Origin of the sequence: Phycicoccus sp. (assembly GCF_035325325.1) — a bacterium.
Taxonomy (GTDB): Bacteria; Actinomycetota; Actinomycetes; order Actinomycetales; family Dermatophilaceae; genus Phycicoccus.
Genome location: NZ_DAOLAC010000021.1, coordinates 1 through 55,852, shown reverse-complemented (window position 1 = coordinate 55,852; position 55,852 = coordinate 1). Strand labels below are relative to the sequence as shown.

General features: G+C 74.2%; 56 protein-coding genes, 1 tRNA gene, 1 rRNA gene and 1 other RNA gene (1 of these 59 cut by a window edge). 46 read left to right on the top strand and 13 right to left on the bottom strand.

All coding sequences use genetic code 11. From position 1 onward, the window contains the following. The 6 genes from PKA89_RS13025 to PKA89_RS13000 all read left to right on the top strand — a co-directional run. Window positions 1–365 carry the 3' portion of a DUF3052 domain-containing protein gene (locus tag PKA89_RS13025; RefSeq protein ID WP_324420102.1) on the top strand. Its footprint begins 76 nt before the window's first position, so only the last 365 of its 441 coding nucleotides appear in the window; its start codon lies off the left edge, out of view; the stop codon is at window positions 363–365. A gap of 67 nt (window positions 366–432) precedes the next feature. Further along, a complete protein-coding gene (locus PKA89_RS13020) occupies window positions 433–912 on the top strand; it encodes a peroxiredoxin (RefSeq protein ID WP_324420101.1) in 480 nt (159 codons plus the stop codon). Window positions 913–978: 66 nt separating this feature from the next. Further along, window positions 979–1,051 (top strand) — tRNA-Val (locus PKA89_RS13015). A 1-nt stretch (window position 1,052) separates the two neighbouring features. Further along, window positions 1,053–1,904 (top strand): Nif3-like dinuclear metal center hexameric protein, encoded by an 852-nt coding sequence (locus tag PKA89_RS13010; RefSeq protein WP_324420099.1) that lies wholly within the window; start codon window positions 1,053–1,055, stop codon window positions 1,902–1,904. Beyond that, complete coding sequence (locus PKA89_RS13005) at window positions 1,901–2,638, top strand: C4-type zinc ribbon domain-containing protein (RefSeq protein WP_324420097.1); 738 nt, start codon at window positions 1,901–1,903, stop codon at window positions 2,636–2,638. The genes PKA89_RS13010 and PKA89_RS13005 overlap by 4 nt, the downstream gene beginning before the upstream one ends. Continuing rightward, window positions 2,635–3,759 (top strand): bifunctional RNase H/acid phosphatase, encoded by a 1,125-nt coding sequence (locus PKA89_RS13000; RefSeq protein ID WP_324420095.1) that lies wholly within the window; start codon window positions 2,635–2,637, stop codon window positions 3,757–3,759. Before PKA89_RS13005 ends, PKA89_RS13000 begins: the two co-directional genes overlap by 4 nt. A gap of 8 nt (window positions 3,760–3,767) precedes the next feature. Here PKA89_RS13000 and PKA89_RS12995 read toward each other — a convergent pair whose 3' ends face one another. Then, window positions 3,768–4,427, bottom strand: a complete 660-nt coding sequence (locus tag PKA89_RS12995) for a maleylpyruvate isomerase N-terminal domain-containing protein (RefSeq protein ID WP_324420093.1) — start codon at window positions 4,425–4,427, stop codon at window positions 3,768–3,770. Window positions 4,428–4,479: 52 nt separating this feature from the next. On the opposite strand from PKA89_RS12995, the gene PKA89_RS12990 reads away from it, so the two are divergent. Together PKA89_RS12990 and PKA89_RS12985 are read left to right on the top strand one after the other, a co-directional pair. Then, entirely contained in the window at window positions 4,480–4,707 is a 228-nt protein-coding gene (locus PKA89_RS12990) for a hypothetical protein (protein ID WP_324420091.1), read from the top strand. After that, window positions 4,667–4,954 (top strand): GNAT family N-acetyltransferase, encoded by a 288-nt coding sequence (locus PKA89_RS12985; RefSeq protein WP_324420089.1) that lies wholly within the window; start codon window positions 4,667–4,669, stop codon window positions 4,952–4,954. The genes PKA89_RS12990 and PKA89_RS12985 overlap by 41 nt, the downstream gene beginning before the upstream one ends. On the opposite strand, the gene PKA89_RS12980 is transcribed toward PKA89_RS12985, so the two are convergent. After that, window positions 4,933–6,408 carry a DUF222 domain-containing protein gene (locus PKA89_RS12980; RefSeq protein WP_324420087.1) on the bottom strand — a complete coding sequence of 492 codons (1,476 nt, stop codon included), beginning with the start codon at window positions 6,406–6,408 and terminating at the stop codon, window positions 4,933–4,935. The two genes, PKA89_RS12985 and PKA89_RS12980, sit on opposite strands and share 22 nt — an antisense overlap. Window positions 6,409–6,486: 78 nt before the next feature. After that, on the bottom strand, window positions 6,487–7,248 hold the full coding sequence (locus PKA89_RS12975; RefSeq protein ID WP_324420085.1) for a dihydrofolate reductase family protein: 762 nt from the start codon (window positions 7,246–7,248) through the stop codon (window positions 6,487–6,489). A 105-nt stretch (window positions 7,249–7,353) separates the two neighbouring features. Here PKA89_RS12975 and PKA89_RS12970 point away from each other — a divergent pair, with 105 nt between their 5' ends. Genes PKA89_RS12970 through PKA89_RS12960 form a run of 3 tightly spaced genes read left to right on the top strand, consistent with a single transcriptional unit; the run spans window position 7,354 to window position 9,489 of the window. Then, entirely contained in the window at window positions 7,354–7,767 is a 414-nt protein-coding gene (locus tag PKA89_RS12970) for a rhodanese-like domain-containing protein (RefSeq protein ID WP_324420083.1), read from the top strand. Next, complete coding sequence (locus PKA89_RS12965; protein WP_324420080.1) at window positions 7,764–8,990, top strand: O-succinylhomoserine sulfhydrylase; 1,227 nt, start codon at window positions 7,764–7,766, stop codon at window positions 8,988–8,990. The genes PKA89_RS12970 and PKA89_RS12965 overlap by 4 nt, the downstream gene beginning before the upstream one ends. 31 nt (window positions 8,991–9,021) lie before the next feature. Then, on the top strand, window positions 9,022–9,489 hold the full coding sequence (locus PKA89_RS12960; RefSeq protein ID WP_324420078.1) for an SRPBCC family protein: 468 nt from the start codon (window positions 9,022–9,024) through the stop codon (window positions 9,487–9,489). Here PKA89_RS12960 and PKA89_RS12955 read toward each other — a convergent pair. From PKA89_RS12955 to PKA89_RS12945, 3 genes are all read right to left on the bottom strand, one after another. Beyond that, window positions 9,473–10,360, bottom strand: a complete 888-nt coding sequence (locus PKA89_RS12955; protein ID WP_324420076.1) for an oxygenase MpaB family protein — start codon at window positions 10,358–10,360, stop codon at window positions 9,473–9,475. The genes PKA89_RS12960 and PKA89_RS12955 overlap by 17 nt on opposite strands. A 103-nt stretch (window positions 10,361–10,463) precedes the next feature. Then, complete coding sequence (locus PKA89_RS12950) at window positions 10,464–11,555, bottom strand: SLC13 family permease (RefSeq protein WP_324420074.1); 1,092 nt, start codon at window positions 11,553–11,555, stop codon at window positions 10,464–10,466. Next, complete coding sequence (locus PKA89_RS12945) at window positions 11,552–12,298, bottom strand: peroxide stress protein YaaA (protein WP_324420072.1); 747 nt, start codon at window positions 12,296–12,298, stop codon at window positions 11,552–11,554. The genes PKA89_RS12950 and PKA89_RS12945 overlap by 4 nt, the downstream gene beginning before the upstream one ends. Before the next feature lie 33 nt (window positions 12,299–12,331). Between PKA89_RS12945 and PKA89_RS12940 the strand changes: the two genes are divergently transcribed. The 4 genes from PKA89_RS12940 to PKA89_RS12925 all read left to right on the top strand — a co-directional run bounded on the left by PKA89_RS12940 (window position 12,332) and on the right by PKA89_RS12925 (window position 15,657). Then, complete coding sequence (locus tag PKA89_RS12940) at window positions 12,332–13,783, top strand: RNB domain-containing ribonuclease (RefSeq protein WP_324420070.1); 1,452 nt, start codon at window positions 12,332–12,334, stop codon at window positions 13,781–13,783. Window positions 13,784–13,796: 13 nt separating this feature from the next. Beyond that, window positions 13,797–14,173, top strand: an RNA gene (gene rnpB, locus PKA89_RS12935) — RNase P RNA component class A. Window positions 14,174–14,281: 108 nt separating this feature from the next. Beyond that, entirely contained in the window at window positions 14,282–14,977 is a 696-nt protein-coding gene (locus tag PKA89_RS12930) for a B12-binding domain-containing protein (RefSeq protein WP_324420068.1), read from the top strand. Between the two features lie 20 nt (window positions 14,978–14,997). Next, a complete protein-coding gene (locus PKA89_RS12925; RefSeq protein ID WP_324420066.1) occupies window positions 14,998–15,657 on the top strand; it encodes an MBL fold metallo-hydrolase in 660 nt (219 codons plus the stop codon). 4 nt (window positions 15,658–15,661) lie between these two features. Here PKA89_RS12925 and ppgK read toward each other — a convergent pair whose 3' ends face one another. Further along, window positions 15,662–16,441 (bottom strand): polyphosphate--glucose phosphotransferase, encoded by a 780-nt coding sequence (gene ppgK, locus PKA89_RS12920; protein ID WP_324420065.1) that lies wholly within the window; start codon window positions 16,439–16,441, stop codon window positions 15,662–15,664. Next, entirely contained in the window at window positions 16,438–17,310 is an 873-nt protein-coding gene (map, locus tag PKA89_RS12915; RefSeq protein WP_324420063.1) for a type I methionyl aminopeptidase, read from the bottom strand. The genes ppgK and map overlap by 4 nt, the downstream gene beginning before the upstream one ends. Before the next feature lie 45 nt (window positions 17,311–17,355). Between map and PKA89_RS12910 the strand changes: the two genes are divergently transcribed. Continuing rightward, window positions 17,356–17,559 (top strand): methionine aminopeptidase, encoded by a 204-nt coding sequence (locus tag PKA89_RS12910; protein WP_324420061.1) that lies wholly within the window; start codon window positions 17,356–17,358, stop codon window positions 17,557–17,559. Here the strand turns inward: PKA89_RS12910 and PKA89_RS12905 are convergent, their stop codons facing one another. After that, window positions 17,560–18,249 (bottom strand): class I SAM-dependent methyltransferase, encoded by a 690-nt coding sequence (locus PKA89_RS12905; RefSeq protein ID WP_324420059.1) that lies wholly within the window; start codon window positions 18,247–18,249, stop codon window positions 17,560–17,562. Further along, window positions 18,246–19,121 (bottom strand): 3-methyl-2-oxobutanoate hydroxymethyltransferase, encoded by an 876-nt coding sequence (panB, locus tag PKA89_RS12900; protein WP_324420057.1) that lies wholly within the window; start codon window positions 19,119–19,121, stop codon window positions 18,246–18,248. The genes PKA89_RS12905 and panB overlap by 4 nt, the downstream gene beginning before the upstream one ends. A gap of 283 nt (window positions 19,122–19,404) precedes the next feature. Between panB and PKA89_RS12895 the strand changes: the two genes are divergently transcribed. The 15 genes from PKA89_RS12895 to PKA89_RS12825 all read left to right on the top strand — a co-directional run bounded on the left by PKA89_RS12895 (window position 19,405) and on the right by PKA89_RS12825 (window position 35,817). Further along, window positions 19,405–21,702 carry an immune inhibitor A domain-containing protein gene (locus tag PKA89_RS12895; RefSeq protein ID WP_324420055.1) on the top strand — a complete coding sequence of 766 codons (2,298 nt, stop codon included), beginning with the start codon at window positions 19,405–19,407 and terminating at the stop codon, window positions 21,700–21,702. Window positions 21,703–21,806: 104 nt separating this feature from the next. Further along, complete coding sequence (locus tag PKA89_RS12890; protein WP_324420053.1) at window positions 21,807–23,144, top strand: glutamine synthetase family protein; 1,338 nt, start codon at window positions 21,807–21,809, stop codon at window positions 23,142–23,144. Window positions 23,145–23,154: 10 nt separating this feature from the next. Next, window positions 23,155–26,142, top strand: a complete 2,988-nt coding sequence (locus PKA89_RS12885; protein WP_324420051.1) for a bifunctional [glutamine synthetase] adenylyltransferase/[glutamine synthetase]-adenylyl-L-tyrosine phosphorylase — start codon at window positions 23,155–23,157, stop codon at window positions 26,140–26,142. Window positions 26,143–26,212: 70 nt separating this feature from the next. Continuing rightward, complete coding sequence (gene hisD / locus PKA89_RS12880; RefSeq protein WP_324420050.1) at window positions 26,213–27,562, top strand: histidinol dehydrogenase; 1,350 nt, start codon at window positions 26,213–26,215, stop codon at window positions 27,560–27,562. A 29-nt stretch (window positions 27,563–27,591) separates the two neighbouring features. Next, window positions 27,592–28,716 (top strand): histidinol-phosphate transaminase, encoded by a 1,125-nt coding sequence (locus PKA89_RS12875; RefSeq protein ID WP_324420048.1) that lies wholly within the window; start codon window positions 27,592–27,594, stop codon window positions 28,714–28,716. Then, a complete protein-coding gene (hisB, locus tag PKA89_RS12870; protein ID WP_324420046.1) occupies window positions 28,713–29,327 on the top strand; it encodes an imidazoleglycerol-phosphate dehydratase HisB in 615 nt (204 codons plus the stop codon). The genes PKA89_RS12875 and hisB overlap by 4 nt, the downstream gene beginning before the upstream one ends. A 4-nt stretch (window positions 29,328–29,331) precedes the next feature. Then, window positions 29,332–29,991 (top strand): hypothetical protein, encoded by a 660-nt coding sequence (locus PKA89_RS12865; protein WP_324420044.1) that lies wholly within the window; start codon window positions 29,332–29,334, stop codon window positions 29,989–29,991. Then, a complete protein-coding gene (gene hisH / locus PKA89_RS12860; RefSeq protein WP_324420042.1) occupies window positions 29,988–30,629 on the top strand; it encodes an imidazole glycerol phosphate synthase subunit HisH in 642 nt (213 codons plus the stop codon). Before PKA89_RS12865 ends, hisH begins: the two co-directional genes overlap by 4 nt. A 155-nt stretch (window positions 30,630–30,784) precedes the next feature. Continuing rightward, on the top strand, window positions 30,785–31,522 hold the full coding sequence (gene priA / locus PKA89_RS12855) for a bifunctional 1-(5-phosphoribosyl)-5-((5-phosphoribosylamino)methylideneamino)imidazole-4-carboxamide isomerase/phosphoribosylanthranilate isomerase PriA (RefSeq protein WP_324420115.1): 738 nt from the start codon (window positions 30,785–30,787) through the stop codon (window positions 31,520–31,522). Then, entirely contained in the window at window positions 31,519–32,259 is a 741-nt protein-coding gene (locus PKA89_RS12850; protein ID WP_324420040.1) for an SseB family protein, read from the top strand. Before priA ends, PKA89_RS12850 begins: the two co-directional genes overlap by 4 nt. Before the next feature lie 277 nt (window positions 32,260–32,536). After that, window positions 32,537–33,208: a translation initiation factor IF-3 gene (gene infC, locus PKA89_RS12845; RefSeq protein ID WP_324420038.1), complete on the top strand. Its 672-nt coding sequence runs from the start codon at window positions 32,537–32,539 to the stop codon at window positions 33,206–33,208. 84 nt (window positions 33,209–33,292) lie between these two features. Then, window positions 33,293–33,487, top strand: a complete 195-nt coding sequence (gene rpmI, locus PKA89_RS12840) for a 50S ribosomal protein L35 (RefSeq protein ID WP_324420035.1) — start codon at window positions 33,293–33,295, stop codon at window positions 33,485–33,487. A 47-nt stretch (window positions 33,488–33,534) separates the two neighbouring features. Then, window positions 33,535–33,918, top strand: coding sequence for a 50S ribosomal protein L20 (gene rplT, locus PKA89_RS12835; protein WP_324420033.1), 384 nt, complete (start codon window positions 33,535–33,537; stop codon window positions 33,916–33,918). Between the two features lie 11 nt (window positions 33,919–33,929). Beyond that, the gene (locus PKA89_RS12830; RefSeq protein ID WP_324420031.1) at window positions 33,930–34,739 is read left to right on the top strand and encodes an RNA methyltransferase; all 810 of its coding nucleotides are present in this window, start codon (window positions 33,930–33,932) and stop codon (window positions 34,737–34,739) included. A gap of 10 nt (window positions 34,740–34,749) precedes the next feature. Next, on the top strand, window positions 34,750–35,817 hold the full coding sequence (locus PKA89_RS12825) for an ATP-binding protein (protein WP_324420029.1): 1,068 nt from the start codon (window positions 34,750–34,752) through the stop codon (window positions 35,815–35,817). 4 nt (window positions 35,818–35,821) lie between these two features. Here PKA89_RS12825 and PKA89_RS12820 read toward each other — a convergent pair whose 3' ends face one another. Next, window positions 35,822–37,387 carry a catalase gene (locus PKA89_RS12820; RefSeq protein ID WP_324420027.1) on the bottom strand — a complete coding sequence of 522 codons (1,566 nt, stop codon included), beginning with the start codon at window positions 37,385–37,387 and terminating at the stop codon, window positions 35,822–35,824. 144 nt (window positions 37,388–37,531) lie between these two features. On the opposite strand from PKA89_RS12820, the gene PKA89_RS12815 reads away from it, so the two are divergent. The 13 genes from PKA89_RS12815 to PKA89_RS12755 all read left to right on the top strand — a co-directional run bounded on the left by PKA89_RS12815 (window position 37,532) and on the right by PKA89_RS12755 (window position 51,734). Beyond that, complete coding sequence (locus tag PKA89_RS12815) at window positions 37,532–38,746, top strand: MFS transporter (protein WP_324420025.1); 1,215 nt, start codon at window positions 37,532–37,534, stop codon at window positions 38,744–38,746. Between the two features lie 213 nt (window positions 38,747–38,959). Continuing rightward, a complete protein-coding gene (pheS, locus tag PKA89_RS12810; RefSeq protein ID WP_324420023.1) occupies window positions 38,960–40,054 on the top strand; it encodes a phenylalanine--tRNA ligase subunit alpha in 1,095 nt (364 codons plus the stop codon). Next, window positions 40,054–42,603: a phenylalanine--tRNA ligase subunit beta gene (gene pheT, locus PKA89_RS12805; protein WP_324420021.1), complete on the top strand. Its 2,550-nt coding sequence runs from the start codon at window positions 40,054–40,056 to the stop codon at window positions 42,601–42,603. Before pheS ends, pheT begins: the two co-directional genes overlap by 1 nt. Next, a complete protein-coding gene (locus PKA89_RS12800; protein WP_324420019.1) occupies window positions 42,600–43,415 on the top strand; it encodes an SDR family oxidoreductase in 816 nt (271 codons plus the stop codon). The genes pheT and PKA89_RS12800 overlap by 4 nt, the downstream gene beginning before the upstream one ends. 44 nt (window positions 43,416–43,459) lie before the next feature. Next, window positions 43,460–44,509, top strand: a complete 1,050-nt coding sequence (gene argC / locus PKA89_RS12795) for an N-acetyl-gamma-glutamyl-phosphate reductase (RefSeq protein ID WP_324420018.1) — start codon at window positions 43,460–43,462, stop codon at window positions 44,507–44,509. 5 nt (window positions 44,510–44,514) lie between these two features. Then, window positions 44,515–44,916 (top strand): ACT domain-containing protein, encoded by a 402-nt coding sequence (locus PKA89_RS12790; RefSeq protein ID WP_324420113.1) that lies wholly within the window; start codon window positions 44,515–44,517, stop codon window positions 44,914–44,916. Beyond that, window positions 44,916–46,067, top strand: a complete 1,152-nt coding sequence (gene argJ / locus PKA89_RS12785; RefSeq protein ID WP_324420016.1) for a bifunctional glutamate N-acetyltransferase/amino-acid acetyltransferase ArgJ — start codon at window positions 44,916–44,918, stop codon at window positions 46,065–46,067. Before PKA89_RS12790 ends, argJ begins: the two co-directional genes overlap by 1 nt. A 10-nt stretch (window positions 46,068–46,077) precedes the next feature. Further along, on the top strand, window positions 46,078–47,025 hold the full coding sequence (gene argB, locus PKA89_RS12780) for an acetylglutamate kinase (protein ID WP_324420014.1): 948 nt from the start codon (window positions 46,078–46,080) through the stop codon (window positions 47,023–47,025). Further along, a complete protein-coding gene (locus tag PKA89_RS12775) occupies window positions 47,018–48,232 on the top strand; it encodes an acetylornithine transaminase (RefSeq protein WP_324420012.1) in 1,215 nt (404 codons plus the stop codon). The genes argB and PKA89_RS12775 overlap by 8 nt, the downstream gene beginning before the upstream one ends. Further along, complete coding sequence (argF, locus tag PKA89_RS12770; protein WP_324420010.1) at window positions 48,229–49,179, top strand: ornithine carbamoyltransferase; 951 nt, start codon at window positions 48,229–48,231, stop codon at window positions 49,177–49,179. Before PKA89_RS12775 ends, argF begins: the two co-directional genes overlap by 4 nt. Beyond that, entirely contained in the window at window positions 49,176–49,679 is a 504-nt protein-coding gene (gene argR / locus PKA89_RS12765) for an arginine repressor (protein WP_324420008.1), read from the top strand. Before argF ends, argR begins: the two co-directional genes overlap by 4 nt. Beyond that, on the top strand, window positions 49,676–51,115 hold the full coding sequence (argH, locus tag PKA89_RS12760) for an argininosuccinate lyase (RefSeq protein WP_324420006.1): 1,440 nt from the start codon (window positions 49,676–49,678) through the stop codon (window positions 51,113–51,115). Before argR ends, argH begins: the two co-directional genes overlap by 4 nt. Window positions 51,116–51,119: 4 nt before the next feature. After that, entirely contained in the window at window positions 51,120–51,734 is a 615-nt protein-coding gene (locus PKA89_RS12755; RefSeq protein WP_324420004.1) for a DNA-3-methyladenine glycosylase, read from the top strand. Here PKA89_RS12755 and PKA89_RS12750 read toward each other — a convergent pair. Both PKA89_RS12750 and PKA89_RS12745 read right to left on the bottom strand, forming a co-directional pair. Next, a complete protein-coding gene (locus PKA89_RS12750; RefSeq protein WP_324420003.1) occupies window positions 51,694–52,746 on the bottom strand; it encodes an NAD(P)/FAD-dependent oxidoreductase in 1,053 nt (350 codons plus the stop codon). The genes PKA89_RS12755 and PKA89_RS12750 overlap by 41 nt on opposite strands. Window positions 52,747–52,769: 23 nt before the next feature. Continuing rightward, window positions 52,770–53,009 carry a hypothetical protein gene (locus PKA89_RS12745; protein ID WP_324420001.1) on the bottom strand — a complete coding sequence of 80 codons (240 nt, stop codon included), beginning with the start codon at window positions 53,007–53,009 and terminating at the stop codon, window positions 52,770–52,772. Window positions 53,010–53,616: 607 nt separating this feature from the next. Here PKA89_RS12745 and tyrS point away from each other — a divergent pair. Together tyrS and PKA89_RS12735 are read left to right on the top strand one after the other, a co-directional pair. Beyond that, window positions 53,617–54,882: a tyrosine--tRNA ligase gene (gene tyrS / locus PKA89_RS12740; protein WP_324419999.1), complete on the top strand. Its 1,266-nt coding sequence runs from the start codon at window positions 53,617–53,619 to the stop codon at window positions 54,880–54,882. Window positions 54,883–55,563: 681 nt separating this feature from the next. After that, a 16S ribosomal RNA gene (locus PKA89_RS12735) occupies window positions 55,564–55,852 on the top strand; the annotation flags it as partial.

The following is a 55,852-nucleotide window of genomic DNA, read 5'->3' as shown; positions in this document are numbered from 1 at the left end:
CCGAGCAGGTGGTCCAGGAGTTCGGCTACGACTCCGACGTCGACGACGCCCTGCGGGTCGCCGTCGAGGACGCCTGCGGCGCCGAGCTCGAGGACGACGAGTACACCGGGGCCGCCGACGCGGTCCTCCTGTGGTTCCGCGACGAGGACGGCGACCTCGGCGACGCGCTCGTCGACATGGTGGGGGTGCTCGAGGAAGGGGGCTTCGTCGTGCTCCTCACGCCGCGCCAGGACGGCGAGGTCGACGCCAGCGAGATCGACGAGGCGGCGGTGACCGCCGGGCTGCACCTCGCCGGGACGTTCAACGCCTCCGCGGAGTGGCGGGCGCACAAGCTCGTCGCCCCGAAGGGCAACGGCCGGCGCTGACCACACACCGAGGGGGGTATGCGTCACACCCGCGTCCCGCCCAGACCGCAACTGGCAGGATGAGGACATGACCCCCGTCTCGAGCCCGCTCACCGTCGGTGACCTCGCGCCGGACTTCACGCTCCGCGACCAGAACGGTGCCGACGTCACGCTGTCCGAGCTGACGGCCGACAGGAACGTCGTCGTCGTCTTCTACCCCTGGGCGTTCTCGGGCATCTGCACCGGCGAGCTCGACGAGATCCGCGACCACCTCGAGCGGTTCGTCACCGACGACCTCCAGGTCGTGTGCGTCTCCTGCGACGCCGTCTTCAGCAACCGCGCCTGGGCCGACATCCAGGGGTACTTCTTCCCGCTGCTCTCGGACGCCTGGCCGCACGGAGCGGTGGCCCGGGCCTACGGCGTCCTCAACGAGGCCAACGGCGCGGCCCTGCGCGGCACCTTCCTCGTCGGCCGCGACGGTCGCATCGCCTGGACCCTCGTCAACGGTCCGGGGGAGGCCCGCGACTTCACGGCCATCCCCTCGGCCGTCGCGGCCATCGGCGGCTGACCCTCGGGCAGGCGCCGGACCTGCCACAATGACCGCGGTCGGTCGCGCCCCGGTGCGCTCCGCCCGGGGCCTGTAGCTCAGCTGGTAGAGCGCCGCGTTTACACCGCGTCGGTCGTCGGTTCGATCCCGGCCGGGCCCACATGAACGATGGCGCCCCGCTGGCCCTGCAGCAGGTGCTCGACGTCGTCGAGCGCCTCTACCCGCCGTCGTCCGCGCAGTCGTGGGACCGCGTGGGCCTCGTCACCGGCGACCCGGAGCAGCCGGTCCACCGCATCCACCTCGCCGTCGACCCGACCCTGGCCGTCGTCGAGGAGGCGCGGGCCCTCGGTGCCGACCTGCTGCTCACCCACCACCCGCTGCTGCTGCGGGGGGTGCACTCGGTCGCGACGACGTCCGGGAAGGGCGCGACCGTCACCGGGCTGGTCGTCGGCGACGTGGCGCTCTACGTCGCCCACACGAACGCCGACGTCGCGGCGGAGGGCGTCTGCGAGGCGCTCGCCGACGCCTGCGGGCTCGGGCACACCGACCCGCTCGTCGTGTCCGAGGACCAGCCGCTCGGGCGGGTCGGCGACCTCGCCGAGCCGCTGCTGCTGCGGGACTTCGTCGAGGACCTCGCGGTCCACCTGCCCGCCACCGCCGGCGGGGTGCGGGTCGCCGGTCCGCCGGAGGCCCTCGTCCAGCGCGTCGCGGTGCTCGGCGGCTCCGGCGACGACCTGTTCGACGCGGTGCGGGCGAGTGGGGCCGACGTCTACGTCACCGCCGACCTGCGCCACCACCCGGCGCTCGAGGCACGGGAGGAGGCGCGGGGCGGCACGCCGTACCTCGTGGACGCGGGACACTGGGCGAGCGAGTGGCTGTGGCTCGGGCGGGCCGACCGGGCGCTGCGTGCGGCCCTCGGCGAGGACGCCACTAGGGTGGAGACCCACATCAGCACAGTGCGCACCGACCCGTGGACCTTCCTCGTCGGTGCCGACCAGGGAGGTACCCCGTGAGAGCCGAGTCCGCCCGCCAGCTGCGGCTGCTCGACCTCCAGGCCATCGACACGCGCCTCGACCAGATCGCCCACGCCCGGCGCACCCTGCCCCAGCTCGCCGAGCTCGCCGACCTCGAGGGCAAGGCCCGCCTCCTCGACGACCAGCTGGTCCGTTCGCGCACCGAGCTGGGCGACGTGCAGCGCGAGGTGGCCAAGGCCGAGGCGGACGTCCAGCTCGTGCGCGAACGTGCGGCTCGCGACCGCGCGCGGCTCGACGCCGGCACGGGGACGGCCAAGGACCTGCAGGCGCTGCAGCACGAGCTGGAGTCCCTCGCCCGCCGCCAGGCCGAGCTCGAGGACGTCGAGCTCGAGGTGATGGAGCGCGCCGAGGCCGCCGAGCACGACGTCTCCGAGCTCGAGCGCGGGCGCGGCGAGCTCGGCGAGCGGATCGCCGGGCTCGAGCGGGACCGTGACGAGGCCCTCCGGCGGCTGGCCGACGAGGAGGCCACCGTCGGTGCGCCACGCGACGGCATCGTCGGTGAGGTCGGTGCCGACCTCGTCGCCCTCTACGAGAAGATCCGCGGCACCTCGGGCACGGGCGCCGCAGCGCTGCGCCAGCGCCGGTGCGGCGGGTGCCAGCTCGAGCTCAACCCGGTGGAGATCTCCCGCATCCGCTCGGCCGACGAGGACGAGGTGCTGCGCTGCGAGGAGTGCAACCGGATCCTCGTGCGCACCCCCGAGTCCGGGCTGTGAGCCGGCGGCTCACCGTCGAGGCGGACGGCGGGTCGCGGGGCAACCCCGGCGTCGCGGGGTACGGAGCGCTGGTGCGCGACACCGAGACCGGGGCCCTGCTCGCCGAACGCGCCGAGCCGCTGGGGAAGGCGTCGAACAACGTCGCCGAGTACCGTGGGCTCATCGCGGGGCTCACCGCGGCGCACGCCATCGAGCCGGGCGCCGAGGTGCTCGTGCGGATGGACTCCAAGCTGGTCGTCGAGCAGATGTCCGGGACGTGGAAGATCAAGCACGAGGACATGCGCCGGCTGGCCCTCGAGGCACGCGAGGTGGCCAACGCCATCCGGGACGCCGGCGGCTCGGTGCGCTACGAGTGGATCCCGCGGGCCGAGAACAAGGCGGCCGACGCGCTCTCGAACGACGGGATGGACGGGCTGACCGTCGACCGCACCTTCGGTGGTGCCTCGCAGGTCGACGAGGAGACGGGTCCGGCCGCGGTCGGGGACCCGGCGGCGCCGAGCACCTTCCGGAGCGGAACCCCGACCCGGGTCGTCCTCGTCCGGCACGGCATCACGGACTTCACCGCCGAGGGGCGGCTCGACGGGCGGGGTGGTCCGGACCCGTCCCTCAACGCCACCGGGCGGCAGCAGGCCGTCGCGGCGGGCCGCGCCGTGGCCGCACTGGTCCAGGGCCACCCGGCGCGGGTGCTCACCTCGTCGCTCACCCGCGCCGTCGAGACCGGGGCGGCGGTGGCGGGTGCGCTCGGCGTCGAGCCCGAGCGCGACGACGACTGGGACGAGCAGTCCTTCGGGGACTGGGACGGCCGGTCGGTGCACGACCTGCTCGACGCCGAGCGCGACGCGTTCCGGGCGCTGCGCGACGACCCCACCTTCCGTCCGCCGAGTGGTGAGTCGCACGACGACCTCGTGGCGCGCGTCGTCCCGGCCTGGGAGCGCGTCGTCGCGGCCGGCGGCACGACGGTGGTCGTCTGTCACCGCAAGCCGATCCTCGTCGTCCTGGCCCACCTGCTCGGCCTCCCGCACGACCGCGCCTGGCGTCTCGCCGCCGCGCCCGGGTCCCTGACGGCCGTCGAGGTCTGGGACGACGGCGAGGTCTCCGTCGCCTTCACGAACCGCACCTGACCTGCGGGTCAGCCGAACGCCGGCAGCCGTCCGGCGAGGTGGGACGAGTTCTCCGGAGGGTCGACCCGTCCGGTGGCGACGAGCGCTGCCGTGGTGTCGTCCCAGTCGGTGGGCAGCTCCTCGTCGAGCAGGCACGCCGCCGTCCGGCGGGTGAGCGCCAGCGCCGGTGCCGGGGGATCGCTGGTCACGAGCAGGTCGAGGTGGTGCACGGCGCTCTCGACGGCCCACGTCGCGAGCAGGTCGCCGGAGGTCAGCACGTGTCCTTGAAAGGCGTGCTGCCCGGCGGGGAGGTAGCGGACGGCCCCCCGGACGACGTCCGCGACGTCGGCGAGCTCGGCCACGCCGGACGACGGTCGGTGCCACGCGTCGGTGCGGCGGCGCTGCGCCATGAGCAGGGCGATCGGGTCGGAGTCCTTCGCGCCCTCCGCGAACGCCCGCCAGTACGAGGCGGCGTCGACGGTGGGGGACGCGTCGGTCCGCGTCGCGAGCCCGCCGAGCAGCTCCTGCCATCCGGCGAGGACGTGGGAGACGACGTCGAGGCGTGACCACCCGTGACAGCGTGACGGGCCGAGCAGCGCCAGCTCGTCGAGGTCGCGGACGGCGTCGGTGAAGGCGTCGACAGAGGCGGCGAAGGCCGCGAGACCGAGGTCGTGGGGGACGGTGAGCACGGAGCCAGCCTCGCACCGCCGGCACGGCGGGGGGCGGGTAGCGTCGGGCGGCATGTCCGTGCTCCGGCCCCTGCGCCACGAGGACCTCGCCGCCCTCGTCGTGCTGCAGCGGGAGGCGGCCGTCGTGGCGCTCGGGCACATCTTCCCGCAGGACACCCACCCGTTCCCGGTCGACGAGGTGCGGCAACCGTGGGGCCTGGAGCTCGAGGACCCCCGCGATCCGGTGCCACGCCGTCGTGGTGGATGGTGCGCTGGCCGGCTTCGCGGCGACGCGGGGTGACGAGCTGCTGCACTTCGGGACGGCCCTCGCGACCTGGGGGAGCGGTCTCGCAGGTCAGGTGCACGACGAGGTGCTGCGCGCCCTGCGCGAGGAGGGGCACGGGTCCGCGTGGCTGCGGGTGTTCGAGGAGAACCGCCGGGCCATCCGCTTCTACGAGCGGCGTGGATGGGTTGCGGCCGAGGGCCGTTCGACGTCGCTGTTCCCGCCGCACCCTGTGCTGTGCCGCTACGAACTGGAGCTGGGCTGACCGGTCCGCTCGGGTTCGCGGCGGTGCTGGGGCTCGGTGGTGCGGGTGGTGGCGTGGGGGCCGTGCCAGGTGAGGGTGCCGTCGGGGTCGAGCCTCGGTCGCCAGCGCATGGTCTGCTTGAAGCGGTGGTGGTGCCGGCAGAGTGACTCGAGCTGGGTGGGGGTGGTCTGGCCGTCGGGCCAGGCCTTCGCGTGGTCGAGGTCGCAGCGGACGGCGGGTCGGGTGCAGCCCCACATCCGGCAGGTCCCGTCCCTCGTCCTGACGAAGTCGGCGATGGCGCGGGTGGGGCGGTAGGCGTGGGTGGTGAGGGAGGCGAGGGTGCCGGTCTCGGCGTCGAGCACGGCGCGGGCGACCTCCAGGGGCAGGGTCTTGAGCAGGTTGGCCATGGTGGTGGCGTCCACCCAGCCGACGCCGGGCAGCTGGGCACCGGAGACCCAGGACCCCGGCCCGAGCGGGGCCATGGTCGAGGTGAGGTCCCCGTCGAGCTCGGGCGGTTCTTCCAGCCAGGACAGGGCTTCGCGGGAGGCGGGGTCGAGGTCGGCGTAGCGAGTCACCTCACCGGTCACCGAGTCGACGACGGTCTCGTCGTCGTCCCACTCCACCCGGAACCGTTCCCCGAGCACGGGCTCCGGCGTCGCGGCGTCCGTCACGACCGGCACCCCGAGGGTCACCTGCGCGGACACGGTCACGTTGCGCAGGACCAGGTCGGCCAGCGCGTCCGCGCGGGCCTCGGGCAGGGTGAGGTCGCCGTCGATGGACCGGTACTGCCCAGCGAGGTCCTCGACCGCCGACCACATCGCCGCGGACGTGGCGGTCGGGAGCGAGCCGAACCACTCGGTCAGCCCGTCCACCCCGGCCCGCACCTCGACGCACCGGCCACGCTTGGTCTTGGCGGCGTGCGCGGCGACCTGGTCCGCCGCGACCCGGGCGGCGACCCGCCTGGCCTCGGACATCACCCGGGTCGGGTCCATCGACCCCAGCCGCGGAGCCAGCTCGGCGTCGACCCTCAGGCACGCGTCGACGTCCAGGCCGGCGCAGGCGTCGACGACCTTCTGCGCGGTGATCGTCCCCACCGCCCCCTCGACCAGCGATGCCCGCACCTGCGGGAAGCGCTCACCCAGGTCCGCGCCGAGGACGACCTTGCGGCCGGCGACCCCCTCGGTCAACCCGGCCTCGAGACAGAACATCGTGGCCGCCATCGGGTCCACGAACCCGACCGGGTGGACCCGCTCCACCGGGCCCGGCCCGGACAGCCGCACCTCCACCCGAGCACCCAAGGACGCAGCGACCGCGACCACACCGTCGGCCGCATTCGCCAGGTGCTGCGCCTCCCCGGCGACCGCGAACGCGTCCTCCGGCGCCAACCCCAGACCACCCTCGGCCAGCTCACGACCCAGCCGCGCGCACTCCTCACGGAGTGCCGCGATGCGGCTGCTGAGCTGCCCCCTGTCCATACCCCAAGTCTACCGAGGCCCACCGACAGGCCACTCCGTCATCCACAGGCAACCCCCTGCAGCAGAACGGATTTGCCGTCAAACGCGGCTCGGCCGGACCACCTCGTAGTGCGTCCACACCGACCCCTCGGCCCCTCCCTGCGTGGCCACCACGCGCAGCCGCACCGGCACCCCGTCGGGTGCCATCGGGTCGCCGTCGAGGAAGGTCGGTGTGCCGGCGCCACCGACGAGGATCGGCATCGTCACGACGTGCAGCTCGTCGACGAGTCCGGCCCGCACCAGCGCTCCGTTGATCCCACCGCCGCCGTCGGCCCGCACGCACCGCACCCCCAGCTCGGCGCCGAGTCGCCGCAGCGCCGTCCCCAGCTCGACCCGCCGCTCACCGCACACGAGCCACCCGACGCCCAGCTCGCGCAGCCGGGCGAGGTACCCCGGGGGAGTGGAACGGCAGACGAGGAGCAGCAGCGCCGTCTCGTCGTCCCCGGTCCGGGTCCACTCCATCCGCCCGCGGCCGTCGACGACGACGAACCACCGCGGCGCCCGCCGGGGCAGGTGGTCGCGGTGGTCCCACGGCCCACCCGGCTCGGCCCACGGGGACACGGCACCGTCCGGCACGAACGTCCCGCTCCCCTCCAGCCTCACCGTGGGGTGGTGACGGTCCTCGACCCACGCGTCGCGCCGACGGAGCAGTCCCTCGACGTCGTCGGGCCACGCCTCCCGCCACCGGCCGCCGACGGCGGGGTCGAGGAGCCGCTGGTCGCGGCGGAGGGTGATGCGCCCGTCGACGCCCGCCAGCGTGGTGAGCACGACGCGCGGGCGCGGCGATGAGGCGGCATCCATCCGGGCACGCTAGGGACGGCCACCGACAGACCCGGACCGGCCCGCCGGTCCCGGCGGCCTGAGACGCGCGTGCCCGCCCGTGGCCCGCCGCCTACCCTCGACCCCATGACCTACGCAGGAGACGTCACCCCTCCCGAGGCATACGCCGCGGTCACCGGCCCCGGCCCCGCGCTGCTCGTCGACGTGCGCACGAGCGCCGAGTGGACCTTCGTCGGTGTCCCGGACCTCTCGGGCACCGGCCGGCAGGTGGCCTTCGTCGAGTGGAGCCGGTTCCCCGGGGGCGTCGTCAACGACACGTTCGTCGACGACCTTCGCGCGGCCGGCCTGGAACCGGGCACGCCCGTGTACTTCCTCTGCCGCTCCGGCGTGCGCTCGGTCGCGGCGGCCGAGGCGGCCACCGCGGCGGGACTCGGCCCGGCGTACAACATCACCGAGGGGTTCGAGGGGCCGGTCGACCCCGCGGGCCACCGCAGCGTCTCGGGCTGGAAGGTCGACGGGCTGCCGTGGAGGCAGCAGTGACCGACGCGTCCGGCGCACTTCCCGACGGTCTGCGCCCACGCACGCTGGCCGTCCGAGGAGGTCTGTCGCGCAGCGGGTTCGACGAGACCGCGGAGGCGATGTACCTCACCTCCGGGTTCGTCTACGAGTCCGCCGCCCAAGCCGAGGCCGCGTTCAAGGACGAGGTCGACCACTACATCTACAGCCGCTACGGCAACCCGACGGTCAGTGTCTTCGAGGAGCGCATGCGACTCCTCGAGGGCGCCGAGGCCTGCTTCGCCACCGCCTCCGGGATGGCCGCCGTCTTCACGGCGATGGCCGCCCTCTGCGGCGCCGGCGACCGCGTCGTCTCGTCACGGGCGCTCTTCGGCTCGTGCTACGTCATCCTCGACGAGATCCTGCCGCGCTGGGGAGTCGAGACCGTGTTCGTCGACGGCGCCGACCTCGACCAGTGGCGCGAGGCCCTGTCCACCCCGACGACGGCGGTGTTCTTCGAGACCCCGAGCAACCCGATGCAGGAGCTCGTCGACATCGCCGCCGTCTCCGAGCTCGCACACGCCGCCGGAGCCACCGTCGTCGTCGACAACGTCTTCGGCACACCGGTGTTCAGCCACCCGCTCGCCCACGGCGCCGACGTCGTCGTCTACTCGGCGACCAAGCACATCGACGGCCAGGGGCGCGCACTCGGCGGAGCCGTCCTCGGCCCGAAGGACTTCGTCGAGGGCCCGGTGAAGAACCTCATGCGGCACACCGGGCCGTCGATGTCCCCCTTCAACGCCTGGGTCATGGCCAAGGGCCTGGAGACCCTCGACCTGCGGGTCCGGTCGATGGCCGCCTCGGCCCTCACCATCGCCGGAACGCTCGAGGCATGGCAGCGCGAGGGACGCGGCGTCACCCGCGTCGTGTACCCGCACCTGCCGAGCCATCCCCAGCACGACCTCGCCCTGCGCCAGCTCGAGGGCGGGGGAGGCACGGTCGTCACCCTCGAGCTCGAGGGCGGCAAGGACGCCGCGTTCGCGTTCCTCGACGCCCTCCGGCTGGTCGACATCAGCAACAACCTGGGCGACGCGAAGTCGCTGACGACGCACCCGGCGACGACGACCCACCGGCGCCTCTCGCCGGAGGGCCGGGCCGCGGTCGGCATCACCGACGGCACGGTCCGCCTCTCGGTCGGTCTCGAGGACCCGGCGGACCTCGTCGAGGACCTCGACCGCGCACTGACCACCGCTCGGGCTGCCCGCTGAGGGCGCTTCGACGGCTGTTAGCGTCGCGCCCATGACCTCCCGCGACGTCGTCTCCGTCCAGCGGCTCATCCCCTCCGCCCCCGAGCCGATCTTCGACCTGCTCGCCGACCCGGAGGGTCACTCGCGGATCGACGGCGGCGGGTCGGTCCAGGGCGCCCGCAGCGGCGGCCGGCGGCTGGGGCTCGGCGACCGCTTCGGGATGGACATGCGGATCGGTGTCGCGTACTCGACCCTCAACACCGTCGTCGAGCTCGACGAGAACCGCCGCATCGCCTGGCAGACGACGACCCGCGGTCCGCTCGGCTCCTTCGTCGGTGGCCGGATCTGGCGCTACGAGCTCGAGCCGGTCGAGGGGGGCACGCTCGTCACCGAGTCGTGGGACATCTCGCAGGAGGCGGCCCTGAGCAAGCCGTTCGTGCGCCGCATGGAGGGCATGACCCGCAAGAACATGGCGGCCACCCTCGAGCGCATCGAGGAGCTCGTCACCGCCGAGGCGTGACCCGGCGCTCCTCCGCGACCCCGGCCATCGCCCAGCGCACCGCCCGGGTGCCGACCAGCCCGAGCACCCCGGCCGCTCCCGCCACCGGTGAGGACACCGGCAGCCGCAGCTCGCTGCGCACCCATCTGGGGAGCAGCGCCACGCCACCGGAGGCGATGAGCCCGTAGCCCGGCCGGGCCGTCCACGGCAGGGGCGGGTCGAGGAGCAGGAAGCGCGCGGCGTCACGGGCGGCCGGGGTGGCCCGCAGCGCCGGACGGAACGCCTCGAGCGCCGTCAGCAGGCCCTCGACGTCGGTCGGCACCGGGTCGGCGCCGAGCAGCCGGGCGACGACCGCCGACTGCTCGACGTACCGGTCGGCCTCCTCGGGGGTGAGCGGCGCCGCGGCGTAGCGCTGGAAGGCCGAGAGGAAGCTCCACGCCTCGGCGACGTGCACCCAGGCGAGGAGACCGGGGTCGGAGGCGCGGTACGGCACGCCCTCGTCGTCCCGGCCCCGGACGCGCTCGTGGATGGACCGGACCGTGGCGATGGCGGCGTCGGCGTCCTCGACCGTGCCGAAGGTCGTCGTGGCGAGGAAGTGCGACGTGCGCTGGAGCCGGCCCCAGGGGTCGCTGCGGTACCCGCTGTGCCCGGCCACCCCGGCCATCGCCGACGGGTGCAGAGACTGGAGCAGGAGCGCGGCGACCCCACCGGGGAACATGGAGGCGTCGGCGTGCACGCGCCAGACCGGGTCGTCCGGCCCGAACCGGCGCTCGCCCTCGCGACCCCAGATGACGGCGGCCGCCGCGCTCGCGTCCTCGCCGGCCACCCGGGCCCGCAGCGCGTGCCCGAGCCGCCGCTGGGCCACCCGCCCGATGTCGTCGACGACGCTCATGGTCCTCCGTCCCTCGTCGCTGTCCCTCGGTCCTACCCACCCAACGACCGCGCGCACCGGGTCCCTTCCGCGCTGTCGAAGGTTGCGGCGCCCCGCCGCCGGCTCAGGCGGCGAGGGCGAGCGTCGAGGTGACGACGACGAGGACCGCGCAGGCCAGCCCGGCGGGGACGAGCCAGCGCCACGGGACGACGACGTCGCGGGCCCGGCAGCGCTGGATCCACAGGAGGGTCGCGAGCGAGGCCCACGGCGTGACGAGCGGGCCCGCGTTGGTCCCGACGAGGAGGGCGAGCAGCCGCTGCACCGACCCGTCGGCGGCGGGCTCGAGCGCGAGGTAGGCCGGCAGGTTGTTGACGACGTTCGCGAGGCCGGCCCCGGCCCCGGACAGCGCGAGCAGCGCGCCCGCGCCGGTGCCGCCGGGCAGCGCGGTGGTGACCACCCGCGAGAGCCCGTGCTGCTGGAGCAGCTCGACGACCACCGACACGACGACGAACCCGAGCGCCATGAGCCACGGCACGGGCAGCCCGGTGAGCAGCGAGCGGCCGCGCCACCACGTCGTCGCGAGGAGGACCGCCGCGGCGACGAGCGACACCGCCCACGGGGGAGCCCCGAGGGCGAACAGCGGCCCGAGGACGACGCAGACCACCGCCGCCACCCGGAGCAGGACCGCGTCGTGGGGCTCGGCGGGTGGCGCGACGGAGTAGCGCCCCCGCAGGCTGCGGGGGTGCAGCGCGGCGACGAGCAGGAGGGGGACTACGACCGCCACGACGGCCGGGGCCCACGACGCCCGGACGTAGTCGCCGTGCCCGAGGCCCGCCCGGCCCAGGGTGTGCAGCGCGAGCAGGTTGGTGAGGTTCGAGACCGGCAGCAGGAGCGAGCCGGTGTTCGCGATCCAGAGGGTGGTCACCGCGAGCAGCCGGGGGTCGAGCCCCACCTGAGCGGCGACGGCGAGCCCGACCGGGGTGAGCAGCACCGCCGTCGTGTCGAGCGAGAGGACGACCGTCGCGACGACGGCGAGTGCCGAGAACAGCACCCACAGCACCCAGCGCCGCCCGCGTCCCATCCGCGCCACGGCGTGCCCCGCGACGTCGAAGACTCCGGCCCGCTCGGCGAGCTCGGCGGTGACCGTGATGGCGAGGAGGAAGACGACGACGGGGGCGAGCCGTCCGGCCAGCTCGACTGCTGCGGCGCCGCTCACGGGGCCTGCACGTCGAGGACCCAGGGAGCGCCGGACCGAGCCGGTTCGTGCAGTGAGACCTCGAAGCCGCGCCCGACGACCTCCGCGACGGCGCCGGCCGACCGGGCGGCGACGCCCTCGACGCACAGGTGCCGGGCGACGAGGCCCCGGGTGTGCTTGGCCAGGTGGCTGGCCCCCGGGACCCGCACCTGCACCCACCGGTCGGCGAGCTCGCGCCCGGGACGCCACGCGGCGGCGTACGCAGCCGAGCGGCAGTCGACGACGGCGCCGCGGCCCGCGGCCTCGGTGAGCGGGCCGTCGAGGGCGGGGCGCCAGCGCTGGGCCAGCGGGCCGACCCCGGGCAGGGTCACCCCCATCGCGAGCCGGTACGCGGTGATCCGGTCGGTCGGCCGGACCGCGCCGTGCAGGGCCGAGACGACGACGAGCCACCGGTTGGCGCGGCGGCGGGCGGCGGTGTCCAGCGAGGCGAGGTCGAGGGCGTCGTAGAGCACCCCGGTGTAGACCTGCGCCGCCGGGGTGGCGGGCAGGGAGTCGAGGGCGAGGTTGCGCGCGACGTCGTCGAGCAGGGCCGGCGAGACGCCCAGCACGCCCGCGGCGTCCGGGGAGGCGCTCGTCCTCGCGAGGGCTCCCGCGACCTCGCGTCGCACCCCGGCCAGCTCGGGAAAGGACCACGAGGCGGGGTCCGCCGGACCGCCGCGCGGGCGGTTCCACTTCGACTCCGACGGCGGGAGCAGGATGAGCACCGGCACAGCCTACGGACGGTTAGGGTCGAGCCCGTGCCCCGTCCCAGGGTCGTGCTGCGGCCGACCGACGCCGAGACCCCGCCGGCCCTCGAGCAGGCCCTGCGCGACCGTTTCTCCGCGGTCCGTGCCGAGCTGGGCATCGACGGGCCGTACCCCACCGACGCCCTCGCCGAGGCCGAGCGCGAGGCCGCCCGGCCACCGCGCGACGGCTACCCGGACGAGACCGACGTCCCGTACGTCACCCTCGACCCGCCCGGCTCGATGGACCTCGACCAGGCCCTCCACATCGAACGTGACGGCGACGGGCACCGGGTCCGCTACGCCATCGCCGACGTCCCCGCGTTCGTGCCGGCCGGCGGTGACCTCGACCGCGCGACCCGCGAGCGGGGGCAGACGGTCTACTGCCCCGACCTGCGGGTCCCGCTGCACCCGCCGGTCCTCTCCGAGGACGCCGCGAGCCTCCTCCCGGACGAGGTCCGGCCGGCCTTCGTCTGGGACCTGCGCCTCGACGGCGAGGGCGTCCTCACGCGCGCCGAGGTTCGCCGGGCGCTGGTCCGCAGCCGCCGGCGCCTCGACTACGCCGGCGTGCAGGCCGATGTCGACGCCGGCACCGCCGACGAGCTGCTGCTCCTCCTCCGCGAGGTCGGGCAGCGCCGCATCGCCCGGGAGCGGGCCCGCGGTGGCGCGAGCCTGCCGATGCCCGAGCAGCAGGTCCTCGAGAACGACGACGGCACCTTCACGCTCGAGTTCCGCCCGCCGCTCGCGGCGGAGGAGTGGAACGCCCAGCTCTCGCTCCTCACCGGGATGGCGGCGGCGGCGATGATGCTCGACGGCGGGGTCGGGGTGCTGCGCACGATGCCGGCCCCGACCGCGGACGCCGTCGCGCGCTTCCGGCGCGCCGCCCGCGGGCTCGGCGTCGAGTGGCCGGAGGGGCAGCCCTACGGCGAGCTCGTCCGGGGTCTCGACCGCACCGACCCCCGGCACCTGGCCCTCATCCACGAGGCGACCTCGCTCTTCCGCGGGGCCGGCTACACCGCCTTCGACGGAGCCCCGCCCGACGAGCGCGAGCACGCCGCCGTCGCCGCCCCCTACGCCCACGTCACGGCACCACTGCGCCGTCTCGTCGACCGTTTCGGCCTCGTCGTGTGCGAGGCCCTGTCGCGGGGGGCCGAGGTGCCCCCGGCCGTCCGCGCCTCCCTCCCCGACCTCGCCGCTCTGATGAGCGCCTCGGACCGCACCGCGCGGGCGGCCGAGCGCTCGTGCGCGGACGCCACCGAGGCCGCGGTGCTCCACGGCCGCGAGGGGGAGCGCTTCCCCGCGGTCGTCGTCGACCACCTCGAGAAGGGGATGGAGGTCCAGCTCGTCGACCTGCCCGTCCTCGCCAAGGCGTCGGGGGACCGGGGAGCCCTCGGCTCCACGGTCTCGGTCCGCCTCGAGTCCGCCGACGTCGCGGCCGGGCGGATCGCCTTCGCCCACGACCGCTAGACTCCACCGCGGACGAGTCGGGCGGACGGTCGCGTCGGTGGGCAACCACCGCCGAGGAAGGTCCGGGCTCCGAAGGGCAGGATGGTGGCCAACAGCCACCCGGGGCGACCCGCGGGACAGTGCCACAGAGAACAGACCGCCCGCTGCGCGAGCAGCGGGCACGGGTGAAACGGTGGTGTAAGAGACCACCAGCGGCCGGGGTGACCCGGTCGGCTCGGTAAACCCCATCCGGAGCAAGCCCAGACAGGATGCGTTCGAGGGTTGCCCGCCCGAGCATCCGGGTAGGGCGCTGGAGGTGGTCGGCAACGGCCACCCGAGATGGATGACCGTCACCGCGCGGCCGGAGACGGCGGCGCGGGACAGAACCCGGCCTACAGCTCGACTCGTCCACCACACCGGCACCCTGACCAGCAGGTTCGCCTGCTCCATCGGCCGGTCCCCGCAGGTTCGGCGGTTAGGGTGCACGGGTCCACCGACTCTCGCCGCAGGAGCATGCCCGTGCCAGGAGACCCCGCGATCGACCTCGACCTCGCGCGTGAGCGCGTCATGGCCGCGACCCGCGACCTCGACGGCTCGACCGTCCGCGACGTCCTGCTCGACGCGCTCCTGGTCTCCGGCGTCGACGCGACCGTGACGCGCGTCATCATGCCGGTCCTCAAGGACGTCGGGGACGCCTGGGAGTCCGGACGCCTCGGCGTGGTCCACGAGCACTTCGTCTCCAGCGCGTTCCGCGGCGTGCTCGGCGAGCTGCGCCTGCCCGTCCAGGGTCCGCAGGTGCGCACGGTCGTGCTCGCCTGCCCTCCGCGCGAGCTGCACGACCTGCCCCTCGAGCTCTTCGGCGCGATGCTCCACGCGCGGTGGTGGCGGGTGGTCAGCCTCGGCGCGAACTCGCCGATGACGGCCGTCGCCGAGGCGACCCGCTTCCTGCGCGCCGACGCGGTCGTCCTCGCCGGGGTGCGCCGCACCGCCTTCGAGGCCCGGCTGCCCTCGCTGACCCGGCTCGCCCGCACCCTGCCCCTCTTCGTCGCCGGCGAGGGCGCCAAGGCACTCGCCGAGCCCCCGCCGGAGGTCACGGTGCTGCCCGACGACCTCGTCGCGGCCGCCGAGCTGGTCGACGCCCGGGTCCCGGCCGTCGACGACCTCCCCCCGGTCCTCGAGCGACGGGACGACGACGCGGAGTCCGTGCTCGGCTGAGGACGGCCTAGCGTGGGGGCATGCGCATCACCCACCTCGGACACGCCTGCCTCCTGCTCGAGGTCGCCGACACCCGCCTGCTCCTCGACCCCGGCACCTTCGCCGACGACGCGCTCGCCGACGTCCGCGACCTCGACGCCGTCCTCGTCACCCACCAGCACCCGGACCACCTCGACCCCGAGCGTGTCCCGGCCCTGCTCGCGGCCAACCCCGGGGCCCGGGTCCTCTGCGACCCCGGCAGCCTCGGCGTCCTGCGCGACCTCGGCCTCGACGCGCAGGCGCACGACGGCACCACGACGGTCGGTCCCGTCACGGTGACGCCGGTGGGGGAGGTGCACGCGCTCATCCACGAGGACATCCCCCGGATCCCCAACGTCGGGGTGCGCCTCGACGCCGAGGGCGAGCCGTCGCTCTTCCATCCGGGAGACGCGCTCGACGCCGACCCCGGCCCGGTCGACGTCCTCGCCTTCCCGCTCCAGGCGCCGTGGCAGCGCAGCCGCGAGATGACGGCGTTCCTGCGGCGGCACGCGGCGCCGCACGCCGTGCCCGTCCACGACGGGCTGCTGCAGCCGCGCGGCCGGGCCCTCTACCTCGACCAGGCCGGCCGGCTCGGCAGCCCGGACACCCGCATCCACGACCTCGCGGGCGCCGGCCCCACGACGTTCCGCGCCGGGGAGTAGCCGCTCAGCCGGTGTGCCTGCCGTGCCGCCGCTGCGCCGAGCTGGCCAGCACGGCCGCGCCGATGATGCCCGCCTTGTTGCGCAGCACCGCGGGGACGATCGGGGTGCGCAGGTCGAGCAACGGGAGGAACTCGTCGGAGTCCTTCGAGACGCCACCGCCGACGACGATGAGGTCGGGCCACAGGAGGTCCTCGAGGACCCGGTAGTAACGCTGCAGCCGCTTCGCCCACTCCGGGTAGCTGAGGTCCTCGCGCGTCTTGGCCGAGCTCGCGGCCCGCGTCTCGGCGTCGACGCCGTCGATCTCGAGGTGCCCGAGCTCCGAGTTCGGCACCAGTACGCCCTCGTTGAAGATCGCGGTGCCGATGCCGGTCCCCAGGGTGGTGACGACGACGAGGCCGTCGTGCCCCTTGGCCGCGCCGAAGGTCAGCTCGCCGACCCCGGCGGCGTCCGCGTCGTTGACGACGACGACGTCGTGCTGCAGCCGCTCCTCGAGGAGGTCCTCGATGTGGCAGCCGATCCACGACTTGTCGATGTTCGCGGCCGTCTTGACGACACCGTGCTGGACGACGCCCGGGATCGTCACGCCGATGGGGGAGTCGCTGCGGACCTCGTCGAAGTGGTCGACGACCTCCTTGATCACCTCGCAGACCGCCTCGGGCGTGGACACCGCCGGCGTGTCGATCCGCAGCCGCTTCTGGGCGAACTCCCCGGCCTCGAGGTCGACCGGTGCGCCCTTGATGCCGCTGCCGCCGACGTCGATGCCGAGAGGGTGTGAGGTGCTCATGCTGCGTCTCCCAGGGTGAGGATCTCGGGTCCGTCCTCGGTGACGAGGATCGTGTGCTCGAACTGTGCCGAACGACGGCGGTCCTTGGTGACGACCGTCCACCCGTCGTCCCACATCTCCCACTCCGGGGTGCCGAGGTTGAGCATCGGCTCGACGGTGAAGGTCATCCCCGGCTCGATCACCGTCGCGTACGAGGGCGCGGCGTCGTAGTGCGGGATGATGAGGCCGCTGTGGAACGCCGAGCCGATGCCGTGGCCGGTGAAGTCGCGGACCACGCCGTAACCGAACCGCTTCGCGTACGACTCGATGACCCGCCCGATGACGTTGACCTCGCGACCGGGACGGGCCGCGCGGATGCCCCGCATCATCGCCTCGTGGGTGCGCTCGACGAGCAGCCGCGACTCCTCGTCGACGTCGCCGACGAGGTAGGTGGCGTCGGTGTCGCCGTGGACGCCGCCGACGAACGCGGTGATGTCGATGTTGACGATGTCACCGTCCTCGAGCGGCCGGTCGTCCGGGATGCCGTGGCAGACGACCTCGTTGACGGAGGTGCACAGGGACTTCGGAAAACCCTTGTAGCCCAACGTCGACGGGTAGGCGCCGTGGTCCATGAGGTACTCATGGCCCACGCGGTCGATCTCGTCGGTGGTCACCCCCGGGGCGATGACGGCCGCGGCAGCGGCCATCGCGTTCGCGGCGACCCGGCCGGCCACGCGCATCCGCTCGATGGTCTCGGCGTCCTTGACCTCCGACCCGGTGAACCGTTCGGGCTGGGGACGGTCGACGTACTCGGGGCGGGCGATCTCCGGGGGGACGGGCCGGCGCGGGGAGACCGTGCCGGGGGCCACGCTGGCGTGGGTCAGGGGCATAGGTTGGAGTCTAGGCAGACCACACCGGCGAAGGAGAACCCCGCGATGCCCTACTGGTACAACGTCGACACCGGAGCGGTCGAGACCGACGCCGACCGCAGCCAGGACGCCAACGTCCTCGGTCCCTACGACTCCGCGGAGGCCGCGGCGAACGCGCTCCAGCACGCCCGGGAGAACACCGAGCGGTGGGACGCCGAGGACCGGGAGTGGGACGAGCGCGGCGGCGGCCCGGCGCCCGACGGGGCGTGATCAGCCGCCGGTGAGGCGGTGCACCGTGAGGGCGTAGTCGCTCGTCGGCGTGAACGGCCGGCGGTCCCACGTCGCGTACCGCGCGATGAAGGAGAGCCCCGCCGCGCGCGCCCAGCGGTCGTAGTCGGCGAGCGAGACCTCGGCCGCGCCGGAGGGGAGCGACCCCGGCATCCCGAACCCGGCGACGAGGTGCCCGCCGGGGGCGAGGTGCGCCGCCAGCCGCTGGAGCACGGTGGGCAGCGAGCCGTCGGCGAGGTACGGGACGACGTTGCCGGCCATGAGGACGACGTGGAACTCCTGCTCGGTGCGCAGGTCGAGGGTCGAGAGGTCCGCGACGAGGAAGCGGGTGCGGGCGTCCTCGCGGGCGAGGGCGACGAGGTCGGGGTCGGCGTCCACGCCGACGACGTAGTGGCCGAGCCGGGTCAGCTCGCTCGCGACGCGCCCGTAGCCGCACCCGGCGTCGAGGACCCGGGACGGGGGAGGTGCGAGCTCGGTGACGAAGCGGGCCTCGCCGTGCAGGTCGCGGCCGGTGGCGGCGAGGTCGAGGAAGCGCTGCCGGTAGGCGCGCGCCGCCTCCGGGCCGGACTGGTGGGCCGACCAGCGGGTCGGGGCCCCCGGCCTCGGTGGGGGCGGGCTCGTGCTCCACATGCCGCTCGGACGCTCCTCCTGCTCGCCGGGGTTCCGCGTCACGACTCGAAGGAGTGCTCGGCGGCCGGGAAGGAGCCCTCGGCGACCTCGGCCGCGTACTCGCCCGCTGCCCGGAGGAGGTCGCTGCGCAGGTCGGCGTACTTCTTGACGAAGCGCGGCGCCCGACCACCGCGCAGGCCGGCCATGTCCTGCCAGACGAGCACCTGGGCGTCGCAGTGCGGGCCCGCCCCGATGCCGATCGTCGGGATGCGCAGCGCCGCGGTCACCTCCGCGGCGACCGGGGCCGGCACCATCTCCATGACGACGGCGAAGCAGCCGGCCGCCTCGAGGGCGAGGGCGTCGGCGAGGAGCTTCTCCGCGCCCGCGCCGCGGCCCTGGACCTTGTACCCGCCGAGCACGTGCTCGCTCTGCGGCGTGAAACCGATGTGCCCCATGACGGGGATGCCGGCGCGGACGAGCAGCTCGACCTCGGGCACCATCGGGGCGCCGCCCTCGAGCTTGACGGCGTGCGCCATCCCCTCCTTCATGAAGCGGGTCGCGGTGGCCAGCGCCTGCTGCGGGCTCGCCTGGTAGGACCCGAAGGGGAGGTCGGCGACGACCATCGCGCGGCGGGCGGAGCTCGTCACGGCCCGGACCAGGGGCACGAGGTGGTCGACCGTCACCGGCACCGTGGTCTCGAACCCGTAGACGTTGTTGCCGGCCGAGTCGCCGACGAGGAGGACGGGGATCCCGGCCTCGTCGAAGATCTCCGCGGTGTACATGTCGTAGGCGGTGAGCATGGCCCACCGCTCGCCGCGCTCCTTCATCGCGAGGAGGTGGGGGACCCGCACCCGGCGCTGGGGCGCAGCCTGGGCGCCGGTGCCGTACGGGGCGGTGCCCTCGGGGGCCGGCGTGGACGACGTCTGCTCGCTCATGGCCCGATGGTAGGACCCCGCGCGGAGGGGGTCCTTTGCCGAGATTTTACCTTTCTGGGGAAACTCCTGAAGGTCCCCTCGATCCCGCTGCGGCACAACGTATTTGCACACCATGCAAATACCCCCTCGGGCACGGGTGACGTGCGTCTCCGGGCGCAGCGGCCGAAAATCCGTCGGCCGGACCCTCGATCCTGAGTGGTTTCTGTGGTTTCGTCCACGATGCCCCGCGCTGACAGGACGAGGGGCGGACACCCATGGAGGAGATCTCGTGAAGAGACGACACGTGACCGTTGTGTCGGGGGTGGCAGCGGCGGCCCTCGCCCTGACGCTCGCCCCGAGCACGGCGCAGGCGGTTCCCGCCGGTCCGGACACCCCGGAGAAGAGCACCGCGAAGAAGCACGACAACCTGCCCAACCCGCTCGCCGAGGCCCAGGCCGAGCTGCGCCAGGACGCGATCCAGCAGCTCGTCAACGGCAAGGCCACGACCAAGACGATCAACGGCAACCGCGTGATCGAGGTCAAGAGCAAGAAGGGCGACAAGAACCGCAAGGGCAAGGGCGACGGGAAGACGAAGTACGTCAACTACCCGGTCGACCGCGAGGAGGACATCTTCACGGTCCTCGTCGACTTCGGTGACAAGGTCAACCCGGCGACCGGCGGCACCGCCGGCCCGGTGCACAACCAGATCCCCGAGCCGAACCGCAAGCAGGACAACTCGACGTACTGGCTCAAGGACTTCAACCGCCAGCACTACCTCGACATGATGTTCGGCAGCGGTGAGTCGTTCAAGGACTTCTACCTCAAGCAGTCCAACGGCCGCTTCCTCGCCAAGGGTGACGTCTCCGACTGGGTCAAGGTCCCCTACAACGAGGCCCGCTACGGCTCGAACAAGTACTCGGACGCCAGCACCTACTGGCCCTTCGTCAAGGACACCGCGCAGGCGTGGTACGACGACCAGAAGGCCCAGGGCAAGACCGACAAGCAGATCAAGAAGTACCTCGCGCAGTTCGACAAGGTCGACCGCTACGACTACGACGGCGACGGCAACTTCAACGAGCCCGACGGCTACATCGACCACTTCCAGGCCATCCACGCCGGTGAGGGCGAGGAGGCCGGCGGCGGTGCGCAGGGCGAGGACGCCATCTGGTCGCACCGCTGGTACGCCTACTCGACCGACCAGGGCAAGACCGGCCCCGAGGGCAACAAGCTCGGTGGCGTGCCGCTCGGCAACTCCGGGATGTGGATCGGTGACTACACGACCGAGCCCGAGAACGGCGGCCTCGGTGTCTTCGCCCACGAGTTCGGCCACGACCTCGGTCTGCCGGACCTCTACGACACCGCGGGTGGCGACAACGGCACCGGCTTCTGGACGCTCATGTCCGGTGGCTCGTGGCTCAACCACGGCAAGGACTCGATCGGCACGACGCCCGGCTACATGGGCGCCTGGGAGAAGCTCCAGCTCGGCTGGCTCGACCCGCAGGTCGTCCCCTACGGCCAGGACACGACGGTCAAGCTCGGCTCCGCCGACAAGGTGACCGCGAGCGAGGCGCAGGCGATCATCGTCCCGCTGCCCAAGCGCACCGTGGTGACGAAGAAGAACACGCCGCACTCCGGCCAGGGTGAGTGGTGGACCGGGCTCGGCAACGACCTGTCCTCGACCCTGACCAAGGACGTCGACCTCACCGGCGCCACGTCGGGCAAGGTCAGCGCGTTCGTCTCGGGCAACATCGAGGTCGACTACGACTACCTGTACGGCGAGGTCTCGACCGACGGCGGCTCCACCTGGACCCCGGTCGGCGACGGCATCGACGGCTCGGCCGACGGTGACACCGACAGCGCCCTGGCGTGGAAGTCCTTCGACTGGGACCTCACCCCGTACGCCGGCCAGGCGGTCAAGTTCCGCTTCCGGATGTCGACCGACGGTGGCGTGGCCAGCGAGGCCTTCATCGACGACATCACGACGACCGTGGGCGGCACCTCCACCACGGACGACGTCGAGTCGGGCGCCGGCGCCTGGACGGCCGCCGGTGGCTTCGAGATCATCAACGGCACCACCACCCGTCAGGTCCAGGACATGTACCTGGCCGAGAACCGCACCTACAGCGGGTACGACAAGACCCTCAAGACGGGTCCGTACAACTTCGGCTGGAGCAACACGCGCCCGGACTGGGTGGAGCGCTTCCCCTACCAGAACGGGATGCTCGTCTGGTTCGCCAACGGTGAGTTCGCCGACAACAACACCAGCGCCCACCCGGGCGGCGGCCTGGTCCTCCCGGTCGACGCGCGTCCCGCGCCGGTGATGTTCGCCGACGGCACCCTCCTCGGCAACCGCCGCCAGCCGTTCGACGCCACCTTCGGCCTCGAGCGCACCGACCGGGTCACGTTCCACAAGAACGGCTCGCCGTCGACGGTCCCGTCCAGCAAGGGCATCCCGACCTTCGACGACAGCAACCCGGCGAAGTACTGGTCCTCGCTCAACCCGTGGAACTCGACCAAGGTCGCGGGCTCCGGGACGACGATGACCGTCAAGAAGGCGAAGAACGGTGGCCGCACGCTGATGGTCAAGGTCGCCTTCAAGTGACCTGAGCAGCACCTGCTCCACCACGGAGGGGGCCCGGGCGAGAGCCCGGGCCCCTTCTGCGTCGCGTCACGCGGACGACACACGGATGCGGCAGGATGCTCGGCATGGACCGTCAGCAGGAGTTCGTCCTCCGCACCATCGAAGAGCGCGACATCCGGTTCGTCCGGCTGTGGTTCACCGACGTCCTCGGCACCCTGAAGTCGGTGGCCGTCGCCCCGGCCGAGCTCGAGGGAGCCTTCGCCGAGGGCATCGGGTTCGACGGCTCGGTCATCGAGGGCTTCGCCCGCGTCTACGAGTCCGACATGCTCGCCAAGCCCGACCCGGCCACCTTCCAGGTGCTCCCGTGGCGTGGCGAGAGCAACGGCACGGCCCGGATGTTCTGCGACATCACCCTCCCCGACGGCACCCCGAGCATGGCCGACCCCCGCCACGTCCTCCAGCGCTCGCTGGCCAAGGCCGCCGACATGGGCTTCACCTTCTACACCCACCCCGAGATCGAGTTCTTCCTCCTCAAGCAGGGCTGGGTGCCCGGGCAGAGCCCGACGCCGATCGACACCTCCGGCTACTTCGACCACACGCCCCACGGCTCGAGCGCCGACTTCCGCCGCGCGGCGATCACGATGCTCGAGGAGATGGGCATCTCCGTCGAGTTCAGCCACCACGAGGCGGCGCCGGGGCAGAACGAGATCGACCTGCGCTACGCCGACGCCCTGACCACCGCCGACAACATCATGACCTTCCGCACCGTGGTCAAGGAGGTGGCGCTCGAGCAGGGCATCTACGCCTCGTTCATGCCCAAGCCCTTCGCCGAGCACCCCGGCTCCGGGATGCACACGCACATGTCGCTCTTCGAGGGCGACACGAACGCCTTCCACGAGCCGGGAGCGCCCTACCAGCTCTCGAAGGTCGGGCGGCAGTTCATCGCCGGCCTGCTGCACCACGGCGCCGAGACCGCGGCCGTCACCAACCAGTGGGTCAACAGCTACAAGCGGCTCTGGGGTGGCGGCGAGGCGCCGGCGCACCTCACCTGGGGGCACAACAACCGCTCGGCGCTGGTCCGGGTGCCGATGTACAAGCCGGACAAGGGCCAGAGCACGCGGGTCGAGGTCCGCAGCATCGACACCGCGTGCAACCCCTACCTCACCTTCGCCGTCCTCCTCGCCGCCGGGCTCAAGGGCATCGAGGAGGGGTACGACCTGCCCCCGGAGACCGAGGACGACGTCTGGAGCCTCACCGACGCCGAGCGCCGGGCGATGGGCATCCAGCCGCTCCCGGCCAGCCTGTCCGAGGCCATCGAGGTGATGGAGTCCAGCGAGCTCGTCGCCGAGACCCTCGGCGAGCACACCTTCGACTTCTTCCTGCGCAACAAGCGGTCCGAGTGGGCCGACTACCGCAACCAGGTGACGGCCTTCGAGCTCGAGCGCTACCTGCCGGCGCTCTGACGGGCGGCCCGTGAGCTCGCGCGCCCCGGAGTCGGTCCCGGCCGGCATCGCCCGGCTGGGCTTCGCCGACCCCCGGCGGGCTGCCGGCCTGCTCGACGACCCCGTCCTCGAGGGGTTGGCCGGTGACCCCCACCGGATCGAGGCCGGCGGGCTGAGCGAGGCCCTCTCGCGCACCGCCGACCCCGACGCCGCGCTGCTCGGGCTGGTGCGCGTGCTCGAGGCGGTGGGGGAGGCCGGCCTGCGCGAGGAGGAGGGGTCGGCGCTCACGGACGACCCCCTGGCGCGCGCCCCCCCCCCCCCCCCGCCCCGCGCCCCCCGCGCCCCCGCCGACCACCTCGTGGCCCATCCCGAGCACTGGCGGGCGGTCACCGCGGCGGCGCCGGTCGCCGCCGAGCGGCGGCGCGAGCGCCTCGTCGCGGCGGTCCGGACCCCGGGGGAGCTGACGCCCGCCGACGCGCTGCGCATCGGCTACCGCGAGCAGCTGCTCGGCATCGCCGCCCTCGACCTGACCGCCGAGGACCCGCTCGAGGTGCTGCCGGCCACCGCCGAGGCGCTCGCCGACCTCGCGGCCGCGGCCCTCGAGGCCGCGCTCCGGGTCGCCGGTGAGGAGGTGGGGGAGGAGGCCGACCGCACCCGCCTCGCCGTCGTGGCGATGGGCAAGACCGGTGGGCGCGAGCTGAACTACATCTCGGACGTCGACGTCATCTTCGTCGCGGAGCCGGCCGACGGCGTGCCCGAGGAGGAGGCGATCGCCGTGGCCACCGACCTCGCCACCCGCCTCATGCGGCTCTGCTCGGCCTCGACCGGGGCGGGGTCGCTGTGGCAGGTCGACCCCGCGCTGCGCCCCGAGGGCAAGAACGGCCCGCTCGTGCGGACCGTCGCGAGCCACCGGGCGTACTACGAGCGCTGGGCCAAGACGTGGGAGTTCCAGGCCCTGCTCAAGGCCCGTCCGGTCGCCGGCGACGCCGAGGTCGGGGCGGCCTACTGCGACGCCGTGCAGCCGATGGTCTGGCAGGCCTCCAGCCGCGAGAACTTCGTCGCGGACGTGCAGGCCATGCGCCGACGCGTCGAGGAGCACATCCCCAAGGCCGAGGCGGAGCGGCAGATCAAGCTCGGTGCCGGGGGCCTGCGCGACGTCGAGTTCTCCGTCCAGCTGCTCCAGCTCGTCCACGGCCGCGCCGACGAGTCGCTGCGCACGGCGACGACGCTCGAGGGGCTCGCCGCCCTGTCCGCCGGCGGCTACGTCGGACGCGAGGACGCCGCGACGCTCGAGACCGCCTACCGCTCCCTACGGGCCCTCGAGCACCGCATCCAGCTGCAGCGGCTGCGCCGGACCCACCTCATGCCGACCGCCGAGGCCGACCTGCGCCGGCTCGGCCGGGCGATGGGGCACCGGGCGTCGCCGGCGGAGGCGGTCCAGGAGCAGTGGCGGGCCCGCCGCCGGGAGGTCCGCCGGCTGCACGAGCGCATCTTCTACCGGCCCCTGCTCTCGGCCGTCGCCCGGCTCTCGGACCAGGACGTGCGACTCACCCCCGAGGCCGCTCGGGAACGGTTGTCCGCGTTGGGCTTCCGTGACCCCGCCGGTGCCCTGCGACACCTCGAGGCATTGACCGGTGGAGTGAGCCGGCGCTCGGCCATCCAGCGCCAGCTCCTGCCGGTGATGCTCGGGTGGTTCGCCGACGAGGCCGACCCCGACGCCGGGCTGCTGGCGTTCCGCAAGATCAGTGAGGAGCTCGGCTCGACGCACTGGTACCTGCGGCTGCTGCGCGACGAGGGCTCGGCGGCGGAACGGCTCGCCCACACCCTCGCCCGCAGCCGGTACGCCGCGGCGCTGCTCGAGCAGGCGCCGGAGTGCGTCCAGTTCCTCGGCGACTCCGCCGGCCTCACCCCGCGCTCGCGCGAGGACGTGCTGCGCCGGATGCGCTCCGCGGCCGGACGCAAGGACGACGCCGAGGCGGCGGTGCTCGCCGCGCGCACGATCCGCCGCTCCGAGCTGTTCCGCATCGCCGTCGCCGACCTCGCCGGGCTCCTCGGCCCGAGCGAGCTCGGGGAGGCGATGACCGACCTCACCTCGGCCCTCCTCGAGCTGGCCCTCGAGGTGTGCGTGCGCGAGGTCGCCGGCGGCGCGGAGCCGCTGACCGACGTCGCCGTCATCGGGATGGGCCGGCTCGGGGGCCGCGAGCAGGGCTACGGCTCGGACGCCGACGTGCTCTTCGTCCACGAGCCGGTGCCGGGCGCGGAGGACGGCGCGGCGCAGGCGCAGGCGATGGAGGTCGTCAGGCGGCTCATCGCGCTCCTCGGCCGCACCGGCCCCGACCCGGTCCTCGACGTCGACGCCGCGCTGCGCCCGGAGGGCAAGAACGGCCCGCTCGTGCGCTCGCTCGCCTCCTACCGCGAGTACTACGCCCGCTGGTCCCTCGTGTGGGAGGCGCAGGCGCTGCTGCGCGCCACCCCCGTCGCGGGCGACCCGGGGCTCGGCGAACGGTTCCTCGCGCTGATCGAGCCGATCCGCTGGCCGGAGGGCGGCCTCGACGCCGGCCAGGTCCGCGAGATCCGCACGCTCAAGGCGCGGATGGAGGCCGAGCGGCTGCCGCGGGGCGCGGACCGCAAGACGCACTTCAAGCTCGGCCACGGTGGTCTCTCGGACGTCGAGTGGGTCGTCCAGCTCGTCCAGCTGAGGCATGCGGGGCGGCACCCCGAGCTGCGCACGCCCTCGACCCTCGTGGCCCTCGACGCCGCGGCCGGGCTCGGGCTGGTCGACGCCGAGCACGCGTCGGCCCTCGCCGCGTCGTGGCGGCTGGCGACGGCGATGCGGAACGCCGGCGTGCTCTTCCGGGGCAAGTCGGTCGACTCGGTGCCCACCTACGACCGCGACGCCGACGGCGTGGCCCGCATCATCGGGATGGAGTCGGGGACCGCCCAGGACCTCGCCGAGCGGTACCGACGGGTGGCCCGGCGGGCGCGGGCCGCCTTCGAGGCCGAGTTCTTCGACGACTGACTGCGGGGCCGTGGCCCGACCGTCGGCACCGCGGCACGTGGTCGTGCCGCCCGAACCTAGACTGGCGGCCATGCCCGAGAGCACGACCCGAGTCATCCCGCGGCTCGACCTGCGGGGGCGTCGCCCCGGCCTGCGTGAGCTGCGCGCCGCCCTGCCCCGGGCCGAGTTCGACGTCGAGGCCGCCCTCGCCGCCGTGCGTCCGGTCGTCGAGGACGTCCGCGACCGCGGCGCCGCCGCGCTCCACGACGCGGCCGAGCGGTTCGACGGCATCCGTCCGCCCGCGCTGCGGGTGCCGGCCGAGGTGCTCGCGTCCGCGCTCGACCACCTCGACCCCGCGGTCCGTGCCGGGCTCGAGGAGTCCATCCGCCGGGCCCGGCTCGTCCACGAGGACCAGCGGCGCACCGACGGCCGCACGGAGGTGGTCGACGGCGGCGTCGTCACCGAGCGGTGGGTCCCCGTCGACCGGGTGGGTCTCTACGTCCCCGGCGGCCGGGCCGTCTACCCGAGCAGCGTGGTGATGAACGTCGTCCCGGCGCAGGCGGCCGGCGTCGCGAGCCTGGCCGTCGCCAGCCCGCCGCAGCGCGACCACGGCGGGTGGCCGCACCCGACCGTCCTCGCCGCGTGCGCGCTGCTCGGCGTCGAGGAGGTCCACGCCGTCGGCGGGGCCCAGGCCGTCGCCGCCTTCGCCTACGGGTACGAGGAGGACGGCACGGTCTGCGAGCCGGTCTCGCTCGTCACCGGTCCCGGCAACATCTACGTCACGGCGGCCAAGCGGCTGCTCAAGGGCGTCGTCGGCATCGACGCCGAGGCGGGCCCGACCGAGATCGCGGTGCTCGCCGACGCCACCGCCGACCCCGAGCACGTCGCCGCCGACCTCGTCTCGCAGGCCGAGCACGACCCCCTCGCGGCGGCGGTGCTCGTCACCGACAGCCCCGAGCTCGCCGCCGCGGTCGAGGACGCCCTGGTCCGTCGGGTGGCGGCGACGAAGCACACCGAGCGCGTCGCCGAGGCGCTGGCCGGCCGCCAGTCGGCCGTCGTCCTCGTCGACGACGTCGAGGTCGGCCTCGACGTGGTCAACGCCTACGGGGCCGAGCACCTCGAGATCCACACGGCCGACGCGTCGACGGTCGCGGCGGGGGTGCGCAACGCCGGTGCCGTGTTCGTCGGCACGTGGGCCCCGGTGAGCCTCGGCGACTACTGCGCCGGGTCCAACCACGTGCTTCCCACCGGGGGCTGCGCGGCGCACAGCAGCGGCCTTTCGGTGCAGTCGTTCCTGCGCGGCATCCACGTCGTCGAGTACTCGCAGGACGCGCTGCGCGACGTCGGCGGCCACGTGGTCACGCTCGCGCGCGCCGAGGACCTGCCGGCGCACGGCGAGGCCGTCCTCGCCCGGGTCCCGGAGGTCGAACCCGGCGCCTGACGCGGAGGATCGGCTCCTAGACTCGCCGCATGGACCCGCGCGCGACGATCGAGGCGATGCTGCGTCCCGACCTTCGGGGTCGGACCGCCTACGGCGCGCCACAGCTGGCGGTGCCGGTCGCGCTCAACACGAACGAGAACTCCTACCCGGTGCCCGCCGTCGTCGTCGAGGCGATGACGCGCGCGGTCGCCGAGGCCGCGGCCGGCCTCAACCGGTACCCGGACCGCGAGTTCACCGCGCTGCGCACCGACCTGGCGGCCTACCTCTCGCGCGGCGGCACGCCGGTGGACGCGGCGCAGGTGTGGGCGGGCAACGGGTCGAACGAGGTGCTCCTCCACCTGCTCCAGGCGTTCGGGGGCCCCGGCCGGGTGGCGGTCGGCTTCACGCCCGCCTACTCGATGCACCCGATCATCGCGACGACGACCGGCACGACGTGGGTCGACGGGATGCGTGGCGTCGCCGGCGACGGGGCCTTCGACCTCGACGCGACCTCCGCCGTCGCCCAGGTCCGCGAGCACCGCCCCGACGTCGTCCTCCTCTGCTCGCCGAACAACCCGACCGGCACCGCCCTCGGGCTCGACGTCGTCGAGGCCGTCCACGACGCGACCACGGGGCTCGTCGTCGTCGACGAGGCCTACGCCGAGTTCGCGCGGCCCGGCACGCCCTCGGCCCTCACCCTGCTCGCCGGCCGGCCGCGGCTCGTCGTCACGCGCACGATGAGCAAGGCCTTCGCGCTCGCCGGCGGCCGCCTCGGCTACCTCGCCGCCGCCCCGGCGCTCGTCGACGCGCTGCGCCTCGTCCGGATGCCCTACCACCTCTCGACGCCGACGCAGGCGGTGGCCCGGGCCGCCCTCGCCCACGCCGACCTCATGCTCGAGACCGTCGGCGTCGTCAAGGAGCAGCGCGACCGCATCGTCGACGCGCTCACCCGGATGGGCCTGGAGCCGGTCCCGAGCGACGCCAACTTCGTCCTCTTCGGGGGCCTGGCCGACAGCCACGCGACGTGGCAGGCGCTGCTCGAGCGGGGCGTCCTCGTCCGTGACGTCGGCATTCCGCACTATCTTCGTGTCACGGCGGGGACACCCGAGGAGACCACGGCCTTCCTCGACGCCCTCGCCGCCCTCGTCCCCACCCACGCTGGAGCAGCCTCGTGAGCACCGCGCCGACCCACCGCACCGCCACGGTGCGCCGGGCCACGTCCGAGAGCACCGTCGAGGTGAGCGTCGACCTCGACGGCACCGGCCGCGGCGAGGTGAGCACCGGGGTGCCGTTCTACGACCACATGCTCCTCTCGCTCGCGAAGCACTCGCTCGTCGACCTCACGGTCTCCGCCGACGGCGACACCGACGTCGACGCCCACCACACGGTCGAGGACGTCGCGATCGTCCTCGGCCAGGCGGTCCGCGAGGCGCTCGGCGACAAGCGCGGCATCGCCCGTTTCGGCGACGCCACCGTCCCGCTCGACGAGGCCCTGGTCCAGGCCGTCGTCGACGTCGCGGGCCGTCCGTACGTCGTCCACGAGGGCGAGCCGGAGGGCCAGCAGTACGTCGTCATCGGCGGGCACTACGTCGGGTCCCTGACGCGGCACGTCCTCGAGTCCTTCGCCTTCCACGCGCAGGTCGCCCTCCACGTCCGCGTCCTCTCCGGCCGCGACCCGCACCACGTCGTCGAGGCCCAGTTCAAGGCGCTGGCCCGCGCGCTGCGCGCCGCCGTCGCCCGCGACCCGCGCGTCGAGGGCGTCCCGAGCGCGAAGGGCGCGCTCTAACCCCGTGGCCGGCGACGCGCGCTCGGGCACGGGGCACGGCCTGCTCCTCGTGCGCCGGTCACCCACGGCGGTCGGCCGGTGGCTGCGCCGCGGGCTCGTCGCGGCGACGATGGCGCCCCTCGGCCGCTGGACGGGTGTCACGGTGGCCGAGGACCTCGCCCGCAGCGCGGCGCCCTACGACGTCGGTCTCGAGGTCCTCGCCGCCCGGCCGGTGCCGCGAGGCGGCCGCCCGGCCATCGGGTTCTTCGACGTCGGCGGCCGCGCGGTCATCACCCTCCAGCCGTCCGGGGTCCGGCACGCCCAGCACTGGCTCGTCTGGCAGCCGCGGGCCGGCGTCGTCGAGACGCCGTCGCTGCCGCGGCTCGGGCTCCCGCGCCTCGCGGCGGCCGCCGGGGGAGCCGGCCGCGTCGACGACGTCGCGGGTGTCCTGCGCTCCGGCGACGGCGAGCCCCTCGACGTGCTCGTCACCGTCCTCGGGATGCTCGGCCTGCCCGGCGAGGACCTCCTCGTCCGGGGCGACTGCCCCGGCGCCAGCGACGTCGAGCCGTCCGCCCGCGGCGTCATCGCCTTCGACCGCCTCGTCGCCGACGAGGCCCAGCACCGCGCCGAGTGGGAGGCCGCGTGGGGCGGTCCGCCGCCCGACGACGCCCGGGGGGTGCGGTGAGCCCCGACGTCGTCGTCCTCGACTACGGCAGCGGGAACGTCCGCTCCGCCGTGCGCGCGCTCGAGCACGTCGGCGCGACCGTCACCCTGACCGCCGACCGCGCCGTCGCGCTCGCCGCCGACGGCCTCTTCGTGCCCGGGGTCGGCAACTTCCACGCGTGCATGGCCGGGCTCGCCGCCGCCGACGGGCCGTTCGTCATCGACCGCCGCCTCGCCGGCGGACGGCCGGTCCTCGGGGTCTGCGTCGGCATGCAGGTGATGTTCGAGGGCTCGACCGAGCCGAGCGCCGCCCCGGTCGCCGGCGTGGGGGAGTGGCCCGGCACCGTGTCGCGGCTGCGGGCGCCGGTGGTCCCCCACATGGGCTGGTCGCCGGTGGAGGTGCCGTCCGGCAGCACGCTGTTCGCGGGCATCGAGCACGAGCGGTTCTACTTCGTGCACTCGTACGCGGTGCACTCCTGGGAGCTGGCGCCCCCCGACGCCACCTTCGCCGCGGTCGCGCCGCGGGTGGTCTGGGCCGAGCACGGCGAGCGGTTCGTCGCCGCGGTCGAGAACGGCCCGCTGGCGGCGACCCAGTTCCACCCCGAGAAGTCCGGCGACGCCGGCCTGGCGCTCCTCGAGAACTGGGTCCGCTCCCTCTGACCCCACGCGTATCGGGTGACCCGATACGACCGCGCTCCACCCGGGAACCGTTCCGGGGTGAGGCGCAGCGTTATCGGGTCACCCGATACCTGCGTGACGTGAGGCGGGTGGACCGGGTGAGCGGGCTCACCGGCGTGCCCGGCAGACTGGGCTCCATTAGCGACCGGCCCCCCCTCGAGCTGCTGCCCGCCGTCGACGTCGTCGAGGGGCGCGCCGTCCAGCTCGTCCAGGGCGTCGCCGGCAGCGGCGGCGAGTTCGGCGACCCCGTCGAGGCGGCCCTGCGCTGGCAGGAGCAGGGCGCCGAGTGGCTCCACCTCGTCGACCTCGACGCCGCGTTCGGGCGTGGGACGAACGCCACGCTGCTCGCCGAGATCGTCGGGCGGCTCGACATCGACGTCGAGATGAGCGGTGGCATCCGTGACGAGGAGTCGTTGGCCCGCGCGCTCGCGACCGGCTGCCGCCGCGTCAACATCGGCACCGCCGCCCTCGAGGACCCGGCCTGGACCGCCCGCGCGATCGCCGAGCACGGCGACCGGGTAGCCATCGGCCTCGACGTCCGCGGCACGACGCTCGCCGCGCGCGGGTGGACGAGCGAGGGGGGCGACCTCTGGGAGACCCTCGAGCGGCTCGACCGCGAGGGATGCGCCCGCTACGTCGTCACCGACGTCGCCAAGGACGGGATGATGAAGGGCCCCAACGTCGGGCTGCTGCGCGAGGTCTGCGCCCGCACCGACCGCCCGGTCGTCGCGTCCGGCGGCATCTCGACCCTCGAGGACGTCGCCGCCGTGCGCGCGCTCGTCGGCGAGGGCGTCGAGGGCGCGATCGTCGGCTCCGCGCTCTACCGCGGCGCGTTCACCCTGCCGGAGGCGCTCGACGTGGCCGGTCGCCCGTGACCGCGTCGTCGGACCCGGAGCCGACCGACTCCGCCGGCACCCCGTGGCGGCGCCGCGAGCTGAGCCCCTCCGGCTTCGAGACCGACACCGGCCGGGCCGACCCCGCGCTGCGCGCCCTCCTCGCCGACCCCTGCGACGACGCCGGACTCGTGGCGGCCGTCGCCGCCGCGCGGCTCCTCGTCCCCGTCGTCGCCGAGCCCGGCGAGCTCGACGACAGCGGCGAGCACACCGTCGAGAAGAGCGTCGACATGGCCGCGGTCACGCTCGTCGCCCCCGACGGCCGACGCGCCCTGCCCGTCTTCACCGGCGCGGACAGCCTCGCCGCGTGGGACCCCGCCGCCCGGCCGGTGCCGGTCACGGCGGCGCGCGCGGCGCAGGCGGCCGTCTCCGAGGGGTGCGACGTCCTCGTCCTCGACGTCGCCGGCCCGGCGACCCGGGTCCTGCGGCCGTCGATGCTCTGGGCCCTCGCCCAGGAGCGGGCCTGGGTCGCGGCGCCCACCGACCCCTTCGTCGCCCGGTCGGTCGCGGCGGCCGTCGCCGAGGAGCCCGACGTCGTGGACCACGAGCTCGAGGAGGGGCGGCCGGCCGGCGAGGGCGTCCTCGGGGTCGTCCTCACCCTGCGCCCCGGGCTAGACCCGGATGCGGTCCGGGAGGTCGCCACCCGGGTGGGGGAGCGGCTCGCCACCGACGGCGAGCTGCGGGCCCGGGTCGACGGCCTCGCCTTCCGCATCGTCTGACCGGACGGGGCCCCTACCCGTCGACGATTTCGGGTCGGTGGGGGCTGCTGGTAGCCTTGTGCGCTGACCGACCGCCCCGCTCCGGGGTGGTGTGCAAGAGAAGCCCCGCTTCCACCCGCGTCGACCCCAGGGTCGCCGGGTTCCCGGTCCGCGACGAGATGTCGTGCGCGCCCCCGGCGTGCCGCGGCCTCCCGTGGTGGGCCGGTCGGAATCGACGGCTCCTCGGCACCCGGTGCGAGGAGCCTTCCTCGTCCCCGGCGGCCACCGATGGCAGGACGTGACGAAGGAGAAGCACATCAGCGAGCCACGCATCAACGACCGCATCCGGGTCCCCGAGGTGCGGTTGGTCGGCCCCAACGGCGAGCAGGTCGGCATCGTCCGCGTCGAGGACGCCCTCCGTCTCGCGGCGGAGGCGGACCTCGACCTCGTCGAGGTCGCGCCGATGGCCAAGCCCCCGGTCGCCAAGCTCATGGACTACGGCAAGTACAAGTACGAAGCCGCCATGAAGGCCCGTGAGGCACGCAAGAACCAGGTCAACACGGTCATCAAGGAGATCAAGCTCCGCCCGAAGATCGACCCGCACGACTACGGCACCAAGAAGGGCCACGTCGTCCGGTTCCTCAACGGCGGGGACAAGGTCAAGGTCACGATCATGTTCCGCGGTCGCGAGCAGAGCCGCCCCGAGCTCGGGTTCCGGCTCCTGCAGCGCCTCGCGGAGGACGTCCAGGAGCTGGGCACCGTCGAGTCCCAGCCGAAGCAGGACGGCCGCAACATGGTCATGGTCCTCGCGCCGACCAAGAAGAAGGCGCAGGCGATGGCCGAGCAGCGCAAGAAGCGGGACGAGGCCAAGGCCGGCCAGCCGGCCGCCGAGGCGGGCGACGAGGTCCCCACGCAGACCGCAGCCCCGGCCGAGACCGCCGCCCCGGCGGAGACCGCCGACGCGGGCTGAGGCCCGCCGCGGGCCCGGCTCCGGCCGAGCCCGCCCCCGACATCCACCACCCGACGCACCACCGACGCAAGGAGAATCGGCACCATGCCGAAGAACAAGACGCACAGCGGCACCAAGAAGCGCTTCCGGGTCACCGGCTCGGGCAAGGTCATGCGCGAGCAGGCCGGCCACGTGCACAAGTTCCACGAGAAGACCCCGCAGAAGGCCCGTCGCCTCTCCAAGGACGTCCTCGTCTCCCCGGCGGACGCCCCGAAGATCAAGAAGCTCCTCGGCAAGTGAGCCGAACCACCCCCACGAACTGACGAAGCAGAGCAAGGAGAACTCACGTGGCACGCGTGAAGCGGGCGGTCAACGCCCAGAAGAAGCGCCGGGTCGTCCTCGAGCGGGCCAGCGGCTACCGCGGTCAGCGCTCGCGGCTCTACCGCAAGGCCAAGGAGCAGGTCACCCACAGCCTCGGGTACGCCTACCGCGACCGCCGGGCGCGCAAGGGCGACTTCCGTCGCCTGTGGATCCAGCGGATCAACGCCGCGGCCCGGGCGAACGGCATGACCTACAACCGCTTCATCCAGGGCCTCAAGGCCGCCGAGGTCGAGGTCGACCGCCGCATGCTCGCCGAGCTCGCGGTCAACGACGAGGCCGCGTTCGCCGCGCTCGTCGAGCTCTCGAGGGCCAACCAGCCGGCCCGCGAGCCCGCCAAGGCCTCCGCCTGAGCGACCCCCGCGTGCTGACCAACCCCCGGTCCGACCGGGTCAAGGCGGTCCGCTCGCTCCAGAAGCGGTCGGTGCGACAGCGCACCGGCCGCTTCTGCGTCGAGGGACCGCAGGGCGTGCGCGAGGCGGTGCGGCACGCGCCCGCTCGCGTGCGCGACGTCTACCTCACCCCCGAGGCCGCGGCGCGCTACGCCGACGACATCGTCGCCCCCGCCCGCGCGGAACGGCTGTGGGTGCACGAGGTGAGCCCCGAGGTGCTCGCCGCGATGGCGGAGTCCGAGGCGCCGCAGGGGGTCCTCGCGGTCGTCGACGACGTGCCCGCGACCCTGGCGCAGGTCCTCGCCGGCCGACCGCGCCTCCTCGTCCTGCTCACGCACGTCCGCGACCCGGGCAACGCCGGCACCGTCATCCGGGGGGCCGACGCGGCCGGCGCCGACGCGGTGCTCGTCAGCGACGCCTCGGTCGACGTCCTCTCCCCGAAGGTCGTCCGGTCGACCGCGGGCTCGCTCTTCCACCTCCCCGTCGTCACCGACCTCGACGTGGCGACCACCCTCGCGAGCCTGCGCGAGCACGGGGTCCGCACGCTCGCGGCGGACGGCGCCGGCCCGAGCGACCTCACCGAGGTCGACCTCACCGCACCGCACTGCTGGGTCATGGGCAACGAGGCGTGGGGGCTGCCGGAGGAGACCACGGCGCTGTGCGACGACGTCGTCCGGGTCCCCATCCACGGCCACGCCGAGTCCCTCAACCTCGCGATGGCCGCGACGATCTGCCTCTACGCGTCGGCGGGGGTGCTTCGGCCCGGGCCCACCGCGCGGTAGCGTGCGCCCCATGCCCGAGCGGTACCTCGTCCCCGACGACCTCGCCGCGAACGGGCTGGAGTTCGTCCCCGACGGCCTCGTCGCGGCCATCGGCCCCGACCGCACGGTCCGGTTCATGAACAGCAGCGCGGCTCGCATCACCGGCCTCCCCGCGGCCGAGGTCATCGGCCGCGACGTCGTCGAGGCGCTGCCGCTGCAGGACCTCGGCGGCGACTCCTGGTGGGAGCTCACCGACCCGTGGCACGGGCTCGAGACCCGCTCGGGGCACCGCGAGCGGCTGCTCGTCCTCCCGTCCGGCCGTGAGCTGCTCGTCACCGCCCGGTACAACCGGCGCTCGCGCGGCGGCCCGGTCGTCTCGGTCGTGCTCGGCCTGCGCGACGCCGAGGGCCGGCGCCGGGCCGAGCAGGAGTCGGCCGCGCTGCTCACCTCCGTCGCCCACGAGCTGCGCTCGCCGCTCACCGGCGTCAAGGGGTTCTCCAGCACCCTCCTGCGCAACTGGGACCGCTTCACCGACGACCAGAAGCGGCTGATGCTCGAGACGATCGAGGCCGACGCCGACCGGGTGACCCGGTTGATCACCGAGCTGCTCGACACCTCCCGGATCGGCACCGGACGGCTCACCGTCCACGCCCAGCCGGTGCCGGTGCTGCCCCGCCTCGACGGCCAGGTCGAGCGCCGCGTCGCGGCCGGCGCCGAGCGCGAGCAGTTCGAGGTGCACGTCGAGGACGGCGTGGAGGTCGTGTGGGCCGACCCGGACCGCCTCGAGCAGGTGCTGACCAACCTCGTGGACAACGCCCTGCGGCACGGGCGCGGCAAGGTGCGGATCGCGGCCGAGCGCTCGCGCTGGGACGGCCCGGCGGCGGTCGACGTCGTCGTGAGCGACGACGGCGACGGCATCGCCCCGCAGCACCGCGAGCTCGTCTTCTCACGGTTCTGGCAGGCCGGGGCCAAGCACGGCACGGGCCTCGGGCTCTACCTCGTGCGGGGCCTCGTCGAGGCGCACGGGGGAGAGGTCGTCGTCGAGGACGCACCCGGAGGCGGTGCACGCCTCCGGGCCACGTTCCCCGACGTCGGCTAGCGGGTCAGCGCGCCGCGCCCTCGGTCAACGGCTCCTCGACGACGGCCTTGTCCTCGTCCGGGGCGCCCGGGACCGGGTCACCACCGCCGGCGCGGACCCGCTCCTCGATCCGCTTGCCGGTCTCCTCGTCGACGTTCCTCCAGTAGACGAACGCGCGCTCGAGGACGTCCTCGCGCACCCCGCCGAGGGCCCCGGCGACGGTCTCGACGAAGCGGTCGCGCTGGGCGTCGTCGAACACGTCCCGGACGAGCATCCCGGGCTGGGTCCAGTCGTCGTCCTCGGCGTGGAGGACGTAGGCCTGCCGGACCATCTCGCCGTCGGCCTCCCAGCCCTCGGCGACCGGCCCCTGGAAGGTCGAGTGCCCGCGGCCCATGCTGTTCGGGATGTACGTGGGGCCGCCCGTGACCTCGTAGTTCATCGCCCCGTCGAAGACGAGGTGGTTGGCCCGCTCCTCGACCTCCGGCAGGGGCCGGTTGACCGGCAGCTGGTGGGCGTTGGTCCCCACCCGGGCCCGGTGCGCGTCGGCGTACGAGAAGACGCGGGCCAGCAGCATCTTGTCCGGGGAGAACCCGATCCCCGGGACGATGTTGCTCGGCGCGAACGCGGCCTGCTCGATCTGGGCGAAGTGGTTGACCGGGTTCTCGTTGAGCTCGAAGGTGCCGACCTCGATCAGCGGGTAGTCCGAGTGCGGCCACACCTTGGTGAGGTCGAACGGGTTGAACCGGTAGTCCTTGGCGTCCGCGTAGGGCATCGCCTGGATGAACAGCGTCCAGCGCGGGTGGTCGCCACGCTCGATCGCCTCGAAGAGGTCGCGGCGGTGGAAGTCGGAGTCGGCACCGGAGATGCGCTCCGCCTCCTCGTTGGTGAGGTTCTCGACGCCCTGCTCGGTGTGGAAGTGGAACTTCACCCAGTGCTTCTCGCCGGCCTCGTTGCTCATGAGATAGGTGTGCGAGCCGTAGCCGTTCATGTGCCGCCACGAGCGGGGCAGGCCGCGGTCGCCCATGAGGTAGGTGACCTGGTGGGCCGACTCGGGGGAGTTGGTCCAGAAGTCCCACTGCATCGTGCCGTCGCGCAGGCCGGAGTCGGCCAGCCGCTTCTGGCTGCGGATGAAGTGCGGGAACTTCATCGGGTCGCGGAGGAAGAACACCGGGGTGTTGTTCCCGACGAGGTCCCAGTTGCCGTCCTCGGTGTAGAAGCGCACCGAGAACCCGCGCACGTCGCGCCAGGTGTCGGGGGAGCCGAGCTCGCCGGCCACCGTCGAGAAGCGGGCGAGGGTGCGCACGCTCGACCCCGGCCGGAAGACGGCGGCCTTCGTGTAGCGGGTGATGTCGTGGGTGACGGTGAAGGTGCCGAACGCCCCGGAGCCCTTGGCGTGCGGCTTGCGCTCGGGGATGTTCTCGCGGTTGAAGTGCGCCAGGGTGTCGAGCAGGTGCACGTCGTGGAGCATCAGCGGCCCGTTCGGCGACAGGCTGAGGCTGTGCTCGTCGCTCTCGGCGCGGGCACCGTTGGCCATCGTCGACCCGGTGGGGGTGCCGAGGTCCTCGGGGTGGGCGTACGGGTCGGTCGTCATCGCGTCTCCTTCGCTCGTGGTCCCCCGTCCCGACCACCCTCGCACCGTGTCTGGAACGAGTCAAGAGAACGGTCTTCCGCGGGGGTCCGTCGAGGGTCCGGCGCTCGGATGGCGGGAGTGCCGTCCCGATGCGAGAGTGTGCGGGTGACGACGGTGACCCTGGCGCCGTACCGGCGGGTCCTCTCCCGGCCGTCGCTGCGCCGCACCCTGGTCCTCGGGTCGGTCTCGCGGGTCGCCATGTTCGGGACGCCGGTCATCGTCGCCCTCCACGTCGTGACGACCCTCGGCCAGGGGTACGCCCGGGCGGGCCTCGTCGGCGCGTTCGTCACCATCGCCATCGCCGTCGGCGGGCCCTGGCGCGGCCGGCTCCTCGACCGGCACGGGCTGCGGGCGGTCGTCGGGCCCTCCGTCCTCGTCTCCGGCGCGTGCTGGCTCACCGCGCCGTTCGTCGGCTACTGGGCGCTCGTCGCCCTCGCGACGGTGGCCGGCATCTTCGTCGTCCCGGTCTCCTCGATCCTGCGGCAGGCGGTCGTCGCGGCGGTCCCCGCGGAGGACCGTCGCACCGCGCTCTCGCTCGACTCCGCGGTCATGGAGCTGACCTTCATGGTGGCCCCCGCGCTCGCGGTGTGGTGGGCGGCGCAGGGCTCGACGACGTGGGTCCTCTTCTCCGTGCAGGCCTTCGGGCTCGGCGCAGGCCTCCTGCTGTGGCTCGTCGACCCGCCGCTGCGGCACGACTCCGACCCGGACCACCCCCACGACGCGCACCGCTCGCGCTGGCTGCGCGGTCCGTTCCTCGGGGTGATCGCGATGGTCGTCGCGACCGCGGTCATCCTCGCCGGGTCCGACCTCGGGTTCGTCGCGACGAGCCGCGACCTCGGTGCGGTCCGGTCGCTGAGCCTCGTCATCGTGCTGTGGGGGCTCGGGTCGCTCGTCGGCGGCCTTGCGTACGGTGCGCTGTCGCGCGAGGTCCCGGCCCGCTGGCTGCTGCTCGCCCTCGCGCTCGTCACCGCGCCGATGGCGTTCGTCACGACGGTGCACCAGCTCGCCGCCCTCGCGCTGCTCGCCGGACTGCTCTGTGCGCCGACCATCACGGCGACCGTCGACGAGGCGCTCCAGCTCGTCCCGCCGGACGCCCGGGGCGAGGCGATGGGATGGCACGCCTCGGCCCTGACCGCGGGTGGTGCCGTCGGTGCACCGCTCGCCGGGTTCGTCGCCGACCACCAGGGCGGGCCCTCCGGCTTCCTCGCCGTCGCCGCCGTCGGGGCGGCGGTCGTGCTCGTCGTCGTCGCCCTGCGGCCGCGCCGGCGCCCCCCGAGCCCGGCCGAGGCGCTGCGCGAGGCCCAGTCCGCGCCCCGGTGACCCGCGCGGGTACGCTGTGCCGGGTGACCCCCGCTCCGCGCCGATTTACCGGGCCCTCGGGCCCGGGGTCGCGCGCGTCCTGAGCGCGAGCACCCCGCACCCGGCCGCCCCGGCCGGGTGCCCCACGCCCGGGGGCCGAACCCCGTCCCGCCCCCGGCGCGCCGCTCCCTAGACTCGGGCGCGCCCTCCCGAGAACCGACGTGGAAGCAGACGATGTCCGGACCCAACACCAGCTACGACCCCGTCGAGGTCGCCGCGCTCGACCCCGAGGCCGTCGACGCAGCCGTCGCGGCCGCGCTCGCCGCCGCCTCCGCGGCGACCACCCTCGAGGACCTCAAGGCCGCCCGCGGCGCGCACCAGGGGGACAAGAGCCCGCTCGCCCTCGCCAACCGCGAGATCGGCGCCCTGCCGCCGAGCGCCAAGGCCGAGGCCGGCAAGCGCGTCGGGCAGGCGCGTGGTCGGGTCGGCCAGGCCTTCGCCGCCCGGCAGGCCGAGCTCGAGGCCGAGCGCGACGAGCGCATCCTCGTCGAGGAGGCGGTCGACGTCACGCTGCCGACCGGCCGCCGCCCGCTCGGCCGGCGCCACCCCATCGAGCTGATGAGCCAGCGGATCGCCGACCTCTTCGTCGGGATGGGCTGGGAGGTTGCCGAGGGGCCCGAGGTCGAGGCGGAGTGGTTCAACTTCGACGCCCTGAACTTCGACGCCGACCACCCGGCGCGCCAGATGCAGGACACCTTCTACGTCGACCCGCCGGACGGCGGCCTCGTCCTGCGCACCCACACCTCGCCGGTGCAGGCGCGCACGCTGCTCGAGCGCGGCGTGCCGGTCTACGTCGCCGCGATCGGCCGGGTCTTCCGCACCGACGAGCTCGACGCCACGCACATGCCGGCGTTCCACCAGGTCGAGGGCCTCGCCGTCGACGAGGGCATCACGATGGCCCACCTCAAGGGCACCCTCGACCGGCTGGCCGCCGAGCTGTTCGGCGAGGGCATCACGACCCGGCTGCGCCCCTCGTTCTTCCCGTTCACCGAGCCGAGCGCCGAGATGGACCTGCGCTGCTTCGTGTGCCGCGGCGAGGACCCCGACTGCCGCACGTGCAAGGGCACCGGTTGGATCGAGTGGGGCGGGTGCGGGATGGTCAACCGCAACGTGCTGCTCGCCTGCGGCGTCGACCCCGAGCGCTACACCGGGTTCGCGTTCGGGATGGGGGTCGACCGCGCGCTGATGTTCCGCACGGGCGTCAGCGACATGCGCGACATGATCGAGGGTGACGTGCGCTTCGACGCGCAGTTCGGGATGGAGATCTGATGCGGGTACCGGTCGACTGGCTGCGCGAGTACGTCGCGGTCCCGCCGGACGCGAGCGGCCTCGACATCGCCGCGTCCCTCGTCTCGGTCGGGCTCGAGGAGGAGGGCCTGCACGGCGGTGGCGTCAGGGGCCCCCTCGTGGTCGGGCGCGTGTTGACGCTCGAGAAGGAGCCGCAGAAGAACGGGAGGACGATCAACTGGTGCTCGGTCGACGTCGGCGACGCGAACGGCACCGGCGAGCCGCAGGGGATCGTCTGCGGGGCGCACAACTTCGTCGAGGGCGACCTCGTCGTCGTCATCCTCCCGGGCGGGGTCCTCCCGACCCCGCAGGGCCCGCTCGAGGTGTCCGCGCGCAAGACCTACGGGCACGTCTCGGCCGGGATGATCTGCTCCGAGCGCGAGCTCGGGCTCGGCGACGACCACGACGGCATCATCGTGCTCACCCGGCGGTTCGCCGACGACCCCGACGCCCTCGCCCGGTGCGTCCCGGGGGCGGATGCACTCACGCTGCTCGGGCTCGACCGGGAGACGGTCGAGGTCAACGTCACCCCGGACCGCGGCTACTGCTTCTCGGTGCGCGGCGTGGCCCGCGAGTACGGGCACGCCACCGGCGCGGTGTTCACCGACCCGGTGGCCGACCTCGCGACGCGGGTTCCCCCGCCGAGCGCGAGCGGGTACCCCGTCGAGCTCGACGACGACGCACCGATCCGTGGCCGGGCCGGGTGCGACCGGTTCGCCGCCCGCGTGGTCCGCGGCCTCGACGTCACGGCGCCCACCCCGGGGTGGATGCGCACCCGCCTCACCGAGGCCGGGATGCGCCCCATCTCGCTCGCCGTCGACGTGACGAACTACGTGATGCTGGGGCTCGGCCAGCCGCTGCACGCCTACGACCTCGCGACCCTCGGCGAGCGCATCGTCGTGCGCCGGGCCCGGCGTGGGGAGCGGCTGACGACGCTCGACGACGTCGACCGCGCGCTCGACCCGGAGGACCTGCTCATCACCGACGGCGGCGAGACCCCGATCGGCCTCGCGGGGGTCATGGGGGGCGCGAGCACGGAGATCTCCGCGACGACCACCGACGTCCTCCTCGAGGCGGCGCACTTCGACCCCGTGACCGTCGCCCGGACGGCACGGCGCCACCGGCTGCCGTCGGAGGCCTCGCGTCGCTTCGAGCGCGGTGTCGACCCGCAGCTCGCGCCGGCCGCGCTCCAGCTCGCCGTCGAGCTGCTCGTCGAGTACGGCGGGGCCACGGCCGGGGACGAGGTCACCGACGCCGGGTCCGTGCTGCCGCCGCAGCCGATCACCACGGACCTGGCCTTCCCCTCCCGCATCGTCGGGGTCGAGTACGACGGCCCCACGGTCGTCGGCGTGCTCGAGGCGATCGGCTGCGAGGTCCTCGTGGACGGCACGTCGCTCGTCGCGACGCCGCCCTCCTGGCGCCCGGACCTCACGACCGCCGAGGACCTCGTCGAGGAGGTCGCCCGCATCCACGGCTACGACCGCATCCCGTCGGTGCTGCCGACGCCGCCCGGCGGGTCCGGGCTGACCCACGCCCAGCGCGTGCGCCGCACGGTCGCCGACCTCCTGGCGGCCCAGGGGCTCTTCGAGGTCTGGGGCGCACCGTTCGTCGGCGAGGACCGCTGGGCCGACCTCGGGCTCGACGTCGCGGCCGAGCGCGCGCGGACCGTGCGGATCGCCAACCCGCTCTCCGACGAGCAGCCGTGGATGCGCACGAGCCTCGTGTCGACGATGGTGGACGCCCTGCGCCGCAACGTCTCCCGCGGCGCGAAGGACGTCGGCCTCTTCGAGCTCGGCCTCGTGACGTCGAGGGCGGGGCCGCAACGCTCCGCACCGACCGAGGACGTCGGGGTGCGGCCCGACGAGGCGACCCTCGCCGCCGTCCGCGACGCCGTGCCGCCCCAGCCGCGGCACGTCGGACTGCTCCTGACCGGCGACCGCGACCGCGCCGGCTGGTGGGGCGCCGGGCGGCGGGCCGAGGTCTTCGACGTCCTCGAGCTCGTCGAGGCCCTGGCCGAGGCCCTCGCGGTGGAGGTCGTCGTCACCGCCGACGCCGTGCTGCCGTGGCACCCCGGCCGCTGCGCCCGGGTCTCGCTGGCCGACGGCACGGTCCTCGGCCACGTCGGTGAGCTGCACCCGAAGGTCGTCGCGGCCCTCGGCCTCCCGGCCCGCACGGTGGGCGGCGAGCTCGACCTCGACGCCCTGACCCGGGCCGCCGACCGCACGGTCACCGCCCGCACCCTCGCCACGTACCCGATGGCGCAGAGCGACGTCGCGCTCGTCGTCGACCGGTCGGTGCCGGCGGCGCAGGTGCGCGCGGCGCTCGTGGCGGGCGGCGGCGACCTGCTCGAGGAGGTCCGCCTCTTCGACGTCTACGAGGGCGACCAGGTCGGGGAGGGGCACCGCTCCCTCGCCTACCGGCTCACCTTCCGCAGCCCGGAGCGGACGATGACGACCGAGGAGGTGTCCGCGCTGCGTGACGCCGCGGTCGCCGAGGCCGCCCGGGCCCTCGGAGCGGTGCAGCGGGCGTGAGCGACCTGCTCGACGAGCCGGTCGACGACGACGGCGACGTGACCCCCGAGCCCGACACCGAGGAGGTGGCCGGGCGCGGGGGTCACCTCGTGGCCGTCGTCACCGGCGCGTCACGGGGCATCGGCCGGTACGTCGCCGACGCCCTCGAGGACGCCGGCTGGGTCGTCGAGCGCGGGTCGTCGGCCGTCGCCCCGGTCACCGACCGCGACGCGCTCGCGGCGTGGGTCGCCGACGTCGTCGAGCGCCAGGGCCGCATCGACCTGCTGGTCAACAACGCCGGGGTGATCGACGCCGAGGTCGACCTCTTCGCGTCCGACCCCGACGAGTGGTGGCACACCGTCGAGGTCGACGTCCTCGGCCCGTACCTCATGACCTGGCTCGTGGCACCGCACCTGCTGGCGGGCGGTGGTGGCCGGGTCGTCAACCTCAACTCGGGGGCCGGCCGGCGGGCCGGCGCCGAGGCCAGTGCGTACAACGTCAGCAAGACCGCGCTGGCGCGCATCACGGGCTCGACCCACCTCGCCGGCTGGGACCGCGGCATCCGGGCCTTCGACCTCATGCCCGGGGTGGTCCGCACCGACATGACCGAGGCGATGGAGGCGCACGCGGACCGCACCGAGTGGACCGCGCCCGAGGAGGTCATCGCGCTCGTCCTGGCGCTGGCCTCGGGCGACCTCGACGTCTTCTCCGGCCGGTTCGTCCGGGCCGGCATCGACACCCCGGAGTCGCTGCGGGCCATGGCCGACCGCGGCCTCGAGCCGGGGGAGCGGATGCTCGACCTCGTCCTGCGCGAGGACGACCCGCTCGCCTGACGACCGGACGGCGTGTGCATGGAGTTGTGAACTCCTGTATGGTCATGCACATGACGACACGGGTCGCCGTCGCGGGCGCGAGCGGGTACGCCGGAGGTGAGGTCCTCCGGCTGCTGCTCGGGCACCCGGAGCTCGAGGTCGGCGCGGTCACGGCGTCGGCGAGCGCGGGGCAGCGGCTCGGCGACGTCCACCCCCACCTCACGCCGCTCGCCGACCGGGTCCTCGAGGAGACGACCCCGCAGGTCCTCGCGGGCCACGACGCCGTCGTCCTGGCCCTCCCGCACGGCCTGTCGGCCGCCCTCGCCGCGACCCTCCCCGCCGAGGTCGTCGTCGTCGACTGCGGAGCCGACTTCCGGCTCCGCGACGCCGACGCCTGGACCGCCTTCTACGACACGCCGCACGCCGGCTCGTGGCCCTACGGGATGCCCGAGCTGCCGACGGCCGACGGGCCGCAGCGGGCGGCGCTCGCCGGCGCCACCCGCGTCGCCGTCCCGGGCTGCTACCCCACGGCGGTCTCCCTGGCCCTCGCCCCCGGGCTCGTGGCCGGCGTCGTCGAGGCCGAGGACGTCACCGTCGTCGCCGCCTCCGGCACCTCGGGGGCCGGCCGGAGCCTCAAGCCCCACCTGCTCGGGGCCGAGGTGATGGGGTCGATGTCGCCCTACGGCGTCGGCGGCGTGCACCGGCACACCCCGGAGATCGAGCAGAACCTCTCGGCCTGTGGTGCGGGGGCGGTCACGGTCTCCTTCACCCCGACCCTCGCCCCGATGCCCCGCGGCATCCTCGCCACCTGCACCGCGCGGGTCGTGCCGGGCACGACCGCCGCCCAGGTCCGGGCCGCCTGGGCCGATGCCTACGCCGACGAGCCGTTCGTCCACCTCCTGCCGGAGGGGCGCTGGCCGAGCACGGCGAGCGTCCTCGGCAGCAACTGCGTGCACCTCCAGGTCGTCCTCGACGAGCGGGTCGGGCGGGTCGTCGCCGTCGCGGCGGTCGACAACCTCACGAAGGGGACGGCCGGTGCGGCGGTCCAGTGCCTCAACCTCGCCCTCGGGCTGCCGGAGACGACCGGTCTGCCGCTCGCGGGGGTGGCGCCGTGAGTGCGATGCCGCTGCACCTCATGGAGCACCCGGAGGACGTCTCGGTCGTCCGACTGCCGAGCGGCGAGGAGCCGGCGTTCGACTGGACGACCGGTCCGCTCGCCTCGCTGACCCGCACCGCCGAGGAGACCTCGGTCATCTGCGCCACGGCGTCCGTGCCGCGCGGCGCCCGCACCGAGGGACCGTTCCGGGCGGTCGAGGTGGCCGGGCCGCTGGACTTCTCGGCCGTCGGGGTCTTCGCTGAGATCCTCGCGCCGCTCGTCGACGCCGGCATCTCGGTGCTCGGTCTCTCGACGTTCGACACCGACTGGGTCCTCGTGCCCGCCGAGCGCACCGCGGACGCCTCGCAGGCCTGGCGGCGCGCCGGCTTCGTCATCACCCCCACCTCGCTCTCCGGAGGACGCTGATGTCGGTCACCTCACCGCGCGGGTTCCGCGCCGCGGGCGTCGTCGCGGGGCTCAAGGCCTCCGGCCGGCCGGACCTCGCCCTCGTGGTCAACGACGGGCCCGACCACCACGCCGCCGCGGTCTTCACGAGCAACCGGGTGCAGGCCGCACCGGTCACCTGGTCGCGCCAGGTCGTGGCCGACGGGCGGGCCGACGCCGTCGTCCTCAACAGCGGGGGCGCGAACGCCTGCACCGGCGCGCCGGGGTTCCTCGACACCCACCGCACCGCCGAGCACGTCGCCGACGTCCTCGGCGTGGCCGCCGGCGACGTCGTCGTCTGCTCGACCGGGCTCATCGGCGAGCGCCTGCCGATGGACCGCCTGCTCGCCGGGGTCGACGCCGCCGCCGGACGGCTGGCCGGGGACGGGGGACCGGCCGCGGCCGAGGCCATCCTCACGACCGACACGGTGGCCAAGACCGCGCACGCCGACGGCGACGGCTGGTCGGTCGGCGGGATGGCCAAGGGCGCCGGGATGCTCGCGCCGGCGCTCGCGACCATGCTCGTCGTCGTGACGACCGACGCCGTCGTCGACCCGGCCCGGCTGGACGCCGTGCTCCGCGAGGCGACGCGCACGACGTTCGACCGGGTCGACTCCGACGGGTGCATGTCGACCAACGACACCGTCGTCCTCCTCGCCTCCGGGGCCTCCGGGGTCGAGGTCGGCGAGGCCGAGCTCGGTCGCGCGGTGACGGCCGTCTGCGCCGACCTCGCCCGGATGCTCGTCGCCGACGCCGAGGGCGCGCACCACGACATCGCCGTCGAGGTCCGCTCGGCCGCCTCGGAGGACGACGCGCTCGAGGTGGCCCGGGCCGTCGCCCGCAACAACCTCTTCAAGTGCGCGGTCTTCGGCAACGACCCCAACTGGGGCCGGGTGCTCGCCGCGGTCGGCACGACCGGCGCCGCCTTCGACCCGGCGGCGCTCGACGTCTCGATGAACGGGGTGCAGGTCGCTCGCGCGGGCGGCGTCGGCGAGGACCGCTCGCTCGTCGACCTCTCGGCCCGTGAGGTGCGGGTCGTCGTCGAGCTCCACGCCGGGGCGGCCACCGCGACGGTCTGGACCAACGACCTGACCCACGACTACGTCCACGAGAACTCCGCCTACTCCACCTGAGGACCGGACGATGACCCCACCGCAGCACCAGGCGCTCCGCGGCGCGATCGACGCCGCGGCGCTGCGCGTCGCGCAGTCCAAGGCGACGACGCTCGTCGAGGCCCTGCCGTGGCTCGAGCGCTTCCGCGGCGCCCTCGTCGTCGTCAAGTACGGCGGGAACGCGATGACCGACGACACCCTCAAGGCCGCGTTCGCCCAGGACGTCGTCTTCCTCCGGTACGCGGGCCTGCGCCCGGTCGTCGTCCACGGCGGCGGCCCGCAGATCAAGGGGATGCTCGACCGGCTGGGTCTCGAGTCGGAGTTCCGCGGCGGGTTGCGCGTCACGACGCCCGAGGTGATGGACGTCGTGCGGATGGTGCTCACCGGCTCGGTGGGGCGCGAGCTCGTCGGGCTGCTCAACCAGCACGGACCGGTCGCCGTCGGCCTGTCCGGCGAGGACGCCGGCCTCTTCGGGGCCCGCCGGCGCGGGGTGACCGTCGACGGCGAGGAGCACGACCTCGGACTCGTCGGCGACGTCGTCGAGGTCGACCCGGGGGCCGTCCTCGACCTGCTCGACGCCGGCCGGATCCCCGTCGTCTCGACCGTCGCCCCCGACCTCGACGAGGACGGGCAGGTGCTCAACGTCAACGCCGACACCGCCGCGGCCGCGCTCGCCGTCGCCCTCGGCGCGCGCAAGCTCGTCGTCCTCACCGACGTCGAGGGCGTCTACGCCGACTGGCCGGACCGCGGGTCGCTGCTGTCCGAGCTGCGCGTCACCGCCGCCCGCGAGCTGCTGACCCGCGTCGACGCCGGGATGATCCCCAAGCTCGAGGCGTGCATCCGGGCGGTCGAGCACGGCGTGCCGCAGGCGCACGTCGTCGACGGCCGTCAGCCGCACAGCCTGCTCCTCGAGGTGTTCACCTCCGAGGGCATCGGCACGATGGTCCTGCCGGACCGGGAGGAGGGTGAGGATGCCTGAGCCGCAGCCCGCTCCGCTCACCGACGAGTACCTCGGCCGCTACGAGTCCGCACTCGTGCAGGTCTTCGGGCGTCCGCAGCTCGTGCTCGAGCACGGCGACGGCGCGTGGGTCTGGGACGTCGACGGCCGCCGCTACCTCGACCTCGTCGGCGGCCTCGCGGTCAACGCGTTGGGGCACAACCACCCTGCGCTCGTGGCGGCCGTGTCCAAGCAGGCCGGCCAGCTCGTCCACGTCTCGAACTTCTACACGTCGGTGCCGCAGGTCGAGCTGGCCGAGCGCATCCTCGGCATCGCCGACGCACCCCGGGGCTCGGCGGTCTTCTTCTGCAACAGCGGGGCCGAGGCGGTCGAGGCCGCCGTCAAGCTGGCCCGGCGCACCGGCCGCACCGGCATCGTCGCCGCCGAGGGCGCCTTCCACGGCCGGACGACGGGGGCGCTCGCGCTGACCCACAAGCCGGCCTACCGCGCACCGTTCGAGCCGCTGCTGCCGGGCGTCGTCCACGTCCCGTGGGGCGACGTCGCGGCCCTCGAGGCGGCGGTCGGCCCGGACACCTCGGCGGTCGTCCTCGAGCCGATCCAGGGCGAGGGCGGGGTCGTCCCCGCCGCTTCCGGCTTCCTCCGGGCCGCGCGCCGGGTCACGACACAGGCCGGGGCCCTGCTGGTCCTCGACGAGATCCAGACCGGCATCGGGCGCACCGGGTCGTGGTTCGCCTGGCAGCAGGCGGGGGTCGTCCCGGACGCGATGACCCTGGCCAAGGGCCTCGGCGGCGGCATCCCGATCGGGGCCCTCGTCACCTTCGGCCCGGAGGTCTCCCGGATGCTCACCGCCGGCCAGCACGGGTCGACGTTCGGCGGCAACCCGCTGGCCTGTGCGGCCGGTCTCGCGGTCCTCGGCACCATCGAGAACGAGGGCCTGCTCGAGCACGTCCGGGTGATGGGCGAGCACCTCGAGCGGCGCGTCCTCGCGCTCGGCGACCCCCGCGTCACCGGCGTCCGGGGGGCCGGGCTCCTGCGGGCGGTCACGCTCACGGGGGACTGGGCCCCGGCCGTCGCCGCGCACGGGCGCGAGGCGGGCCTCATCCTCAACCCGGTGGCCCCGGACGCGATCCGGCTCGCGCCCCCCCTCGTCGTCACCGCCGACCAGCTCGACCTGTTCGTCGACGCCCTCCCCGGGCTGCTCGACCTCGCCACCGAGGAGACCCGATGACCCTGCGCCACTTCCTCCGCGACGACGACCTGTCGCCGGCCGAGCAGGCGGCGGTGCTCGACCGGGCGCTCGCGCTCAAGGCCGCCCCGTTCGCCGACCGGTGCCTCGAGGGCCCCCGGACGGTCTCGATCCTCTTCGACAAGCCCACCCTGCGCACCCAGGTGTCCTTCGTCGGCGCCGTGGCCGGTCTCGGCGGCTTCCCGATGGTCGTCGACGGGCGGCTCGCCGGCGTCGGCGTCCGGGAGTCGGTCGCCGACGTCGCCCGCATCCTCGGGCCCCAGTCGGCCGCCGTCGTCTGGCGGACCTTCGCCCAGTCGGCGCTCGAGGAGATGGCCGAGTTCGCGGGGGTGCCGGTCGTCAACGCCCTGACCGACGACTTCCACCCGTGCCAGGTCCTCGCCGACCTGCTGACCGTCCGCGAGGCCCTCGGCGACCTCGCCGGGCGCACCCTCGCCTACGTCGGCGACGGCGCGAACAACATGGCGCACTCGTACCTGCTGGGCTGCGCCACGGCCGGCCTGCACGTGCGCATCGGCACGCCGACCACGCACCCGCCGAAGGACGAGTACGTCGCGCGGGCCGAGGAGCTGGCGGCCGGCACCGGCGGCTCGGTGCTCGTCACCGACGACCCGCTCGCCGCGGTCCACGGCGCGGACGTCGTCGTCACCGACACCTGGGTCTCGATGGGGCAGGAGGCCGAGCTCGCCGAACGCAAGGGCGAGGGCAGCCCCTTCACGAAGTACGCGGTCGACGAGGACCTCATGGCCCATGCGGGCCCCGACGCGGTCTTCCTGCACTGCCTCCCGGCGTACCGGGGGTACGAGGTGACCGAGGAGGTCATCGACGGCCCGCGCTCGCTGGTCTGGCAGGAGGCGGAGAACCGGCTGCACGCGCAGAAGGCACTGCTCTCCTGGCTCGTCGAGCAGGCGGCGGGGGAGTCCCGATGACCGTCTCGACCTCGCGGGCCGCCCGCCAGCAGCGGATCACCGAGATCCTCCAGGCCACGCCGGTCCGCAGCCAGACCGAGCTGCTCGACCTGCTCGCCGCCGACGGCATCGAGGTGACCCAGGCGACCCTCTCCCGCGACCTCGTCGACGTCGGGGCCGAGCGGGTCCGGGTGGGCAAGTCGCTCGTCTACGCGGTGCCGGGGGAGGGCGGCGACCGCACGGTGCGCCCCGCCCCGGACGAGGAGGAGCGCACGACGCGGCTCGCCGCGCGCTGCCAGGAGCTGCTCGTCTCGGCCGAGCACTCGGCCAACCTCGTCGTCCTGCGCACCCCGCCTGGAGCGGCCAACTTCCTCGCCTCGGCCATCGACCACACCTCCGTCGAGGGGGTGCTCGGGACGATCGCCGGCGACGACACCATCATGGTCATCACGTCCGGTGCCGCCCGCAGCCGCGAGGTGGTCGACCGGCTCCTGTCGTACACCCGGAAGGACACCCCGTGACCGAGCCCGCAGGCCGGCCCGCCGTCAGCCTCTGGGGCGGACGGTTCGCCGGCGGTCCGGCCGACGCGCTGGCCGCCCTCTCGAAGTCGACGCACTTCGACTGGCGGCTGGCGCCCCACGACCTCGCCGGGTCCCGGGCCCACGCCCGCGTGCTGCACCGCGCGGGCCTCCTCGACGACGCGACGCTGGCGGCGATGCTCGACGGCCTCGAGCGGCTGCGCGCCGACGTCGAGTCCGGGGCCTTCCTGCCGGCCGACGGCGACGAGGACGTGCACACGGCGCTGGAGCGGGGGCTCATCGAGCGCGCGGGCGCGGACGTCGGCGGGCGGATCCGTGCCGGGCGCTCGCGCAACGACCAGGTCGCCACCCTCTTCCGGATGTACCTGCGCGAGCACGCGCGGGTCGTCGGTGGGCTGGTCCTCGACGTCGTCGACGCGCTCGCGGCCCAGGCCCGCAGCCACCTCGGTGTGCCGATGCCCGGACGCACACACCTGCAGCACGCCCAGCCGGTGCTGCTCTCGCACCACCTCCTGGCGCACGCCTGGGCGCTGCTGCGCGACGTCGACCGGCTGCGCGACTGGGACGCCCGGACCTCCCTGTCCCCGTACGGGTCCGGTGCTCTGGCCGGCTCCTCGCTGGGCCTCGACCCGGAGGCCGTCGCCGCCGACCTCGGCTTCGCCGGCGCGGTCGAGAACTCGATCGACGGCACGGCCTCGCGCGACTTCGTCGCCGAGCTGTCCTTCGTCCTCGCGATGACCGCCGTCGACGTCTCCCGGCTCGCCGAGGAGGTCGTCCTCTGGGCGACGAAGGAGTTCTCGTTCGTCACGCTCGACGACGCCTACTCGACCGGGTCGAGCATCATGCCGCAGAAGAAGAACCCCGACGTCGCCGAGCTCGCGCGGGGCAAGGCGGGCCGGCTCGTCGGCGACCTCGCCGGGCTGCTCACGACGCTCAAGGCGCTGCCGCTCGCCTACAACCGCGACCTCCAGGAGGACAAGGAACCGGTCTTCGACGCCGTCGACACCCTCGAGGTGCTGCTGCCGGCGTTCTCCGGGATGGTCGCCACGCTGGTCTTCCACACCGACCGGATGGCCGCGCTCGCGCCGCAGGGCTTCTCGCTCGCCACCGACGTCGCGGAGTGGCTGGTCCGCGAGGGCGTGCCGTTCCGGGTCGCCCACGAGGTCGCCGGCGCGTGCGTCCGGGCCTGCGAGGAGCGCGGCATCGAGCTGTGGGACCTCACCGACGACGACCTGCGCGACATCTCCGAGCACCTGACGCCGGGGGTGCGCGAGGTCCTCTCCGTCGAGGGGTCGCTCGCCTCGCGGTCGGGCAAGGGCGGCACCGCACCGGTGCGGGTCGCCGAGCAGCTCGACCGGGTGGTGGCCCTCGCGCTCGAGGCGCGCGGCTGGGTGGCCGACGTCCCCGAGGCGCGCTGACCGCGTGCCGGTCCACCCGTTCGCGGAGGTGCTCGCCGGGGACGTCCTCGAGGCGGCCCCGGCCCTGCTCGGGGCGCGCCTGACGCACGGCGGTGTGACCATCCGGCTCACCGAGGTCGAGGCGTACGCCGGTGCGGCGGACCCCGGTTCGCACGCCTTCCGGGGCCGCACCCCACGGACCGCCGTGATGTTCGGCCCGGCCGGCCGGCTCTACGTGTACTTCACCTACGGGATGCACTTCTGCGCCAACGTGGTCTGCGGTCCGGAGGGCGAGGCGTCGGCGGTCCTCCTGCGTGCCGGTGAGGTGGTCGAGGGGCGGGAGGTCGCCTCCGGTCGCAGAGCCGGTGTGCGCGAGCGCGACTGGGCACGGGGACCGGCCCGCCTCGCGGTGACCCTCGGCCTCGGACGGGACGAGAACGGTCTCGATCTGCTGAACCCGACGACCGACGGGGTGCTCGGGGTCGGCGAGCCGCCGGACCCCGGGCGCATCCGCACCGGCCCACGGGTCGGCGTGAGTGGTGACGGCGGTGACGGGGCCCGCTTCCCGTGGCGGTTCTGGCTGGACGGCGAACCGTCGGTCAGCGCGTACCGGCCGGCCGTCCGGCGCCGACGCGGCTGAGCCCGAGCAGCCGGTCGCGGGCGCGGTGGCCACGGTCGGCGAGGGCGAACCTCATGAGCTGCCCCGACGCGACCCGCGCGACCTGGGTGGGCGGGAGCCGGCGGGCCTCCCAGCGGGCGGGCGAACGGCCGGCCCGCAGCGTCGCGCCGAGCGAGACCGCGTCCAGCAGCGCGTCGCAGGCGCCCCGACCGAGGTTCGGGGTCATGCCGTGCGCGGCGTCCCCGACGACGACGAAGCGTCCGCGCACGTAGCGGCGCAGCGGCGGCGTGACCCACAACCGCGTCGCCGAGGCCCCGCCGCGTTCGCCCAGGGCCTCGTGGACGACCGGTGCGGCGCCGGCGAACGCCGCCCGGGCCTCGGCGATCACCTCGTCGGCGTCGAGGGGCTCCGGCCCGAGCGCGCTCGCGTGCGTCGTGAACCAGTACGCGCCGTCCGCCGAGGGGACGAGGCCGAAGAGGAGACCCGGGCCCCAGTACTCCCCGGCGGCGCCGGGCGACGGTGGACGGTCGAGATGCCCCCGGAGGGCGACCCACGGGGTCTCGAGGCGCTCGCCCGCCCGGGGGGCGACGAGGGCCCGGACCCGGCTGCGCACCCCGTCGGCACCGATGACGAGGTCGGCGTCCAGGTCCGCCGGGTCGGTGACCTCGTCCTCGACGACTCGCACGGACGCGGGCAGGGCCGCCGACAACGCCGACAGCAGCGCCGGCCGTGGCACGGCGAGCAGGTCTGCCGTGTGCTCGCGGGTCAGGGCGCGCCCGTCGATGGTGTGCAGCGCCGCGGGCCCGACCGGCAGCCCCGCCCGGGTGACCGCCTCGAGCGCCCCGAGGCCGGCCAGCGCCCGGCGGGCGGACGGCCAGAGCGCCAGCGAGGTGCCGTACCCCGCCCGCTCGGGCTGCGCCTCGTGCACGACGACCTCCAGTGGGGAGCCCGAGGCCGAGGCGGCCCCGGCGACCGCGAGGCCGGCGACGCCGCCACCGACCACGGCGACGCGGCGCACGGGTCGACGAGGCACGCGACCCACTGTCCCAGACGCGCTCAGGCGTCGTCGGCGAGGAGCTCGCCGAGGGTCCGGCGCATGACGTCGGCCAGCGGGTGACGTCGCGGCGTGTAGTAGAGGATGCCGCCCAGCGCCTGCTCGAGGGCAGTGGCGCGGGCGCGGGTCCACGTCGCGTCGTCGGGCGCGAGCAGGACGCGGAACCGGCGGCGGGCCCGGGGGCCGCGGACCGCGCCACGGTCGACATCACCGGGCAGGGGGCCCTCGGCGCCCCGAGCCACCGGTCGGCCCGGTCGAGCACACCGGCGAGGGGACCGCCGCGCTGGCCCGGGTCGCGGTCCGGGACGCCGTCGGGCGTCGTCAGCGCGCGCAGCGCGAGGACGGCGGCCGCCACGTCCTCCGCGAAGGCGTCGCCGCGCGGGTCGGCCACGTGCGCCCGAGCGGCCCAGCCGTCCTCACCCACGAGCCAGCCGAGGACGGCCCACCCGTGCGGGTACCCGCTCCCCGGGCCGCCGACGTGCTCGACGCGCGGCACCGGGACCGGGAGGGCGCCCTCGAGCCGGGGCAGGAGGCACACCTCGCGGGCCAGGCTGGCGGCCGCTCCCGGGCGGCGGGGGAGCCGGAGCACGAGATCCTCCCCGAGGCGGTACAGGGCGTGGTCGGTTCCCGTCGTGGCGAGTGGACGCAGCCGTCGACCGGCGAGGTCGGGGCGTTCGCTCCGCAGGAGGGACCGCGCGACGGGCTCGCTCGTGTCCGGCTCGTCGTCGTGGATCGCCCTCACCCGCCCATCCCATCCGGTGGCGGTGCCCGCGTCCACCGGATTGCGCCGTGGCAGGCTGGGCCCGGCCGGTGCCCGCCGGCGACCGGAGACCGGAAGGACCCAGCACCGTGACGCACATCCTCGACGAGCTGCAGTGGCGAGGACTGGTGGCGCAGACCACCGACGAGTCCGCGCTGCGCACCGCACTCGCCGACGGGCCGGTCACGGCGTACTGCGGCTTCGACCCCACGGCGCCGTCCCTCCACTTCGGCAACCTCGTGCAGCTCGTCGTCCTGCGCCACCTCCAGCGCGCCGGTCACCGGGTCATCTGCCTCGTCGGCGGCTCCACCGGACTCATCGGGGACCCGCGCCCGACCTCGGAGCGGGTGCTCAAGACCAAGGAGCAGACCGCCGAGTGGGTCGCCCGCATCGAGGACCAGGTGCGCCCGTTCCTCGAGACCGGCGGGGAGAACCCGGCGGTGTTCGTCAACAACCTCGACTGGACCGAGGGGCTGTCGGCGCTCGACTTCCTGCGCGACGTCGGCAAGCACTTCCGGGTCAACCAGATGGTCAAGAAGGACGCCATCGCGGCCCGGCTGAACAGCGACGAGGGGATCTCGTACACCGAGTTCAGCTACCAGCTGCTCCAGGGGCTCGACTACCTCGAGCTCTTCCGCCAGTACGGCTGCACGTTGCAGACGGGCGGCAGCGACCAGTGGGGCAACCTCGTCGCCGGCGCCGACCTCATCCACCGCGCGGAGGGACGCTCGGTGCACCTGCTGACCACACCGCTGCTCACCGACAGCTCGGGGGAGAAGTTCGGCAAGAGCGCGGGGAACGCCATCTGGCTGTCGGCCGACATGACGAGCCCGTACGCCTTCTACCAGTACTGGCTCAACGTCGAGGACGCCTCGGTGGTCACACTCCTCAAGGTCTTCACCGACCGCGGGCCCGACGAGGTGGCGGACCTGGAGCGGCAGGTCGCCGAGGAGCCGTGGAAGCGCGCGGCCCAGCGGGTCCTCGCCGAGGACGTCACGACGCTCGTCCACGGGGCACCGGCGACGGCGGCGGCGCAGGCGGCGAGCGAGGCGCTCTTCGGGAAGGGCGACCTGCGGGCCCTCGACGGCCCGACGCTGCGGGACGCCGCCGCCGAGCTGCCGAGCGGCGCCGTCCACCCCGGGATGTCCATCGTCGACGCGCTCGTCGCGGTCGGCCTCGCCGACTCCCGCAACGCCGCCCGCCGCACCGTGGGGGAGGGCGGGGCCTCCGTCAACGGCGTGAAGGTCTCCGACGCGGAGGCCGTCCTCACCCCCGCGGACGTGCTCGACGGCGGGGTGGTCGTGCTCCGGCGTGGTCGGAAGAACCTCGCCGCGGGGCTCGTGGAGCCTGCCTGACCGACGGTTCGAGCACCCGCGTGAACGAAACCCGCTGCCCGGCAGCGGGTTTCGTCGTGTGGGGTGGTGCGACCCCCGGCACCGGGGGAGCCGATTTGTGTTCTGCGCGGAGAGTCCTCTAATGTTCTCGACGTCAGCCCGAGAGGGAGGAACGGACACCAAGCGGCAGGGCCGAACAGCCCCGCACCAAGCAGGCCGGTCCCACGAGCTGACTCCCACTCCCGAGGGTTCGCCCCGGACGCGCACAGCGCCCGGAGCCGCCGGTTGGAGGAAGCGCTCGAGAGGGTGCTAGAGTGGGACCACCGCGAAGATCCAAGCGCGATCGAAGCCGGCCGCTCCAAGAGCGGGTCACGGATTTGACGCCCAAGCAGAACCGCGGGTAAGTTTGAACAGTTGCTTCCAGGTGACTGGGAGAACACACGGAGTAGCCCCGACGACGAGCTCGCTGAGCGAAGCGTTGGTGCGCGTCCGAACCTTGAGAACTCAACAGCGTGTCAAAAATCGATGCCAATTACCTCGTCGCATCGTATGCCGAACCGGCCATCAGGTCGGGGACGCGGACCGATGCACGAAATATCCTTTGGTTGACAACGAACAACAGCGAGAGCTGGTTGTTCGTGCTCAGCCAGTGAAACAACCCTCCAAGGGTAACGATTTCTCGGCTCTGCCGAGAGTCACACATCAACGGAGAGTTTGATCCTGGCTCAGGACGAACGCTGGCGGCGTGCTTAACACATGCAAGTCGAACGGTGACCCTCGGAGCTTGCTCCGAGGTGATCAGTGGCGAACGGGTGAGTAACACGTGAGTAACCTGCCCCAGACTCTGGAATAACCCCGGGAAACCGGAGCTAATACCGGATACGAGACGGAGAGGCATCTCTACCGTCTGGAAAGTTTTTCGGTCTGGGATGGACTCGCGGCCTATCAGCTTGTTGGTGAGGTAACGGCTCACCAAGGCGACGACGGGTAG

Excerpts from the sequence above, each read along its gene's own strand:
- PKA89_RS13020 (WP_324420101.1), top strand. The coding sequence starts at position 433 with ATGACCCCCGTCTCGAGCCCGCTCACCGTCGGTGACCTCGCGCCGGAC.
- PKA89_RS13010 (WP_324420099.1), top strand. The coding sequence starts at position 1,053 with ATGAACGATGGCGCCCCGCTGGCCCTGCAGCAGGTGCTCGACGTCGTC.
- PKA89_RS12990 (WP_324420091.1), top strand. The coding sequence starts at position 4,480 with ATGTCCGTGCTCCGGCCCCTGCGCCACGAGGACCTCGCCGCCCTCGTC.
- PKA89_RS12980 (WP_324420087.1), bottom strand. The coding sequence starts at position 6,408 with ATGGACAGGGGGCAGCTCAGCAGCCGCATCGCGGCACTCCGTGAGGAG.
- PKA89_RS12975 (WP_324420085.1), bottom strand. The coding sequence starts at position 7,248 with ATGGATGCCGCCTCATCGCCGCGCCCGCGCGTCGTGCTCACCACGCTG.
- PKA89_RS12970 (WP_324420083.1), top strand. The coding sequence starts at position 7,354 with ATGACCTACGCAGGAGACGTCACCCCTCCCGAGGCATACGCCGCGGTC.
- PKA89_RS12960 (WP_324420078.1), top strand. The coding sequence starts at position 9,022 with ATGACCTCCCGCGACGTCGTCTCCGTCCAGCGGCTCATCCCCTCCGCC.
- PKA89_RS12955 (WP_324420076.1), bottom strand. The coding sequence starts at position 10,360 with ATGAGCGTCGTCGACGACATCGGGCGGGTGGCCCAGCGGCGGCTCGGG.
- PKA89_RS12925 (WP_324420066.1), top strand. The coding sequence starts at position 14,998 with ATGCGCATCACCCACCTCGGACACGCCTGCCTCCTGCTCGAGGTCGCC.
- ppgK (WP_324420065.1), bottom strand. The coding sequence starts at position 16,441 with ATGAGCACCTCACACCCTCTCGGCATCGACGTCGGCGGCAGCGGCATC.
- map (WP_324420063.1), bottom strand. The coding sequence starts at position 17,310 with ATGCCCCTGACCCACGCCAGCGTGGCCCCCGGCACGGTCTCCCCGCGC.
- PKA89_RS12910 (WP_324420061.1), top strand. The coding sequence starts at position 17,356 with ATGCCCTACTGGTACAACGTCGACACCGGAGCGGTCGAGACCGACGCC.
- panB (WP_324420057.1), bottom strand. The coding sequence starts at position 19,121 with ATGAGCGAGCAGACGTCGTCCACGCCGGCCCCCGAGGGCACCGCCCCG.
- PKA89_RS12890 (WP_324420053.1), top strand. The coding sequence starts at position 21,807 with ATGGACCGTCAGCAGGAGTTCGTCCTCCGCACCATCGAAGAGCGCGAC.
- hisD (WP_324420050.1), top strand. The coding sequence starts at position 26,213 with ATGCCCGAGAGCACGACCCGAGTCATCCCGCGGCTCGACCTGCGGGGG.
- PKA89_RS12875 (WP_324420048.1), top strand. The coding sequence starts at position 27,592 with ATGGACCCGCGCGCGACGATCGAGGCGATGCTGCGTCCCGACCTTCGG.
- rpmI (WP_324420035.1), top strand. The coding sequence starts at position 33,293 with ATGCCGAAGAACAAGACGCACAGCGGCACCAAGAAGCGCTTCCGGGTC.
- PKA89_RS12825 (WP_324420029.1), top strand. The coding sequence starts at position 34,750 with ATGCCCGAGCGGTACCTCGTCCCCGACGACCTCGCCGCGAACGGGCTG.
- PKA89_RS12820 (WP_324420027.1), bottom strand. The coding sequence starts at position 37,387 with ATGACGACCGACCCGTACGCCCACCCCGAGGACCTCGGCACCCCCACC.
- pheS (WP_324420023.1), top strand. The coding sequence starts at position 38,960 with ATGTCCGGACCCAACACCAGCTACGACCCCGTCGAGGTCGCCGCGCTC.
- pheT (WP_324420021.1), top strand. The coding sequence starts at position 40,054 with ATGCGGGTACCGGTCGACTGGCTGCGCGAGTACGTCGCGGTCCCGCCG.
- argC (WP_324420018.1), top strand. The coding sequence starts at position 43,460 with ATGCACATGACGACACGGGTCGCCGTCGCGGGCGCGAGCGGGTACGCC.
- PKA89_RS12790 (WP_324420113.1), top strand. The coding sequence starts at position 44,515 with ATGCCGCTGCACCTCATGGAGCACCCGGAGGACGTCTCGGTCGTCCGA.
- argJ (WP_324420016.1), top strand. The coding sequence starts at position 44,916 with ATGTCGGTCACCTCACCGCGCGGGTTCCGCGCCGCGGGCGTCGTCGCG.
- argB (WP_324420014.1), top strand. The coding sequence starts at position 46,078 with ATGACCCCACCGCAGCACCAGGCGCTCCGCGGCGCGATCGACGCCGCG.
- PKA89_RS12775 (WP_324420012.1), top strand. The coding sequence starts at position 47,018 with ATGCCTGAGCCGCAGCCCGCTCCGCTCACCGACGAGTACCTCGGCCGC.
- argF (WP_324420010.1), top strand. The coding sequence starts at position 48,229 with ATGACCCTGCGCCACTTCCTCCGCGACGACGACCTGTCGCCGGCCGAG.
- argR (WP_324420008.1), top strand. The coding sequence starts at position 49,176 with ATGACCGTCTCGACCTCGCGGGCCGCCCGCCAGCAGCGGATCACCGAG.